The sequence below is a fragment of the Kineococcus haloalkalitolerans genome, assembly GCF_050871905.1.
GTDB lineage: Bacteria > Actinomycetota > Actinomycetes > Actinomycetales > Kineococcaceae > Kineococcus.
The window spans coordinates 1-52,139 of record NZ_JBJLSH010000034.1; the positions used below are offsets into that span (position 1 = coordinate 1).

Sequence of the window (52,139 nt, forward strand, 5' to 3'; positions counted from 1 at the left end):
GGGGCGCCGCCGCCCGCCGGCGCGGGCGGGGCCGCGCCCCCCCCCCGCCGGGGGCGGGGGCCCCCCCCCCCCTGCGCCCGGGCTCAGCCCAGCCGCGAGCGGCGCCGCTCCTGCTGCGCCGCCAGGGCCGTGCCCAGCAGGTCCGGCTCCCAGTCCTCCTGCAGCGCCTGGTGGACCAGCTCGGCCTGGCTCTGCGGCGCCAGCCCGCCGATCGGCTGGTCGGCGTCGAGGTTCGTGGGGAACGGGTACGCCTCGGCGGCGACCGCGACGACGTTGCGCAGCTCCCGCTCGCCGGCCCCCGCCGCGCGCCGCGCGCGCAGCACCGGGTACACGGCCGCCGACAGGGCCGTCGTGTCGACCGTCTCCATCGCCCGCCCGAACGCGGAGGAGACCTGCAGCAGGTTCGCCATCCGCCGCACGTCCGCCGACACGTTCGACCCGGCCCCGTGGAACAGGGCCGGGTTGAAGAACGCGGCGTCGCCCTTGCGCAGGGGCAGCTGCACGCGGTGCGCCTCGAAGTACTCGGTGAACGCGGGTTCGTGGAACGCGACGTACCCGGCGGGGTACTTGTGCGAGTGCGGCAGGTACAGCGTCGGCCCGGACTCCACCGGCATGTCCACGTGCGCGACCGCGCCCTGCAGCGTCAGGCCGGGGGACAGCGCGTGCACGTGCACCGGGTACCCCAGCGCCTGCTCGCGGTCCATGAACCCCAGGTGGTAGTCGCGGTGCGCGCGCTGCGCCCTGCCGCCCGGGTTGACGACGTTCACCTGGGAGGTGACCTGGTAGCCGCGGCCCAGCCACGCCTCGCTGACCAGCGCCAGGACGTCGTTGGCGTAGTAGTCCGCGAACACCTCCGGGTCGCGCACGCCCAGCTTGTCCAGCGCCCCCCACACGCGGTCGTTGGCGCCGGGCGTGGCGAAGTGGTCGCCGCCGCTCACGCCGGCCGCGCGCTGCTCCTCGATCATCGCGGTGAACCGCTGCGTGGCCCGGTCCACGACGGCGGGGTCGAACGCGCCGGGGAACACGACGACGCCCGGTCCGTCGGTCAGCGCGCGGGCCAGTTCGGCCTGCACCTCCCGGCGGCCCTCCGCGGTGCCCGCGAGCTCCCGGTACCGCTCGCCGTAGACGAGGACGCCCTGCTCCACGGCGTCGGCGTGCGGGAACTCCGCCAGGGGGGTCTCCACCTCCACGACGGCGCGGAAGTCCTCCAGCCGGCAGTCGTCCGGCGTGAACCAGCCGGTGCGGGAGCGCGGCGGGACGGGTGTGGCGGTCACGGTGTCCTCCAGGGGTGCTCGGCGTCGGTGCCCGACCCCGACGATAGGTCGCCGCGCGGGCGGCGTCAGCCGAGCGGCAGCGGGACCGGCGGGTTGTGGGGCGTGACGACCTGCACCGAGGAGGACCACGAGTGCGGTGCGCCCGGCAGTTCACCGCGCGCCTGCAGCAGGGCGTGGCAGGCGCGGCGCAGGTCCCCGGCCAGGTCGTGGTGCAGCACCACGTCCACCTCCCCGGTCCGCAGCAGCCGCTCGTGCTCGGGGTGCAGGTCGTGCACGAGGAAGAACCCGCACCGGCGGCCCTCGGCGGCGAACGCCCGCGGCACCTGCGCGGATCCGCCCGAGGCGTACGCGGAGTAGACGGCGTCCAGCTCCGGGTCCGCGCGCAGCGCGGCGCGCACCAGGTCGCCCAGCGCGGCCCCCGGGCGCTCGTCCTCGCGCACCTCGTGGACGCGGACGCCGGGGAACTCCTCGCGCAGCGTGCCGAGGAAACCCGTGCAGCGGGCGTCCTCGCCCTCGAACGTCGAGCGGCCGCGCGCCAGGAGCACGCTGCGCCGCCCGCCCCCGCCCCAGCGCCCGACGAGGTACGCGGCGGTCGCGCCCGCCGCCCGGTTGTCGATCCCCGCGTAGGCCACGCGCGCGCTGCCGGGCAGGTCGGTCACGAGGGTCACGACCGGCACGCCGCGCGCGCGCAGCCGGGCGACGGCGTCCACGACCTCCGGGCTGTCGGGGGCCTTGAGCACCACGCCGTGCGAGCCGCGCCGGGCGGCCTCCCGCAGCCGGCCGGCGACCTCGGCGGGGGAGGCGGCGTCGGAGAAGGCGAACCGGCAGCGCAGCACCGCCGGGCGCAGCACCGGCAAGGTCCGCTCCAGCGCCTCGCGCACGGCCGTCGTGAACCGCTCGGGCGCGTCGACGACGACGTCCACGACGAACGTGCGGCCCGTCAGCCGCAGCTGCGTGCGCTGGCGCTCCAGGTCGGCCACCGCGCGGTGCACCTCGTCCACCGTGGTCGCCCGCACACCCGGCCGGCCGTTGAGGACGCGGTCGACGGTGGTCTCGGACACCCCCGCCTGCAGGGCGATGTCGCGGACGCGGAACGTGCGGGGCACCGCCCGAGGATGGTGGGAAAATGACGGACCGGCAAGCTCCCCGGGCCCCCGCGGGCCCGTAGCGTCCTGCACGGCGGGTTCACCGGAGAACCCCCCGGCCGCACCGCGGCCGACGACGAGAGGACGTGACCGTGACCGCGACGACCACCCGCCGCCCCTCCTCCTGGCTGACCCGCGAGGACTGCGACCTGCAGGAGTTCCGCCGCCTCGTCGAGGTGGGCACCGACCCGGCCGACGTCCCGTCCGCCGACCGCGTCGAGCGCGGCGTGCCCGTCTACGGCGAGCGGCTGCGGGCCCACCTGGCCGCGGGCGGTGACCGCGCGCAGGTGCAGGACGAGATCGCGCACGTCCTGGCCGACGGCGCCGGCATCGCCGTCTTCGCCGGCGCCTTCGAGGCGGACGTCGTGGACCGCGCCAGCGCCGTCTACCAGGAGATGATCGACGAGCAGCGCGCGGCGGGTGTGGCCGGCGGCGACCACTTCGCGAAGCCCGGCGCGAACGACCGCGTGTGGGGGGCGCTGGAGAAGCTCGCGCTGCGCGACCCGCAGGTGTTCTTCGACTACTTCGCCACGGACGTCGTCGACCTCGTCTCCGTCGCCTGGCTCGGCCCGCAGTACCAGGTGATCTCCGACCTCAACGTGGTGAACCCCGGCGGCACCGCGCAGATCCCGCACCGCGACTACCACCTGGGGTTCATGCCCCTGGAGACCGCCGTGCGCTTCCCCGCGCACGTGCACCGGCTCTCGCCCGTGATGACCCTGCAGGGCGCCGTCGCCCACGTCGACATGCCCGTGGAGTCCGGGCCGACGATGTACCTGCCGCACTCGCAGAAGTACGGCCCCGGCTACCTGGCCGTCGGCCTGCCGGAGTTCCGCGCGTACTTCGACGAGCACCACGTGCAGCTGCCGCTGCGCAAGGGCGACGCGGTGTTCTTCAACCCGGCGCTGTTCCACTGCGCGGGCAGCAACGTGTCCGCGGACGTGCGGCGCATGGCGAACCTGCTGCAGGTCTCCTCCGCGTTCGGGCGCTCCCTGGAGGCCGTCGACCGCCTCGCCGTCTCCGAGGCCCTGTACCCGGTGCTGCGCGAGCGCCGGGCCGCCGGGGCCTCCGCGCAGCAGCTGGGCAACGTCGTCGCCGCCTCCGCCGAGGGGTACCCGTTCCCCACCGACCTCGACCTGGACCAGCCGATCGGGCGGATCAACCCCGAGTCGCAGGCCGAGCTGGTGCTGCGCTGCCTGGACGGGGACGTCGACGCGGACGGAGCGCGCGCGCAGCTGCGCGCGCAGGCGGCGCGCCGGCGCGAGGTGCGCGCGTGACGCACGACGTCCTGCGCGTGGGCGTGGTCGGCGCCGGGGTCATGGGCGCCGACCACGCCCGCACGCTGCACCGGTCCGTCAGCGGCGCCGTCGTCGTCGCGGTGGCCGACCCCGACGCCGCCCGCGCCGCCGCGGCGGCCGCCGGTGCGGGGGGAGCGCGCGTCAGCACCGACCCCGCCGAGGTCTGCGCGGCCGACGACGTGGACGCCGTCGTCATCGCCTCCCCGGACGCCACCCACCCCGCGCTGGCGACCGCGGCGCTGGCCGCGGGCAAGCCGGTGCTGTGCGAGAAACCCCTCGCGCCGACCCTGGAGGGCGCGCTGGAGGTCGCCGCGGCCGCGGCGGTGCCGGGTGCCCCGCTGTTCGCGGTGGGGTTCATGCGCCGCTTCGACCCCGGCTACGTCGTCCTGCGCGGGGCCGTGCGCGAGGGCCTGCTGGGCGAGCCGCGCCTGGTCCACCACGTCAGCCGCGGGGTGGCCCCCGGGCCGGGCGCCACCTCGGAGTCGTCGGTGACCGGCTCGGCGGTGCACGACCTCGACGTCGTGCCGTGGCTGCTGGGCAGCGAGGTCGTCGAGGTGTCCTGGCACGCGCCGGCCGCGGCGCTGGCCGGGGACCCGGTGCTGGTGGACCCGCAGCTGCTGCTGCTGCGCACGGCCGACGGAGCGCTCACCACCGTCGAGGTGTTCCTCGCCGCCCGCTACGGCTACGACGTGCGCTGCGAGGTCGTCGGGTCCGCGGGCGCGGCCGTGCTGCCCGTGCCGGCGCGCCTGCACGTGGACGCCGACCTGCGCCGCGCCCGGGCGCACGACGCGGACTGGCGGCCCCGGTTCGCCGACGCCTACCGCCTCCAGCTGCAGGCGTGGGTGGACGCGGCCCGCGGCGGCCCGGTCGACCCGGCGCTGGCCACGGCCGCCGACGGCGTCACCGCCCAGCGGGTCGCCGCCGCGGCCATCGCCTCGATGCGCGCCGGCGGCGCCTGGCGGGAGGTGAGCGCGTGACCGGCGTCCCCACCGCCCTGCCCGCCCCGCGTCCCCGCGACCCGGCGAGCGTCCCGGCCCTGCGCTGGGGCGTGCTCGGCACCGGCTGGATCGCGCAGCGGTTCACCGCCGCGCTGCAGCGCTCCACGCGCCAGGTCGTCCACGCCGTCGGTTCGCGCGGCGAGGCGTCCGCGCGCCGCTTCGCCGCCGCCGCCGGCGTCCCCGTCGCGCACGGCTCGTACGAGGCGCTCGTGGCCGACCCGGCCGTGGACGTCGTGTACGTCGCCACCCCCCACCACACCCACCGCGAGCACGCCCTGCTGGCGGTGGCGGCCGGCAAGCACGTCCTCGTCGAGAAGCCCCTCGGGCTGACCGCCGCCCAGGCGCGGGAGGTCTCCGACGCCGCCGCCGCGCGCGGGGTGTTCTGCGCGGAGGCGATGTGGACGCTGTTCCTGCCCCGCTTCGACGTCGTCCGGCAGGTCCTGGCCGACGGGCTGCTCGGCGACGTGCGCACCGTCCTCGCCGACCACGGCGAGCGGTTCGCGCCCGGCGGCGGGCACCGCATCCTCGACCCGGCGCTGGCCGGCGGCACGCTGCTGGACCTCGGCAGCTACCTGACGACCCTCGCCACCTGGGCGCTGGGCCCGGCCGAGGTCGTCCACGCCTCGGGCGAGGACGCGCCCAGCGGCGTGAACGGCCAGGCCTCGGCGCTGCTCGCGCACGCCGGCGGTCGCCAGTCGGTGCTGCACACGACCCTCTTCAGCACGACCCCGTGCACCGCCGTCCTCGCGGGGACGCGGGGTTCCCTGGTCCTGCCCACGCGCTGGTTCACCCCCGGCGACGTGGAGCTGCGCGGGAGCGACGGCGCGCTGCTGGACCGCTGGCGCGACCCGGAGCCGCACGACCACGGCGGGCTGCACCACCAGGCCACCGAGGTCGCCGCCCGCGTCGGCGAGGGCGCCACCACGACACCGCTGCGCCCGGCCGACGACGTCGTGGCGGGGCTCGCGGCGCTCGACGCCGTCGCCGACCGCGTCGGGGCGCGCTACCCGGAGCTCGCGGGCGGCTGAGCGCCCTCGTGCTGCACGCAGGCGGCCGCGGCCGCGGTGGCCGCCGCGAGCGCGGCCGCCCGGTCGGCGCCGGCGGCCAGGTGCGCGGCCAGCGCGCCGCAGAACGCGTCCCCGGCGCCGGTGGTGTCCACGACCCGCACGCGCTCGGCGGGGACCTCCAGGTCCCCCCAGCGCGCACCGCGCGCGCCGAGGGTGGTGAGCAGGGACGGCGGCGCGAGCCCCGCCCCGCGCAGCAGGGCGCCCTCGTGCTCGTTGACGACGACGGGGTCAGCGACGGCCAGCACGTCGTCCGGCAGCGGGGCGTACGGGGCGAGGTTCAGCACCACCCGGGCGCCGCGCCGCGCGGCGCGGCGCACGCCGTCGGCGACGACGTCCAGCGGCAGCTCCAGCTGCGCGAGCAGCACGTCGCCGGGCCCGAGCTCGTCCAGCGCGGCCAGGTCGCCCGGCCCGACGCGGTGGTTGGCGCCCGGCGCGACGACGATCGTGTTCTCGCCGCCCGCGTCGGTGCAGACGACGGCGGTGCCGGTCGGGACGCCGGCGAGGACGCGGACGGCGGAGGTGCCGACGCCGGACGCCCGCAGGTGCCGCAGGTGCGCGCGCCCCCGCTCGTCGTCGCCCACCGCGCCGAGGAGGGCCACCTCGGCCCCGGCCCGCGCCGCGGCGAGGGCCTGGTTGGCGCCCTTCCCGCCGGACCGGTGCGCCACGGTGCCCGCCAGCACGGTCTCCCCGGGCGCGGGGTGCCGCTCGACGCCCAGGTGCAGGTCGGCGTTGAGCGAGCCGAGGACGACGACGCGGCTCACGCGCGAGCGCCGGCGAGCCGCACCTCGGCCACCCGCACGGGCCGGTGCTCGCGCAGGGACAGGTCGCACGCCTCGGCGAGCCAGCCGGCCTCCAGGGCGTCGTCCACGGTGCAGGGGGAGGGGCGCGTGCCCGCGACGACCCCGGTGAACGCGGCCAGCTCGGCGCGGTAGGCGTCCCGGAACCGGTCCACGAAGAACCGGTGCGGCGGGCCGGCGGGGAACGTCGCACCGGGTTCGGCCGAGCGCAGCGGCAACCCGTCGTCCAGACCCGCGGCGACGGAGTCGGCGGTGCCGTGCACCTCCAGCCGCACGTCGTACCCGCGCGGGTTGCACCGGGTGTTCGAGACCAGGGCCAGCGCGCCGTCGTCCAGGGTCAGCACGGCCGCGGACGTGCTCACGTCGCCGTGCGCGGCGAACACCGGGTCGCCGCCGGCGTCGCCGGTGGCGTACACCTCGACGACCTCGCGGCCGGTGACGAAGCGGACGGCGTCGAGGTCGTGGACGGCGCAGTCGCGGAAGATGCCGCCCGAGGCCGCCAGGTACGCGGGCGGCGGCGGCGCCGGGTCCATCGTGGTGGAGCGCACCGTGTGCACCCGCCCCAGGGCCCCGGAGGCGACGGCGTCGCGCACGGCGGCCACGCCCGCGTCGAAGCGGCGGTTGTAGCCGACCTGCACGGGCACGCCGCTGGCGCGCACCCGCTCCGCGACGGCCACGGCGTCGCGCGGGTCGCGGGCCAGCGGCTTCTCGCAGAACACCGGCAGGCCCGCCGCCACGGCCGCCAGCGCCAGCTCCGGGTGCGCGTCGGTGGCCGCGGCGACCACGACGCCGTCCACCCCGGCGGCCAGCACCTGCGCGGCACCGTCCACGGCCCGCGCGCCGGCGCCCAGGCGGTCGGCCAGCGCCCGGGCGGCGCCGGGCGCCGCGTCGGCGACGACGAGCTCGTCGACGGCGTCGAGGGCGGTGAGCGTCTCGGCGTGGACGGCGCCGATGCGCCCCGCGCCGAGCAGTCCGAGTCGCACGGGTACCTCCGGGGGTGGTCGGGGAGGGTGGGAGGGACGGGTCAGCGGTCGACGAGGGTGACCTCGAACGCGTAGCGGCTGGCCCGGTACACGTGCCGGCCCCACTCGACGGCGTGGCCGGAGTCGTCGTAGACGGTGCGCTCCATCGTCAGCAGCGGGCTGCCGCGGCGCTCGTCGAGCAGCTGGCACTCCTCGGCGCTGCCGCGGCGGGCGCCGATGCGCTGGCGGGCGACCCGCATCCCCACCCCGCGCGAGCGCAGCAGCTGGTAGAGCCCGCGCTCGGCCAGGTTCTCGGCCGTGAGGTCGGTGAACGGATGGGGCAGCCAGTTCTCCAGCAGGGCCAGCGGTTCACCGCTGGAGCTGCGCAGCCGGCGCAGGTGCAGGACCGGCTGCCCGACGGGCACGGCCAAGCCCGCGGCCACCTCGTCGCCGGCCTCCACGACCTCGTGGACGAGCACCCGCGTGGTGGGGGCCTGCCCGTGCGCGGCCAGGTCGTCGTGCAGGCTCGTCAGCTCCACGGGCCGGGTGACCTGCCCGTGGACCACCTGGGTGCCCACCCCGCGCTTGCGCACCAGCAGGCCCTTGTCGACGAGCTGCTGGATGGCGCGGCGCATCGTGGGCCGGGACAGGCCCAGCCGGTCGGCCAGGGTGATCTCGTTGTCCAGCCGCGAGCCGGGGGGCAGCTCGCCGGCCTCGATGGCCCGCTCGATCTGCCGGGCGACCTGGAAGTACAGGGGGACGGGGCTGGACCGGTCGAGGTCCACGAAGAGGTCGCTCACCAGGGCTCCTGTGCTACGCGTCGTCGCGCGGGCCGGTCGCCGACCCGCGTCGCATCGTAGCGAGGACAGGTCAACACGTCAGCAGGTCTGTTTGTCCTGACATACTCTTGACACCAGGACAGTCGCGGGGGAGGCTCGTCCCGTACCGCACCGCCGCGGCCCCCGGGTCGCCCACCGGAGAGGGGTCGCCGGTGCGCTCGCGCACCACCCCGGCAGGACGCGCTGGAGCGTCCGGTGGCACCGGACCCGCTGACGACGCGACAGGAGGAGACGCGTGAGCACGACACCCGCGTACGACGTGGTGACCATGGGCAGGGTGGGTGTCGACATCTACCCCCTGCAGGACGGCGTGGGCCTGGAGGACGTCGAGACCTTCGGCAAGTACCTGGGCGGCAGCGCGACCAACGTCGCCGTCGCCGCCGCCCGGCACGGGCGGTCCTCGGCCGTCGTCACCCGCACCGGCAACGACGCCTTCGGCACCTTCGTGCACAAGGCGCTCGCCGGCTTCGGCGTGTCCGACGAGTTCGTCAGCGGCGTCGACGGCCTCAACACGCCGCTGGCCTTCTGCGAGATGTACCCGCCGGACCACTTCCCGCTGCTGTTCTACCGCCAGCCGACGGCGCCGGACCTGCAGATCCGCGCCGAGGAGCTGGACCTGGACGCCATCGCCCGCGCCGGCGTCTTCTGGGCGACGGTGACCGGCCTGTCCGAGGAGCCCAGCCGCGGCGCCCACCACGCCGCCTGGCAGGCCCGGGCCCGCCGCCCGCTGACGGTCCTGGACCTGGACTACCGGCCGATGTTCTGGCCGGACGCGGCCACGGCGAGCGAGCAGGTGCGCCGCGCCCTGCCGCACGTCACCGTCGCGGTCGGCAACAAGGAGGAGTGCGAGGTCGCCGTCGGCGAGACCGAGCCCCGCCGGGCCGCGCAGGCGCTGCTGGACGCCGGTGTCGAGGTCGCCATCGTCAAGCAGGGCCCGCGCGGCGTGCTCGGCATGACCCGCGACACCGTCGTGGAGGTCCCGCCCACCCCGGTCGAGGTGATCAACGGCCTGGGAGCGGGCGACGGCTTCGGCGGCGCCCTGTGCCACGGGCTGCTCGCCGGCTGGGACCTCGAGCGCGTCCTGCGCTTCGCCAACGCCGCCGGGGCGATCGTCGCCACCCGCCGGGAGTGCTCCACCGCCATGCCGACGACCGCCGAGGTCGAGGCCCTGCTCGAGGAGGTCGCGGCCCGTGCCTGAGAACACCCCCGCCGCCCGGGACTACGCCCAGGTCTCGCACCTGCGCGCGTTCGAGCCCGAGCGCATCGGGCAGGCCGCCCGCGCCCGGCGCCGGCGCGAGCGCCTGCTGCCCGACGACGGCCGACTCATGATCATCGCCGCGGACCACCCCGCGCGCGGCGCCAACGGCGTCGGCTCGCGGCCCATGGCGATGGCCAGCCGCACCGAGCTGCTGGACCGCCTGCAGGTGGCCCTGGCCGACCCGGGCGTGGACGGCCTGCTCGGCAGCGCCGACATCATCGAGGACCTCACGCTGCTCGGCGCGCTGGAGGGCAAGGTCGTCTTCGGGTCGATGAACCGCGGCGGCCTGCAGGGCGCCTCGTTCGAGCTCGACGACCGCTTCACCGGGTACGACGCGCGGGCCATCGCCGACGCCAACCTCGACGGCGGCAAGTTCCTCACCCGCATCGCCCTCGACGACCCCGGCACGCTGCCGACGCTGACGGCCTCGGCGGACGCGATCAGCGAGCTGGCCGAGCGCCGGCTGATCGCGATGATCGAGCCGTTCTGGTCGCGCTGGGAGGGCGGCAAGGTCCGGCACGACCTGTCCGCCGACGGCGTGGTCAAGTCGGTCAACGTCGCGCAGGCCCTGGGTCGCACGACCGCCTACACCTGGCTGAAGCTCCCCGTCGTGGACGACATGGAGCGCGTCATGGAGTCCACGACGCTGCCCACGGTGCTGCTGGGCGGGGACCCGATCACCTCCCCGGAGGAGACGTTCGCGACGTGGCAGAAGGCCCTGTCGCTGCCGTCGGTGCGCGGGCTGACCGTGGGCCGCACCCTGCTGTACCCGCCGGACGACGACGTGGCCGCGGCCGTGCGCACGGCCGTCTCGCTCGTCCACTGAACAGCCGTCCCGGGGAACCGGGAGGGCCAGCACCGCAGAGAGGAACGCGCACCGTGGCGCAGCAGCTGTACGTCCCCGCCGGGTCGGCGGCCCGGGACGGGTTCGACCTCGTCGTCACCCCCGAGTCCGCGGGCTGGGGGTTCTCCAGCCTGCGGACGCTGACGCTGCCGCCGGGCGGCGAGCGCACGTTCGCGACCGGCCAGGACGAGGTCCTCGTCCTGCCGCTCGCCGGCTCCGCGCGCGTCGAGGTCGACGGGGAGGTGCTGGAGCTGGCCGGGCGCGCCTCCGTCTTCGAGGGCGTCACGGACTTCGCCTACGTCGGCCGCGACAGCGAGCTGACCGTCGCCAGCGCCGCCGGCGCGGTCCTGTCGTTCCCGGGCGCGCGGGCGCGGCGCCGGCTGCCGTTCCGCTACGGCCCGGCCTCCGGCGTGCCGGTGGAGCTGCGCGGGGCCGGGCGGTGCAGCCGGCAGGTGAACAACTTCGCCACCCCGCAGGCGTTCGAGACCGACAAGCTCATCGCCTGCGAGGTGCTCACCCCCGCCGGCAACTGGTCCTCCTACCCGCCGCACCGCCACGACCGCACCAGCGACGTGGAGAGCGAGCTGGAGGAGGTGTACTACTTCGAGTTCCGCGGCCTCGGCCCGGAGGGCACGCCGCGCGTGGACGACGGGGTGGGGTACCAGCGCGTCTACGGCGAGGCCGACCGGCCGGTCGACGTGCTGGAGGAGGTCCGCTCCGGCGACGTCGTCCTCATCCCGCACGGCTGGCACGGGCCGTCGATGGCCTCGCCGGCGTACGACATGTACTACCTCAACGTCATGGCCGGGCCCGCGGACGAGCGCGCCTGGAAGATCTGCGACGACCCGGCCCACGGCTGGGTGCGCAGCACCTGGGAGGGCGTGCCGGTCGACCCGCGCCTGCCCCTCTACGGCGCGCCCGCCGCGGCGGACGCGCCCGCCTGAGAACACCGCCCGACCCCCGCCAGACCACCGCCAGACCCCGACCGGAGCAGATCGAGATGAGCGCTGTCCCCAACCCCTCGCAGCAGACCGTGCGGCTGACCGTGTCGCAGGCGGTCGTCCGCTTCCTGCAGGCGCAGTTCTCCGAGCGCGACGGCGTGCGCCAGCAGTTCTTCGGCGGCGTGTTCGGCATCTTCGGCCACGGCAACGTGGCCGGCGTCGGTCAGGCCCTGCTGGAGGCCGAGCTGGGCGCCGAGGTCGGCGACGGCTGGACGCCGCCCGCGCAGGTGCCCTACACGACGGGCCGCAACGAGCAGGCGATGGTCCACGCGGCCGTCGGGTACGCCCGGCAGAAGGACCGCCTGCAGACGCTGGCCGTGACCGCCTCCATCGGCCCCGGCTCCTCGAACATGCTCACCGGTGCGGCGCTGGCGACCATCAACCGCATCCCCGTCCTGCTGCTGCCCAGCGACGTCTTCGCGACCCGCGTGGCCTCGCCCGTGCTGCAGGAGCTCGAGCACGACTACGGCTACGACGTGTCGGTCAACGACGCCTTCCGGCCCCTGTCGAAGTTCTTCGACCGGGTCTGGCGGCCCGAGCAGCTGAGCGCCGCGCTGCTGGGCGCGATGCGCGTGCTGACCGACCCGGCGCAGACCGGCGCGGCCACGGTGTGCCTGCCGCAGGACGTGCAGGCCGAGGCCTTCGACTTCCCGGTCGAGCTGTTCCGCGAGCGCACCTGGCGGGTCGCCCGGCCGGTGCCGGAGAAGGAGCTCGTCGAGCGCGCCGCGGCGATGGTCCGCGCGGCGAAGGCCCCGATGATCGTCGCCGGCGGCGGCGTCACCTACTCCGGCGCCGACGACGCGCTGCGCGCCTTCGTGGAGGCCACCGGCATCCCCGTGGGCCAGTCGCAGGCCGGCAAGGGCACGCTGCCCTACGACCACCCGCTGTGCCTGGGCGCCATCGGCTCCACGGGGACGACGGCCGCCAACGAGATCGCCCGCGAGGCCGACCTCGTCATCGGCATCGGCACCCGGTACTCCGACTTCACCACCGCCTCGCGCACCGCGTTCCAGAACCCCGACGTGCGGTTCGTCAACGTCAACGTCGCGGGCCTGGACGGCGTCAAGCACGCGGGCCTGCCGCTGGTGGCGGACGCCCGGGAGGCGCTCGAGGCCCTCGGTGCCGCGCTGGAGGGCTTCTCCACGCCCGACGAGTACCGCGAGCGCGCCGCGCGGCTGAACCGCGAGTGGGACGCCGTCGTCGAGCGCTACTACCGCTCCGGGATCGGGGAGGAGACCGGCCTGCTGGCCCAGGCCGAGGTGCTCGGCGCGGTCGACGAGGTCGCCGACCCGCGCGACGTCGTCGTGTGCGCGGCCGGGTCGCTGCCCGGGGACCTGCACTGCATGTGGCGCACCCGCGACCGCAAGGGCTACCACGTCGAGTACGGGTACTCCTGCATGGGGTACGAGATCCCCGGCGGCATCGGCGTGAAGATGGCCGCCCCCGACCGGGACGTCTTCATCACCGTCGGGGACGGCTCCTACCTCATGATGCCGACCGAGCTGGTGACGGCCGTCCAGGAGGGCGTGAAGGTCGTCGTGGTCCTGCTGCAGAACCACGGGTTCGCCTCCATCGGCGCGCTGAGCGAGTCGCGCGGCTCGCAGCGGTACGGCACGAAGTACCGCTACCGCGACGGGGGCAGCGGCCGGCTGGAGGGCGAGCGGCTGCCCGTGGACCTGGCCGCCAACGCCGAGAGCCTCGGCGTGCGGGTGCTGCGCGCCGGCACGCGCAAGGAGCTCGTGGAGGCGCTGCAGGAGGCCAAGGCCGCCACCACGTCGACGCTCGTGCACGTGGAGACGGACCTGTACTCCGAGGCCCCCGACGGCGGCGGCTGGTGGGACGTGCCCGTCTCGGAGGTCTCGCACCTGGACTCCACGCGCACCGCGCGCGCCGAGTACGAGGCCCACAAGTCGCGCCAGCGCCCGCTCGTGTGAAGCTCTGGGGCGGGCCCCGTGGCGACCACCGCGCGGGCCCGCCGCCGGAGGTGGGCGGGAAAACGTCATCCTGCCCCTGGGCAGCTCGGCAAGTGCATATGTCCTGACAATTGCTTGACAGCGCGGGTCCTCCGCGCGATGGTTCACGTGTCCGCACGGCGGTGCGGGCGCACGACGACGTGGAGGGTCCAGACCGCATGAGCCGCGCCATCACCATCGGCACCGCCCCCGACTCCTGGGGCGTCTGGTTCGCCGACGACCCGCAGCAGACCCCGTGGACGCGGTTCCTCGACGAGGTCGTCGAGGCCGGCTACGAGTGGATCGAGCTCGGCCCCCACGGCTACCTGCCGACGGACCCGCAGCGCCTGGCCGACGAGATCGGCTCGCGCGGCCTGAAGGTCTCCGCCGGCACCATCTTCGCCGCCCTGCACCGCCCCGACCACTACGACGAGGCCTGGGCCCAGGTCGAGCAGGTCGCGGCCCTGACGAAGGCCGTCGGCGGCACCCACCTGGTCGTCATCCCCGGCCAGTGGCGCAGCGACACGACCGGCGAGGCGCTGGAGCCGCGGGAGCTGACCGAGGAGGGCTGGCAGCGCCTGGCCAGCGGGATGGACCGCCTCGGGCGCGACATCCGCGAGGGCTACGGCCTGCAGATGGCGTTCCACTCCCACGCCGACACCCACGTCGACACCCAGCCCCAGGTCGAGCGGTTCCTGGAGATGACCGACCCCGAGGTCGTCAAGCTCTGCCTGGACACCGGCCACGTCAGCTACTCCGGCGGCGACAACGTCGACCTCATCCGCCGCTACCCCGACCGCATCGGGTACGTCCACCTCAAGCAGGTGGACCCCGAGGTCGTGGCGAAGGTCAAGGCGCAGGACCTCGGCTTCGGCGAGGCCGTCAAGCTCGGCGCCATGGTCGAGCCGCCGCACGGCGTGCCGGACATGCCGTCCGTGCTCGAGGCCCTCGAGGGCCTGGGCCGGGACGTGTTCGCCATCGTCGAGCAGGACATGTACCCCGTCGCCTCGTTCGACCAGCCGCTGCCCATCGCGCGGCGGACCTGCAGCTACCTGCGCGGCTGCCGCTGACGCAGGCTCCGGCCCCGGGCGGGTGACGCCCGGGGAGTCCCACCCGGCACCACCGGTCGCACCGCAGCAGGCGGCGCCGGGCACCACCGCACCACCCCCACTGGATCGGGCAGCAGCCCGGGGACCGGGCCGCCGGCCCGACAGAGAGGACCGGATCGACGATGATTCGCACGCGCAAGCTCACGTTCGTCGCCCTCGCCGCCGCCACCGCGGTGACCCTCGCCAGCTGCAGCAGCAGCGGTGGCCGCCAGGACAGCGGGGACGACGGCGGTGCCGCCGCCGGCGTCGCCGACACCGAGCGCATGACCATCGCCATGGTCACGCACGCCGCGCCCGGTGACACCTTCTGGGACATCGTCCGCTCGGGCGCCGAGGACGCCGCCGCGAAGGACAACGTCGACCTGAACTACCAGGGCGCGCCGGAGGCCGCCGACCAGGTGAACCTCGTGCAGAGCGCCATCGACTCCGGCGTCGACGGGATCGCCGTGACCCTGGCCAAGGCCGACGCCCTCGCCCCGGCCGTGCAGGCCGCCACCGAGGCGGGCATCCCCGTCGTCGCCTTCAACGGCGGGTTCGGGGAGTGGCAGGAGACCGGCGCCCTCGGCTACTTCGGCCAGGACGAGGAGATCGCCGGCGAGGCCGCGGGGGAGCGGCTCAACGAGGAGGGCGCCCAGCACAGCCTGTGCGTCATCCAGGAGCAGGGCCACGTCGGCCTGGAGGCCCGCTGCCGCGGTCTGGACAACACGTTCGGCGGCACCAGCGAGATCCTCTACGTGACCGGCACCGACATGCCCTCGGTCCAGCAGTCGATCACCTCCAAGCTGCAGCAGGACCCGACGATCGACCGCGTCGTCACCCTCGGCGCCCCGTTCGCCCTCACCGCCGTGCAGTCGGTCGGCGAGGCCGGCAGCTCCGCGACCGTCGCCACCTTCGACACCAACCCCGAGCTCATCAGCGCCATCCAGAACGGCGACGTCGAGTGGGCCATCGACCAGCAGCCGTACCTGCAGGGCTACCTGGCCGTCGACTCGCTGTGGCTGTACAACACCAACGGCAACACCATCGGCGGTGGCCAGGCCACGCTGACCGGCCCGTCGTTCATCGACTCCACGAACGTCGACCGCGTCGCCGAGTTCGCCGCGGGCGGCACGCGGTGAGCACCGTCGTGGGCGCGGCGGCGCAGACCGCCGCCGCGCGCGACGACCGGGTCACGACCCGGCCGCTCGCCTCGCGGATCCTGTCCCGGCCGGAGATCGGCTCGCTCATCGGTCTCGTGGCGGTCTTCGTCCTCTTCGCGGCCGTGGCGCCCACCTTCCGGCAGGCCGCCTCGCTGGCCACCGTCGCCTACGCCGGCTCCACCATCGGCATCATGGCCGTGGCGGTCGCCCTGCTCATGATCGGCGGGGAGTTCGACCTGTCGGCCGGCGTCGCCGTCACCACCTCGGCGCTGGCCGCGTCGTCCTTCGCCTTCCAGTTCCGGCTGAACCTGTGGGTCGGCGTCCTGCTCGCGCTCGTGCTGTCGCTGGCCATCGGCGCCTTCAACGGCTGGCTGCTCATGCGGACCGGGTTGCCGAGCTTCCTCATCACCCTCGGCACGTTCTTCATGCTGCAGGGCATCAACCTGGGCGTGACCAAGCTGCTCACCGGCGGCGTCTCCTCCAGCAGCGTCTCGGACATGGACGGGTTCTCCTCCGCCCGCGCCGTGTTCGCCTCGACGATCACGGTGGGGGGCGTCGGCATCCGCATCACGGTCCTGTGGTGGCTCCTGTTCGTCGCCGTCGCCACCTGGGTCCTGCTGCGCACCCGGGTCGGCAACTGGATCTTCGCGGTCGGCGGTGACAAGGCCGCGGCCCGCGCGGTCGGCGTGCCCGTCAAGCGCGTGAAGATCGGCCTGTTCATGACGGTCGGGTTCTGCGCCTGGTTCGTCGGCATGCACCAGCTGTTCAGCTTCAACACCGTCCAGTCCGGCGGCGGCGTCGGTCAGGAGTTCATCTACATCATCGCCGCGGTCGTCGGCGGGTGCCTGCTCACCGGCGGGTACGGGTCGGCGGTCGGGTCCGCCATCGGCGCCCTCATCTTCGGCGCCACGAGCCTCGGCATCGTCTACGCCGGCTGGGACGCCAACTGGTTCCGGCTCTTCCTCGGCGTGATGCTGCTGCTGGCGACGATCGTCAACCTCGTGGTGAAGAACCACGCCGCGAAGAGGTGAGCACCGTGACCACGACCGAGACCCCCGGCTCGCGCAGCGGGCACGACCCCAACACCGAGATCCTGCGGCTCGACGACGTCGGCAAGAGCTACGGCAACGTCAACGCCCTGCGCGGGGTGACGCTGTCGGTGCGCCAGGGCGAGATCACCTGCGTGCTCGGCGACAACGGCGCCGGCAAGTCGACCCTCATCAAGATCGTCGCCGGCCTGCACACGCACACCGCCGGCCGGGTCGTCGTCAACGGCGAGGAGGTCCACTTCTCCTCCCCGCGCGAGTCCCTGGAGCGGGGGATCGCGACGGTCTACCAGGACCTGGCCCTGGTGCCGCTGATGTCCATCTGGCGCAACTTCTTCCTCGGCTCCGAGCTGCGCACCGGCGTCGGCCCGTTCAAGCGGCTCGACGTCAAGCGGATGATGGAGATCACCGCGGAGGAGCTGTCCAAGATGGGCATCGACGTGCCCGACCTTGAGCGTCCCGTCGGGGCGCTGTCCGGCGGGCAGCGCCAGTGCATCGCCATCGCCCGCGCCATCTACTTCGGCGCCAAGGTGCTCATCCTCGACGAGCCGACGGCCGCCCTCGGCGTCCGGCAGTCCGGTGTCGTCCTCAAGTACGTCGCCAAGGCGCGCGACGCCGGCCTCGGCGTCATCTTCATCACCCACAACCCGCACCACGCCTACCTCGTCGGCAACCACTTCGTCGTCCTCAAGCTGGGCCAGGTCTCCCTGGACATGTCCCGGCAGGAGATCACGCTGGACCGGCTGACGAACGAGATGGCCGGCGGCGCCGAGCTCGAGGCGCTCAGCCACGAGCTCAGCAAGCCCGGGGACACCCCGGAACCGGCCGCCACCCTGGCGCCCGCCCACGAGAAGACCAACTGAGGCAGGAGAACGACCCGCATGAGCACGGCGACGCAGGCCACCGAGCAGCACACCGCCCGGCAGGGCTACGACGGCGATCCCACCGCCGAGCTGCGCGTCGCCGTGCTCGGCGTCGGCATGATGGGCCAGGACCACGCCCGGCGCCTGGCCACCGTCACCAAGGGCGCGCGGCTCGTCGTCGTCAGCGACGTCGACCCCGCCCGCACCGACGCGGTCGCGGCCGAGTTCGGCGTCCGCGCCGTGCACGACCCGGCCGCGGCCATCGCCGACCCCGAGGTCGACGCGGTCGTCATCGCCACCCCCGGCTTCACCCACGAGGACCTCGTGCTGAAGGCCCTCGAGGCCGGCAAGCCGACGCTGTGCGAGAAGCCGCTGACCACCTCCCCGGAGACCTCCCGGCGCGTCGTGGAGGCCGAGCGCGCCCTGGGCCGGCAGCTCGTCCAGGTCGGCTTCATGCGCCGCTTCGACGCCGAGCACGAGCAGCTGCGCGCCCTCGTCGCCTCCGGCGAGCTGGGCACCCCGCTGTTCCTGCACTGCGCCCACCGCAACGCCAGCACCCCGCCGAACTTCTCCTCCGAGATGCTGATGCTCGACTCGGTGGTCCACGAGGTGGACTCCGCCCGCTACCTGCTCGGCGAGGAGATCACCGCGGTGACCGTCCTGCGCCCGCGGGTGACCGCGAACGCCCCCGAGGGCCTGCAGGACCCGCAGTTCGTCCTCATGGAGACCGAGAGCGGCGTCCTCGTCGACGTGGAGATCTTCGTCAACACCACCTTCGGCTACGAGGTGCGCGCCGAGCTCGTCGCCGAGCGCGGCAGCGCCTCCATCGGCCACGGGATCGGCCTGGTCAAGCACAGCCCCGCCGGCTACGGCGGCAGCATCACCAAGGACTTCAAGGAGCGCTTCGGCGCCGCCTACGACACCGAGTTCCAGCGCTGGGTCGACGCCGTGCGCTCCGGCGCCGGGGTCGACGGCCCGGGCGTGTGGGACGGCTACGCCGCCGCCGCCGTCTGCGCCGCCGGCGTGGAGAGCTTCCGCACCGGCCGGCGCGTCGAGGTCGACCTCGGCGACCGCGGCTGAGGGGGACGACCGTGCAGATCGCCCTGGACACCTACATGTTCCGCGACGTCCCCCTGCTCGAGCTGCCCGGTGTGGTGGCCGAGCTGGGGTACGAGTGGATCGAGCTGTCGCCGCGCGAGGACTTCATCCCGTTCTTCCGCCACCCGCGCGTCGACCTGGCCACCGTGCGGAAGTTCCGCGGGGCGCTGGACGCCGCGGGCGTCGGCGTCTGCTCCACCCAGTTCGTGCAGCGCTGGTCCGGCCCCGGCGAGGACGAGCGCGAGCAGGCCGTGCGCAACATCAAGCGCATCGTCGAGGTGACCACCGAGCTCGGGGTGCCCGTCGTGCAGTCGGAGTTCAACGGCCGCCCCGAGCTGCCCGAGGCCAGCGAGGCCCGCTTCTTCGACTCCTTCGAGGAGCTCGCGCCCGTCTTCGAGGCGAACGGGATCGAGCTGCGCCTGGAGCCGCACCCCGACGACTTCGTCGAGGACGGCTTCCGCGCCGTGGACCTCGTCCGCGGCCTGGACCGGCCCTGGGTGGGCTTCGTCTACTGCACCCCGCACACGTACCACCAGGGCGGCGACGGGCCGGGGATCGTCCGCTACGCCGGCGACCTCGTCCGGCACGTGCACGTCGCCGACAGCTTCGACTTCCGCGCCTCCTCGGGCCTGCGGTACATCATCAACCCGCCCGGCTCGACCGCCCGCGTCCACCAGCACCTGAACATCGGTGAGGGCGAGGTGGACTTCGACGGCATCTTCGCCGCCCTCGGCGAGGTCGGCTTCGACGGCGCCCTGTGCGCCAGCGTCTTCGCCTGGGAGGAGGAGCGCGAGGAGTCCAGCCGCCTCATGCGCCGGAAGATCCAGGAGCTCGTCGACCGCTGGTGAGCCTCCCGGCCGGGCCGGTCCCGGCGCGGGCGGGGGTGGGGTCAGCCCCACCCCCGCTCCGGGGGAGCGCACCCTCCCGCCCGCCCCGCCCCGAGCCCTAGCGTCGGGGTCGTGAACACGACCTCGCCGCTGCGGCGCTGGGCCGGCGGCTGGTGGGTGGCCGCCCACCTCGTCCTCGACCTCGTCGTCGGCCTCTGGCACTGGGTCCCGCTGCTCCTGCTCCTGCTCGGCGCCGCCCTCGTGCCGCTGGCCGGCGCGGGGATCCCGCTGCTGCTGCTGGCCCGCGTCCTCCTCGACGTCTCCGCCGCCCTGGAGCGGGCCCGGCTGCGCGCCCTCGGCGTCGCCGTCGAGGACCCGGGCCCGTGGGAGCGGCCCGGCCCCTGGTGGCGGCGCTGGCTCCTCGACCCGCGGCCCTGGCGCTCGGCCGGGCACCTCGCCGTCGTCGGCACCGCCGGCCTCGTCGGCGGCGCCGTCGTGCTCGTCCTGGCCGCCACCGGCCTGGCCGCCGTCGTCGCCCCCAGCCTGGCCCGCTGGACCTCCGCCGCCCCCGGCGGGCTCAGCTGGCCGTGGGGGAGCGGCGGGCCGATCGGCGTCCCGGACGCCGTCGTCGGCCTGACCGGCGTCGCGCTGCTGCTGCTCGTGCCGCTGCTGGCCCGCGTCCTGGCCGTCCCCGAGACCGCCACCGGCGCGGCGCTGCTCGGCCCCCCGCCGCAGCAGCGCGAGGCGACCCTGCGCGAGCGCGTCGACACCCTGACCTCCACCCGCGAGCGCGCCGTGGACTCCGTGGAGGAGGAGCGCCGGCGCATCGAGCGGGACCTGCACGACGGGCCCCAGCAGCGGCTGGTCTCGCTGTCCCTGCAGCTGGGCATGGCCCGCCGCGCCCTCGACCGCGAGGGCCCCCACGCCGCCCGCGCCCTGCTGGAGTCCGCCAGCTCCTCGGCCACCGCCGCCATCGCCGACATGCGCCGCGTCGCCCGCGGCGTCGCCCCGCCCGTGCTCACCGACCGCGGCCTCGACGCGGCCGTGTCGGCGCTGGCCGCGACCACCCCCGTGCCCGTCGACGTCGAGGTCTCCCCGGACGTGTCCGCCCACGGGCCCGCCGGCCGGCCGTCGGCGACCACCGAGGCCATCGCCTACTTCTGCGTCTCCGAGGCGCTGACCAACGTCGCCAAGCACTCCGGCGCCTCCCGCGCCCTCGTGCAGCTGTGGCAGGAGGCGGGAGCGTCCGGCCCGCGGCTGCGGGTGCGCGTGCAGGACGACGGCCGCGGCGGCGCGCGCCCCGGGGACGGGCCGGGCGACGGGCCGGGTGTCGAGGGCGGCAGCGGCCTGCGCGGCCTGCTCGACCGGGTCGCCGCCGTCGACGGCCGCCTCGCGGTCTCCTCCCCGGCGGGCGGCCCCACCGTCCTGGACGTCGACCTGCCCTGGCGCGGCGGGGGTGTCCGGTGAGCCCCGTGGACCCGGTGAGCCCGGTGGACCCGGCGAGCGCGCTGCGCGTCGTGCTCGCGGAGGACTCCGTCCTGCTGCGCGAGGGGCTCGTGCAGCTGCTGCGCGCCGAGGGCGTCGACGTCGTGGCCGCCGTCGGCGACGCCGAGGAGGCGCTGCGCGCCGTCGCCCGCCACGAGCCCGACCTGGCCCTGTTCGACGTGCGGATGCCGCCCACGTTCACCGACGAGGGCCTGCGCGCCGCGCTCGTCGTGCGCGAGCAGCACCCCGCCACCGCCGTCCTCGTGCTCTCGCAGTACGTCGAGGAGCGCTACGCCGCCGACCTGCTCGGCGGCCGCGCCCGCGGCGTCGGGTACCTGCTGAAGGACCGCGTCGGCGACGTGGAGGAGTTCCTCGACGCCCTGCACCGCGTCGCCGCCGGCGGCACGGCCGTCGACCCCGAGGTCGTCGCCCAGCTGCTCTCGCGCGCCCGGCGCGACGACCCCCTGGAGGGCCTGACCCCGCGCGAGCTGGAGGTCCTGGCGCTCATGGCCGAGGGGCGCTCCAACACCGCCGTCGCCGCCCGCCTCGTCGTCAGCGACAAGGCCGTGGAGAAGCACGTGTCCAGCATCTTCGCCAAGCTCGGCCTCGCCCCCGCCGGCGAGGACCACCGGCGCGTCCTCGCCGTCCTGCGCCACCTCGAGGCCGCCGCCCACCCCGCCCCGCCGTCCCGGAGGACCCCGTGAGCGCCCCCACGCAGCCCCTGACCCTCGACGTGCCGCCGCGACCGCCGTCGCCACCGGCCCGTGGCGGGGCCGTGCGCGCCGTCACCGCCGCCGTCGCGGTCGTCCTCGTCGCCGGCGGCGCCCTCAGCGTCCTGGGCTCGATGACGGCCGTGCGCGAGCAGCGCACCGACACCTTCCCCGGACCCGTCACCGCCGTCGTCGTCAGCACCGGCACGGGCGACGTGCAGGTGCGCGCCGGTGACGGCGACGGCGCGCGGGTGACGACGACCACCGTCAGCGGCTGGTCGCAGGCCGAAGCGCGCGCCGAGCTGGACGGCGGCGTGCTGGACCTGCGCGGCGCCTGCTCGCACGGCGGCTGGCCGGGCCGCTGCTCCACCGACTTCGACGTCGTCGTGCCCGCCGGCGTCGAGGTGCGCCTGGACACCGGCACGGGCGAGCAGCGGCTGACGGGGGCGTTCGGCGCCGTCGTCTCGGAGACCGGCACGGGGGACCTGCGCTGGCGCGGCGCCGCCGGCGGCAGCCTGAGCGCGGAGGCCGGCACCGGCGCCGTCACCGTCACCGGCGCCCTGGACGACGTGCGCGTGGACGCCGGCACGGGCGACGTGCGGGTCGAGCTGGACGTCGCGCCGCGCAGCGTCGACGTGCGCACCAGCACCGGCGACGCCGACGTGCTGGTCCCCGACGACGGCACCGCCTACGCGGCCGAGGTCAGCGCCGGCGTCGGCGGCGAGCGCGTCGACGTGCCCGTCGACCCCTCCGCCGAGCGCCGGGTCCTCGTGAGCACCGGCACCGGTGACGCCCGCCTCGGCCACCGCTGAGACCGCGCCGGCGGCCCACCCCCGCCGGCCCCGCCCCGCGCCTGTGGGACGGTGGCGCCCCGCACGGCCGACGAGGGGAGCCCGCCGTGAGCCGACGCTCACCGCTGCACGACGTCCACACCGAGCTCGGAGCGGCCTTCACCGACTTCGCCGGCTGGTCGATGCCCGTGCGCTACGCCTCCGACCTCGCCGAGCACCGCGCGGTGCGCGCCACCGCCGGCGTCTTCGACCTGTCCCACATGGGCGAGCTGCGCGTCAGCGGCCCGGGCGCCGGCGCCGCCCTCGACGGCGCCCTCGTCGGGCGCCCCTCCGGCATGGCCGTGGGCCGCGCCGCCTACGGGATGCTCACCGCCGAGGACGGCGGGGTCGTCGACGACCTGGTCACCTACCGCACCGGCGAGGAGGACTTCCTCGTCGTCGCCAACGCCGCCAACGTCGACGCCGTCGCCGCCGTGCTGCGCGAGCGGTCCGCCGGCCACGACGCCCGCGTCACCGACGAGACCGCCGCGACCGCGCTGGTGGCCGTGCAGGGCCCCACGTCGGCGCTCGCCGTCGGCGAGGTCGTCGAGCTGGCGGACGGGAGCGACCTGGCGGACCTGCGCTACTACCGCTGCGCGCCCGCCCGGCTGCGCACGGCGGAGGGCCCGCTGGACGTCCTGCTGGCGCGCACCGGCTACACCGGCGAGGACGGCTTCGAGGTCTTCGTGCCCGCCGAGCGCGCCGTCGAGGCCTGGTCGGCGCTGCTGGCCGCCGGCCGCGCCCACGACGCCGTCCCGTGCGGGCTGGCGTGCCGGGACACGCTGCGCCTGGAGGCCGGCATGCCCCTGTACGGGCACGAGCTGACCCGCGGGGTCGACCCCTACGCGGCGCGCCTGGGGCGCGTGGTGAAGCTCGACAAGCCGGACGGCTTCCCCGGCCGCGAGGCGCTGGAGCGCCTGGCGGGCGCCCCGCCGCAGCGGCTGCTGGTCGGGCTGCGCGGCGAGGGGCGGCGCGCGCCGCGCCAGGGCTACGACGTCCTGGCCGGCGACGAGGTCGTCGGCGTCGTCACCAGCGGTGCGCTGTCCCCGACACTGGGGCACCCCGTCGCCATGGCCTACGTCGACGCCGCCCGCAGCGGGGTCGGGACGGCGCTCGCCGTGGACGTGCGCGGGCGCGCCGAGCCCGTCGAGGTCGTCGAGCTGCCCTTCTACCGCCGTCCCTGAGCCGCGCCGGGCGGGCTCAGGCGGAGCGGCGCAGGGCCTCGACGACGGCGGCGCGGGCGCTCTCGGCGTCCAGGTGCACGCCCGTGGCCGCCAGGGCGTCCCGGGCGCGGCCGCCCGGCGCGCGCAGCAGGCCGAGCAGCAGGTGCTCCGTGCCGATGTGGTCGTGGCGCAGGTCCAGCGCGGCCCGCAGGGACTCCTCCAGGGCCTTCCTCGCGGGCCGGGTGAAGGGGACGTGCCCGGTCAGCCGGCCGAGCAGACCGCGGCGGCGGCCCGCGGGCCGCTCGAGCGCGCCGGGGCCGAACACCTCCTCCGCCCGCCGGCGGACGGCGTCGAGGTCGACGCCCAGGGCGCGCAGCGCCTCGGCGTCCTCCTCCGGGCCCTCGCGGTGGGCGACCCGCTCGCGCAGGCGGTCGGGGTCGGCGCCGGCGGCGCGCAGGACGTCGGCGCCGACGCCGTCGACGTGCAGCAGGGCCAGCAGCAGGTGGTCGTCGCCGATCTCCCGGTGGCCGAGCTCGCGGGCGACCTCCTGGGCGTCGACGACGGCGGCGCGGGCCCGTCGGGTGAAGCGCTCGAACACGGTGTCCTCCTCGTGGGTCGGGTGGTGAGCGGGTGGTCCTCCGGTGGTCCTCCGGTCGTCAGTCGTCGCCGGAGTGCTTGCGGTGCACGGCCTGCTTGGACACCCCCAGGCCCGCGGCGATGTCGGCCCAGGACCAGCCGAGGTCGCGGGCGCGGCGGACCTGCAGGCGCTCGAGCTGCTCGGTCAGGCGCCGCAGCGCGGCGACGGCGCGCAGGCCCACGGCGGGGTCCGGGTCGGTGCTGGCGGTGACGAGGGGGTCCGGGTCGGTCATGCGTCATCATGTGTTGACGATGCCCGGATCGTCAATACCTGTTGACGACTCGGTCGGTGGGAGGAGCGGCGGTCCCGGCCGGGTGCGAGCATCGGGCGCGTGCCACCCCGCCGCCGCACCGACCCCGCCGCCGGCCGCGAGGCCCTGGACGCGGCGCTCGCCGCGCTCGACGACGGCGCCGTGCCGCCCCGGCCCGTCCTCGCCACGGCCGTGCGCTGGTCGCTGGAGGAGCTGGCCGAGCGCCACCCCGGCCGCAGCGTCGAGGTGCGCGTGCCCCCCTTCGCCGCCGTCCAGGTCCTGGAGGGTCCCCGGCACACCCGCGGCACCCCGCCGGCCGTCGTGGAGGTCGACCCCGCCACGTGGCTGCGCCTGGCCACCGGCCGCGAGGCGTTCGAGACGGCCCGCACCGCCGGCCGCGTGCGGGCCAGCGGCGTCCGCGCCGACCTGAGCGGCCTGCTGCCGCTGCTACCCGGCCCCGCGGCGGCCACCGGCGACGACGTACCGTCGTCGCCGTGAGCGAGTCCCAGCGCGAGCCCCGCGACCCGGCCACCGGCGGCACGGCCACCGGGGACGACGCCGTCGAGGTCGTCCCCGCCGGCAAGCCCACCGCCGGCGAGCCCACCGCCGGTGCGACCGCCGGCGAGCCCGCCGGCGAGCCCGCCGCGGAGGAGGTCCCGGACGCGACCCCCGACGACCCCGAGACCACCCGGTTCGTCGAGGTCACGCGCCGCCGCGCGCCGCGCTACCGCTCGTTCGTCCTGACGGGCGTGGTCCTCGCGTTCCTCGTCGCGGCCGTCGTCGCCGTCGTCACACCCGCGCAGGCCGGGTACTCCCAGCAGTCCCTGTTCGGGTACCTGTTCGTCTCCCTGGGCATCCTGCTGGCGCTGCTCGGCGGCCTGGCGGCGGTGCTGCTCGAGCGCCGCCGCACCCCGCGCGGGGCGTCCCGCCGCTCGCGCCGGGGCTGAGCCCCCGGGGGCCGCCGGGAGGGCCGCCGGGGGCCCGCGCGACCGGCCGGCCCGGGCGCGTGTGCCACACTCGAGAGGTGGCCCGCGGTGACGGACGTCTGAACCACGACCTGCTCCCCGGCGAGAAGGGGCCCCAGGACGCCTGCGGCGTCTTCGGCGTGTGGGCACCCGGCGAGGACGTGTCCAAGCTCGCCTTCTACGGGCTGTACGCCCTGCAGCACCGCGGCCAGGAGGCCGCCGGCATCGCCGTGAGCAACGGCGAGCAGATCCTCGTCTTCAAGGACGTCGGCCTGGTCTCCCAGGTGTTCGACGAGGCGGCGCTGGAGTCGCTGCAGGGCCACATCGCCGTCGGCCACGCGCGCTACTCCACCACCGGCGGCAGCACGTGGGAGAACGCCCAGCCGACGCTCGGCGACACCGCCGGCGGCACCGTGGCCCTCGCCCACAACGGCAACCTCACCAACTCCTTCGAGCTGCGCGAGCTGCTGGCCGAGCGCCAGGCCGGCCGCCCGCGCGCCTCGACGTGGCGGGCCTCGCGCACCGAGCTGGCGCGCGGCAACACCACCGACACCGCGATCCTCACCGCGCTGTTCGCGGGCGACCCCGACCACACCCTCGAGGCGACCGCGCTGGAGGTCCTGCCGCACGCCGAGGGCGCCTTCAGCCTCGTGTTCATGGACGAGGACACCCTCTACGCCGCCCGCGACCCGCACGGCATCCGCCCGCTGGTCCTGGGCCGCCTCGAGCGCGGCTGGGTGGTGGCGTCGGAGACGGCCGCCCTGGACATCGTCGGCGCCAGCTTCGTGCGCGAGGTCGAGCCCGGTGAGCTCATCGCGGTCGACGCCGACGGCCTGCGCTCCAGCCGCTTCGCGCCGGCGCAGCCGAAGGGCTGCGTCTTCGAGTACGTCTACCTGGCCCGCCCCGACACCAGCATCAACGGCAAGGTGGTGCAGGAGGCGCGCGTGGAGATGGGCCGCACGCTGGCCCGCGAGCACCCCGTCGAGGCCGACCTGGTCATCCCGACGCCGGAGTCCGGCACCCCGGCCGCGATCGGCTACGCGGAGGAGTCCGGCATCCCCTACGGGCAGGGCCTGGTCAAGAACTCCTACGTGGGCCGCACGTTCATCCAGCCCAGCCAGACCATCCGCCAGCTCGGCATCCGGCTCAAGCTGAACCCGCTCAAGCACGTCGTGCAGGGCAAGCGGCTCGTCGTCGTCGACGACTCCATCGTGCGCGGCAACACCCAGCGGGCCCTCATCCGGATGCTGCGCGAGGCCGGTGCCGCCGAGGTGCACGTGCGGATCAGCTCCCCGCCGGTGACGTGGCCGTGCTTCTACGGCATCGACTTCGCCACCCGGGCCGAGCTCATCGCCACGGGCCTGGGCGTGGACGACGTGCGCCAGAGCATCGGCGCCGACTCCCTGGGCTACATCTCCACCGACGGCATGATCGCCGCGACCGACCAGCCCGCCTCGGCGCTGTGCACGGCGTGCTTCAGCGGCAGCTACCCGGTGCCGCTGCCCGACGTGGACCGCCTGGGCAAGCACGCGCTGGAGGCCCCGCGCATCCCGATCACGCCCGTGGTCTCCTCGCGCGCCACCCGCGGGGCGCAGCAGTGAGCGCCCCCGGCACCACCTACGCCGCCGCCGGTGTCGACGTCGTCGCGGGCGACCGCGCCGTGGAGCTCATGAAGGCCTCCGTGGCCCGCACCCACGGCCCCGGCGTCGTCGGCGGGTTCGGCGGGTTCGCCGGCCTGTACGACGTCAGCGCCCTCAAGGGCTACCGGCGCCCGCTGCTGGCCACCAGCACCGACGGCGTGGGCACCAAGGTCGCCGTCGCGCAGGCCGTCGACAAGCACGACACCGTCGGGCAGGACCTCGTCGGCATGGTCGTCGACGACATCGTCGTGTGCGGCGCGACGCCGCTGTTCATGACCGACTACATCGCCTGCGGCAAGGTCGTGCCCGAGCGCACGGCGGCGCTGGTGGCGGGCATCGCCCGCGCCTGCGAGGAGGCCGGCGTGGCCCTCGTGGGCGGGGAGACCGCCGAGCACCCCGGCCTGCTGGGCGCCGACGAGTACGACCTGGCCGGCGCGGTGACCGGTGCGGTCGAGGCCGACGAGCTGCTGGGCGCCGAGCGGGTCCGCGCCGGCGACGTCCTCGTGGCGATGGCCTCCTCGGGCCTGCACTCCAACGGCTACTCGCTCGTGCGGCGGGTCTTCGCCGACGCCGGCTGGTCCTACGACCGGCACGTGGACGACTTCGGCCGCACGCTGGGCGAGGAGCTGCTGGAGCCGACGCGCCTGTACGCGCGGCCGGCGCTGGCGGCGGTGGCCGGCGGCGGGGTGCGCGCGATGAGCCACGTCACGGGCGGCGGGCTGGCCGCGAACCTGGCCCGGTGCCTGCCGGAGGGCGTGACCGCCGAGGTGGACCGCGCGACGTGGACGCCGGGCGCGGTCTTCGCCACCGTGCGCGACCTGGGCCGGGTCCCCGCCGACGACCTGGAGCGCACCCTCAACCTGGGGGTGGGCATGGTCGCCGTCGTGGCGCCGGACGCGGTGGACCGCGTGGTCGCCACGCTGGAGGGGGCCGGGATCCCGTCGTGGGTGTGCGGTGAGGTCCGCGAGCGCCGCCCCGAGGACGGGGACAGCAACGGCAAGGGAGTCGCCGGGGGCGTGACCCTGCTGCGGGGTTCCCACCAGGGGTGGTGACACCTCAGCGAGAGGCAGCGCGCCCGACGACTCCCGAGCGGTGGATCGTCCTGCCGGAGACCGGAGGGGTCAGGCGCGACGCTTGGTCGCCCAGTCCTCGTAGTCGTCCTCGGCGGAGTACTGCGACCAGTCCTCATCGGACTGCTCGTCGTCCGTCTCCGGCACCGCGGGAGCCGGGGGCCCCTGGCGGTACGGGTCAGGCCCGTGCAGCTCGCGTTGCAGCGCGTTGTAGTCGGTCTGCGGGCTGAAGTACTTCAGCTGCCGAGCGACCTTCGTCTGCTTGGCCTTCTGACGGCCGCGCCCCATGGCGTCGACCCCCTCGCGCGTCGGCCGGGGCAGGCTGAGCGCGCCCCGGAGTCACTGTCATCTCTCCGTGCCCTCAACGGTACATGCCCGCGAGAGCTTCCGGCATCCCGGTCGCGGTGCACCGGCCCGGACGGAGCACCGCCCCCGTGTGGCGTGCGTCACTCCCGCGGCCGTGGTCGGTGCGCCCGCCGCCGTCTGGTTGGCTGTGCGCCATGCCGACGGTGGCCGGGATCGACTCCTCGACGCAGTCCTGCAAGGTCGTCGTGCGCGACGCGACGAGCGGTGCGCTGCTGCGCAGCGGGACCGCCAAGCACCCCGCGGGGACGGAGGTGGACCCCGCCGCGTGGGAGAGCGCTCTCGAGCGCGCCGTCGCCGACGCCGGCGGCCTGGGGGACGTGGACGCCCTCGCGGTCGGCGCCCAGCAGCACGGCTCGGTGCTGCTGGACGAGGCCGGTGAGGTGGTCCGCCCGGCCCTGCTGTGGAACGACGGGCGCTCCGCCGGCGCCGCCGAGGACCTGACCTCCGAGCTCGGCGGGCCCGGGGCGTGGGCCGAGCAGGTCGGCAGCGTCCTCGTGGCCTCGTTCACGATCACCAAGCTGCGCTGGGTCGCCGAGCACGAGCCGGACGCCGCGCGCCGCACGGCCGCCGTGTGCCTGCCGCACGACTGGCTGACCCACCGCCTCGCCGGCGGCGGGGACCGGCTGGTCACCGACCGCGGCGACGCCAGCGGCACCGGCTACTGGGACCCGGCCGCGGGCACCTACCGGCACGACCTGCTGGAGCGGGCGTTCGGCTCGCGCCCCCGGCTGCCCGACGTCCTCGGCCCGGCCGAGCGGGCCGGTGAGACGTCCTCGCCGCTGACCCGTGGTGCCGTCCTGGGGCCGGGCACGGGCGACAACATGGCCGCCGCCCTCGGGGTGGGGGCCCGCACCGGCGACGTCGTCGTGTCCATCGGGACCTCGGGGGTCGTCAGCGCCGTCAGCGACACCCCCACCCACGACGCCAGCGGCCTGGTCGCCGGCTTCGCCGACGCGACGGGCCGGTACCTGCCGCTGGTGTGCACGCTCAACGCGGCGCGCGTGCTGGACGCCGCCGCCGCGCTGCTCGGCGTCGACCACGCCGAGCTGTCCCGGCTGGCGCTGTCCGCGCCCGCTGGCTCCGGCGGGCTGGTCCTCGTGCCCTACCTGGAGGGCGAGCGCACCCCCGTGCGGCCGGACAGCACCGGCGCCCTGCACGGGCTGACCCTGGCCACCAGCACGCCCGCGCACCTGGCCCGCGCCACCGTGGAGGGCCTGCTGTGCGGGCTGGCGGACGGCCTGGACGCGCTCGTCGCGCAGGGCGTGGCCGTCGAGCGCGTCGTCCTGGTGGGCGGCGGCGCACGCTCGGAGGCCGTGCGCTGCCTGGCCCCGGCCGTCCTGGGCCGGCCCGTCGTGGTGCCCGAGCCCGGCGAGTACGTCGCCGACGGCGCCGCCCGGCAGGCCGCGTGGGTCCTGGCCGGCGGGGACGCTCCGCCGGCGTGGGAGCTGACCGCGTCCACGACCTACGAGGCGGACCCGCTGCCCGCGGTGCGCGAGCGCTACGCGCAGGTGCGCGACCTCACCGCGGTGCGCGCCTGAACCGGCCTAGGCGCTGAGCCGGTCGCCGACCGCGGCCAGCCCCGCGGCGGCCGCGGTCGTCGTCAGGACCGCCGGCCAGGGCCCGGTGCGCCGGGCCAGCGGGTGGGAGGCGCCCACGAGGGCCACCGTGCCCAGCGCGAGAGCGGCCGCGAGGACGGGGGAGTGCCGCGACCAGCGCGGCACGGCCTGCACCAGGCCGGCGGCCAGCGCCACCCCCGCCAGCGGGCGGGCGCCGGTGCGGCGGCCGACGACGTAGCCGGTGAGGACGGCCGCGGGCACGACGGCGGCGGTGGGCAGGTCGGCGGGGGAGGCGGGCACGCGGCGACGCTACCCGCGCCGGTCCCGGGGACGACGAAGGCCCCTCCTGCGGAGGGGCCTCGGGGTGGTGCCACGGTGGCCAGGAGCGGGGTCGAACCGCTGACCTTCCGATTTTCAGTCGGACGCTCTACCAACTGAGCTACCTGGCCGTGCCGGGCCGGTGGAACCGGCACGACGAGCGACCCCGACGGGACTCGAACCCGCGACCTCCGCCGTGACAGGGCGGCGCGCTAACCAACTGCGCTACGGGGCCTCAGAGAGACCGGACTTGCTGGTCTTGCTGGCTTGCGGGGACAACCTTACCCGGTCGCGGGGAGTGCTCGTGACACCCCTCGCCCGTCCGGGCTCAGGACGATCCGCTCGCGTACCCCCAACGGGATTCGAACCCGTGCTACCGCCTTGAAAGGGCGGCGTCCTAGGCCGCTAGACGATGAGGGCGGGACGCGCACCTGCCCCGCGGCGAGCCGCAGGGAAGGCCCGCCCAGCATAGGGGCTGGCAGCCGACGCCGCTCAGGCGGCGGTCGTCCCCGGCCCGCCCGTCGCCGCGGCCGCGGCCTCCTCGGCGCTCGCAGCGCTCAGCAGGGGCGTGCCGCTGACGGGCTCCTCGCGCAGCAGCGCCTGCACGGCCCGCTCGACACCGCCGTGGGTGGCGGGGTGGCCGAAGGAGGCGTCCTCGCCGAGCAGCCGCAGCGCCGGCTCGATCGTCACGCCGTCGTCGAACAGGTCGATCACCCGGGGGTCGATGTAGCTGCTGCGGGCCACCGACGGCGTGTTGCCCAGGTACTCCGAGACCTCCGTGCAGGCGCGCGTGACCGCCCGCTTCTTCGCCGTCGCGCTGGTCGCCGCGGGCACCGACACCGCCAGGGCGACGGCCGCGAGCACCGTCGCGTGCCAGGTGCGGAAGTCCTTGGCGGACACGTCCGGCCCGACGACCTCGTGCAGGTAGGCGTTGACGTCGGCGCTGGTGACGTCGTGCCAGCGGCCGCCCTCCTTCCACGCCAGCAGGTCGTCCCCGCCGCCGCGGCGGCGCTTGAGGGAGCGCACCACCTCGCGCACCGCCGGGTCGGAGACCACGAGGTGGCGGTCCTTGCCGGACTTGGCGACGTAGGAGAAGACCAGGTCGTCGCCGCGCTGGTGGACGTGCTCCTTGCGCAGGGTCGCCAGCCCGTAGGAGCCGTTCTCGTCCGCGTAGCTCTCCCCGCCCACGCGGAAGAACCCGAGGTCCAGCAGCCGGAACGCCGCGGCCAGCACCCGCTCGCGCGGCATCCCCGGCAGGGCGAGGTGCTGCTCGACCACCTCGCGGGCGGCGGGCAGGTGGTCGGCGACCTCGAGCACGCGCTCGTGCTTGGCGCGGTCCTGCCGGCGGCGCCACTCCTCGTGGTAGCGGTACTGGCGCCGGCCGCGGTCGTCGGTGCCGACGGCCTGCAGGTGGCCGTTGGGGAACGGGCAGATCCACACGTCCCGGTAGGCCGGCGGGATGGCGATGGCGTCGATGCGGGCGATGACGTCCGGGTCGGCGATGAGCTCGCCGCGGGTGTCGAGGTAGGACCAGCCGCGCCCGCGCCGCCGGCGCGTGAAGCCGGGCGACGAGCTGGACACGCGGCGCAGGCGGGGCACCCTGCGATGGTGCAGAGTCGGCCCGTCCGGCGCACCTCGGGACCGGGGGGGGAGGGGGCGGGTGGTGGACCCCGTGCTCGGCCCCGTGCCGGACGCCGTGCGGGCGCTGCAGCGCACCGCGTTCCTGCTGGAGCGCTCGCGCGCCGACACCCACCGGGTGCGCGCGTTCCGCCGCGCCGCGGACGCCCTGGCCGCGCTGGGGCCGGGGGAGCTGGAGCGCCTGCTGGCCGACGGCACCCTCACCGGGGTGCGCGGTGTGGGCCCCGCCTCGGCGGCCGTGGCCGCCGAGGCGGCCGCGGACCGGGTGCCGGAGCGGCTGCGGCGGCTGGAGGAGGGGGCGGGGCCGCTGGCGAGCGGCGGGGAGGAGCTGCGCGCCGCGCTGCGCGGTGACCTGCACGCCCACACCGACGCCAGCGACGGTGGCAGCCCGCTGGCCGAGACGGCGGCGACCGCCCGGGAGCTGGGGCACGAGTACCTGGCCGTCACCGACCACTCCGCGCGGCTGCGCGTGGCGCGCGGGCTGTCCCGCGAGCGCCGCGAGCGCCAGCTGGAGGAGGTCGCCGCCCTGGCCGCGCCGCTGGCGCCGTTCCGGCTCCTGGCGGGCATCGAGGTCGACGTGCTGGCGGACGGTTCGCTGGACTGCGAGGACGACGTGCTGGCGCGCCTGGACGTCGTGGTCGCCTCCGTGCACTCGGGGCTGCGCTCGCCGGCGGACGTGATGACCCGACGGCTGCTGGCGGCCGTGCGCGGCGGCGGGGTGGACGTCCTGGGGCACTGCACCGGCCGGCTGCTGACCGGCGGGCACGGCAGCGCCGGGTCGGGCGCTCGCCCGCCCAGCGCCTTCGACGCCGGCGCCGTCTTCGCCGCCTGCGCCGAGCGGGGGGTGGCGGTGGAGGTGAACTGCCGGCCGGAGCGGCTGGACCCGCCGCGGGCGCTGCTGCGGCGGGCGGTCGAGGAGGGGTGCCTGTTCGCGGTGAGCACGGACGCGCACGCCCCCGGGCAGCTGGACTGGCAGGCGTACGGCTGCGCGCGGGCGCAGGAGTGCGGGGTGCCGGCCGAGCGGGTCGTCAACACCTGGCCGGTCGAGCGGCTCCTGGCCTGGACGAGGAGCCACCGCTGAGAAGCGTTCGCAGCTAGGCTCGGACGGTGGACGCCGGAGCAGCGCGCTGGTTCCAGGACGCCGCGGCCTTCGACCGCCTGTCGGCCCAGCTGTGGGACCCGGTGTCGTCGGCGGCCGTGGCCGACGCGGCACCCCGCGCGGGGGAGTTCGTCCTCGACGCCTGCGCCGGCGCCGGGGCGGCCTCCGTCCTCCTGGCCCGGGCCGTCGGTCCCGGCGGCCGCGTCGACGCCGTCGACCTGGCCGCACCGCTCGTCGCGCTGACCGCCGAGCGGGCGCGCGACCTGCCCGCCCTGCGCGCCCACCACGCGGACGTCCTCGCCTTCGGCGACGAGGGCGCCTACGACCTCGTCGTCTGCGTCCTCGGGGTCTTCTTCCTGCCCGACCTCCACGCCGCGGGCCGGCACCTGCTCACCCGGGCCCGCCCCGGCGGGCGCCTGTGCGTGGGCGTGTGGGCCGAGGGCGCGCTCACGGAGCTCGTGCAGCCGCTGGCCGCCGCGGCGGCGCGTGCCCGGGGCGAGGGACCGCCGGAGCCGCGGTCCCTGCCGCACGCGCTGGGCACCGAGGAGGGGCTGACCGCGTGGGCGGCCGCGGTGGGCGTCCGGGACCCGGTCGTGCACCGGCACCCCGCCCGCCTGCGGGTCACGCCGGAAGCCGTGCGCGACGCCGCCGCCGGCACGGCCGCCGGCGCGCTGCTGGACGGCCTGCCCGCCGCCACCGCGCGGGCGGTCGTGGACGAGGCCGCCGCCGCGGCGCTGGAGCCGCGCGAGGCCGACGCCACGACCCTCGTCGTCGTCGGGACGCGCGACGGCTGACCGGCGCGCCTCAGCCGGTCGGCTCCCCGCGGTCGCCGCCCTCCTCGGGCCGGGGCAGCAGGGCGATCCCCAGGGCCGCGAGCAGCTGGACGACGTCGGTGCGGTCCAGCCGCACGGTGGTCACGCACCGCTCGTCCTGCCAGGTGGACAGCACGACCCGGTCGTCGTCGGGGTGGGCGGTCACCCGCAGGGCGCGGCCGGGACGGTCGCGGTCGACGACCACGCCGGCGCGCACGGGCAGGCGCGCGGGCGGGCGCGGCTCGTCCTCGACGCCGGCGGGTTCCACACCTCGAGGATGCCCCCGCGCGGGCGCGGCGTCGAGCGCCCGGACGGGGCAGCCGGGACCGGCTCCGGCGAGCCGGACCGCGCCGGCCCCGTGCTCGCCGGGAGCCGCGTCCGGCGCGCTACGCCGGGACGTCCGCGTCCTGTCCGGCGGGCACCAGCGAGGACGCCAGCCACGCGTCGGGGATCCCGAAACCCGCCAGCAGGGTGCCCACGTGCGGGCGCAGGCCGCGGCAGGCGGCGTTCACGGTGTGGGTGAGGGCCTTGGCGTGCGCGGGCGTCATCCGCCGGTGCTGCAGGTACCAGCCCTTCTCCTGCTCCAGCAGCGCCAGGACGTGCAGGTCCAGGACCTGCCCCAGCAGCGAGGCCACCGCGGGGTCCTCCGCGCGCACGACGGCCGCGGCGAACGCGTCGGCGACCACGCGGTCGGTGTGCGCGCGGGCCGCCAGCAGCAGGTGGTCGTTGAGGTCGTCCAGCGCCGTGAACGCCTCCTCGGCCGGGCGCTGGCGCGCGCGGCGCACCCGCTTGGCCAGCGACTCCACGACGTGCTCCTCGCGCTCGGCGAGCATCCGCAGCTGCCACTCGCGGTCGTGCAGCTCGTCCCCGGCGCGGCCGCTGGAGACGATGTCGGCCACCAGCGAGCGCGCGGGGCTGCGCCCGGCGATCGTGGTGACGAGGTCGCGGGTCGCGAAGCGCGCCATCCCCAGGGTGTCCAGGTCGTTGAACTGCTGCGCGTAGGAGGTCAGCAGGCCCTTGGCGACCAGCTGCGACAGGACGGTGTTGTCGCCCTCGAACGTGGTGAACACGTCGGTGTCGGCCTTCAGCTGCGGCAGGCGGCTGCTGGAGAGGTACCCGTGGCCGCCGCACGCCTCCCGGCACGTCTGGATGGTGCGGGTCGCGTGCCAGGTGGAGGCCACCTTCATCGCCGCGGCCAGGCCCTCGAACGCCCGCTGGCGGGTGGGTTCGGCCTCCTCGCCGGCCAGCTGCACGCGCAGCAGCTCGTCCATCTCGCCCAGCAGCTCGTCCTGGGCGAAGCTCAGCGCGTACGTGGCGGCCAGCGGCACGAGCAGGCGGCGCTGGTGGGCCAGGTAGTCCAGCAGCACGACCTCCTCGCCGCTGCCGCCGTCGGCGGCGCTGGGGCGGGCGAACTGCCGGCGGTGCTCGGCGTAGCGCAGCGCGATGGTCAGCGCGACCTTCGTCTGGCTGATCGCGCCGCCGGAGACGCTGACGCGGCCCTTCACGAGCGCGCCGAGCATGGTGAAGAACCGGGAGGCCGCGCTGGCGATCGGGCTGGAGTACGTGCCGTCGGGGGCGACCTGCGCGTAGCGGTCCAGGAGGTTCTCGCGCGGCACGCGCACGGCGTCGAAGGACAGCCGGCCGTTGTCGACGCCGTTCAGGCCCATCTTGCGGCCGTCGTCCTCGCGGTGGACGCCGGGCGCGGGGGCGCCGTCGACGACCAGGGGCACGAGGAACGCGTGCACGCCGCGGCGCTCGCCGCCGGTGACGAGCTGGGCGAACACGACGGCGACCTCGGCGTCCTCGGCGGCGCCGCCGATGTAGTCCTTGCGCGCCGAGGGGTCCGGGGTGTGGACGACGAACTCCTGCGTCGCCGGGTCGTAGGTGGCGGTGGTGCGCAGGGAGGCCACGTCGGACCCGTGCCCGGTCTCCGTCATCGCGAAGCAGCCGCGCAGGTCCAGGCGCAGCAGCCTCGGCAGCAGCTCGGCGTGGTGGCGCTCGGTGCCCAGGGCCTGCACGGCGCCGCCGAACAGGCCCCACTGCACCCCGGACTTGATCATCAGGGAGGCGTCGGCGAACCCGAGCATCTCGAACTGCGCCACCTGGGCGCCGGGCGCGTCGGCGCCGCCGTGGCGGGAGGAGAAACCCTGCTCGTGCCCGCCGATCTCGGCGATGCGGCGCAGGCGCTCGCGGGTGAGGTCGCGCACCTGCGCGGTGCTCAGGTGGTCGACGGGGGCGAAGAAGTCCAGCGGGACCGTGCGGCGGAACTCCTCGCGGGCGTCGGCGAACCGGCCGTCGAGGAACCGGCGCAGCTCCTCGGGGTCCACGGGCAGCGGCGGGGCGGGTTCCGGCGCCGGGACCGCCGGGGCCGCCGGGACCGCCGCGGCGGGCGCGGCGGGGGTGGTCACGGGCACGTCGGTGGTCGTCATCGGTCCTCCTGCGGTGCGGCGCGGGTGCTGTCCAGGAACGTCGCCAGGCCGCCCCAGGCGAGGTCGGTGAGGTCGCGGGCGACGGCGTCGGCGTCGGGGCGGTCGGGGGTGGAGATCCAGCGGTCGGCGGCGGCGCGGATCATCGCGACGACGCCGTGGGCGAGGACGTCGGTGGCCGCCGAGGTGGAGCCGGCGGCGCGCAGGTGCGCGGTGATCGCGGTGGCGGTCTCGTCGGCGACCACCCCCGTCAGGTGCTGGACGGGGTCGCGCTGCGCCGGGCGGTCCAGGAACGGGTGCGAGACGACGAACCGGTAGACCTCCGGGTCCTTCTCCACCAGCCGCAGGTACGTGGTGACGATGGCCGCGAGCCCCTCGCGGGGGGACCCGGCCGCCTCCACGGCGCTGCGCAGCTCGCGCACGATGCGCCGGTTCACCCGGCTGGCCACCGCCAGGTACAGGTCCTCCTTGTCGGAGAAGTGCCGGTACAGCACCGTCTTGCTGGTGCCGGCCTCGGCGGCCAGGTCGTCCATGCCGATGCCCGCGCCGCGGCGGGTGATGGCGCGCAGGGCCGCGGTGACCAGCTCCTCGCGGCGGGCGCGGCGGTGCTCGGCCCAGCGGGTGCGGCGCCCGTCGGCGCGGGCGGGCGCGCCGGGCGGCGGGGCGACGGCGGTGTCGGGAGCGGCGTCCACGTCTCGACGGTACCCGTTCCACCGGGTATCCGGTACCCGAAGTACCTGTTAGCTTGGTCGTGTTCACGCCGCGCTCGACGAGGAGGCCCCGTGCCCGACCGCCCCGCCCCCCGACCGGTGCGCCGCGCCGCGATCGTCGGGGGCAACCGCACGCCCTTCGTCCGCGCCGGCCGCGCCTACGCGCGGGCCTCCGCGCAGGACCTCATGACCGCCGCCCTCGACGGCCTCGTCGCCCGGTACGGGCTGGCCGGCGAGCGCCTCGGCGAGGTCGTCGGCGGCGCGGTCCTGCGCCACAGCCGCGACCTGAACATCACCCGCGAGGCGCTGCTGTCCACCGCGCTGGACCCGGCCACCCCCGCCCACGACGTCTCCCAGGCGTGCGCGACGAGCCTGCAGGCGGCCGTGACGGTCGCGGACAAGATCGCCCTCGGGCAGGTCGAGGCGGGGATCGCGGCCGGCGCCGACAGCGCCAGCGACGCCCCGATCGCCGTCGACGAGGGGCTGCGGCGCGTCCTGCTGGAGCTGTCGCGCGCCCGCACGCCCGCCGCGAAGCTCAAGGCGCTGGCGGGCCTGCGCCCCGGGCAGCTGCGTCCCGCGCCGCCGCGCAACGCCGAACCGCGCACCGGCCTGTCGATGGGCGAGCACGCCGCGCGCACCGCGCTGGAGCACCGCGTCGGGCGCGAGGAGCAGGACGCCCTGGCCCTGGCCAGCCACCGCAACCTCGCCGCGGCCTACGAGCGCGGGTTCTTCGACGACCTGCTCACCCCCTACCTCGGGGTGCGCCGCGACGACGTCCTGCGCCCGGACACCACCGCCGAGAAGCTGGCCGGCCTGCGCCCCGTCTTCGGCCGGCGCCTGGAGGAGGCGGGCCAGGGCGCGGCCACCATGACGGCCGGGAACTCCACCCCGCTCTCGGACGGCGCGGCCGCCGTCCTGCTCGCCTCCGACGAGTGGGCCGCCGAGCGCCGCCTGGACGTCCTGGCGCACCTGGTGGACGCGGAGACCGCCGCCGTCGACCACGCGCGCGCCGGCGAGGGACTGCTCACCGCGCCCGTGCACGCCGTCCCGCGCTTGCTGCGGCGCAACGGGTTGCGCTTGGAGGACTTCGACGTCGTGGAGGTCCACGAGGCGTTCGCCTCCACCGTGCTGGCGACCCTGGCCGCCTGGGAGGACGCGGAGTTCTGCCGCGAGCGCCTGGGCCTTGACGGCCCGCTGGGCACCGTCGACCGCTCGCGGCTGAACGTCACCGGGTCCTCGCTGGCGACGGGGCACCCGTTCGCGGCGACCGGTGCGCGGATCCTCGCCACGACGGCCAAGCTGCTCGCCGAGCGCGGCGGCGGCCTGGCGCTGATCTCGGTCTGCGCGGCCGGCGGGCAGGGCGTGGCCGCGGTCGTGGAGCGGTGAGGGGGGACCCCGTGGGGACGACGAGGACGAGGAGGAGCGCGGTGGACGCCTCGGTGCTGCTGCAGAACCCGCTGGCGGCGCGCGCCGGCGTGCCGCAGCCACCCGCGCTGCGGCGCTGGGAACCCGGGCAGGAACTGCTCACCGGGCCCGCGCTGCTGCTCGGGACGGGTGCCGCCCCGCTGCTGCCGGCGGTGCGCGGCTGGCTGCGCGCGGCCGGCGCCGCCGCGCTCGAGGAGCTGCCCGAGGAGGAGGAACGGCTCGGTGCCGTCGTCGTCGACGCCAGCGCCGCGCGCACGGTCGACGACCTGGCGGCGCTGCGAGCCCCGCTGGCCCCGGCGTTCCGGCGCCTGGCCCGCGGCGGGCGCGTGCTGCTGCTGGGGACCCCGCCGGCGCAGGCGCCCGGCGTGGAGGCCGCCGCCGTGCAGCAGGGCCTGGAGGGGTTCTCCCGCTCGCTGGGCAAGGAGACCCGCGGCGGGGCCACCGTGAACCTGCTGCGGGTGGCCGAGGGCGCCGGTGACGCGCTGCGCGCCCCGCTGCTGTTCCTGGCCTCCGCGCGCGCCGCGTACGTGTCCGGGCAGGTCCTCGACGTCGCGCCCGCTCCCGGCCCGGTGCCCGACCGGGCCGTCCGCACCGCGGTCGTCACCGGTGCGGCGCAGGGCATCGGGGCCGCCACCGCCGAGGTGCTGGCCCGCGGCGGCGCGCACGTCGTGTGCGCCGACCTGGCCGCCTCGGGCGAGGCCCTGGCCGCCGTCGCCAACCGCGTCGGCGGGTCCACCCTGCACCTGGACGTCACCGCCGACGACGCCCCGCGCGTGCTGGCCGAGCACCTGGCCCGCCGCTTCGGCGGCGCCGACGTCGTCGTCCACAACGCCGGCGTCACCCGCGACCGCTCGTTCGTGAACCTCGACGACCGCGCCTGGCGGCAGGTCCTCGACGTGAACCTGCGCGCGCCGCTGCGCCTGACCGACGGGTTGCTCGCCGCCGACGGCGCGCTCGCGCCCGGCGCCCGGTTCGTGTGCCTGTCCTCGGTCAACGGGCTGGCGGGCGCGCGGGGGCAGACGAACTACGCGGCCAGCAAGGCCGGGCTCGTGGGGTTCGTGCGCGCGCAGGCCGGGCCGCTGGCCGCCCGGGGGTTCGCCGTCAACGCCGTCGCGCCGGGTTTCGTGGAGACCGCGATGACGGCGGCCATGCCGTTCGTGGCGCGCGAGGTCGCCCGGCGCGCCAGCAGCCTGCAGCAGGGCGGGCTCCCCGTCGACGTCGCCGAGGCCGTGGCCTTCCTGGCCCAGCCCGACGCCGGCGGCGTCAACGGCCAGGTCCTGCGGGTGTGCGGGCAGAACCTCGTGGGGGCCTGACGTGAGCCTCGCCTCCCGCGCCACCACTGCCTCCCGCACCACCGTCGCCCCCGCCCTGGCGCGCAGCTACGCGCGCTCCCTGCTGCGCCGCAGCGCCGAGCGCGCGGTGGACCTGCCGCGCACCCGGTACGTGCAGCACGGCGTGCGCGCCGACGTCGACCGCCTCGCGGCGTTCTGCCGCGAGACGGGCACCCCGCTGCGCGACCGGCTGCCGCTGCCGTTCGGCCACCTGCTGGGGTTCGGCCTGCAGGTGGACCTGCTGGTCTCCGAGCCGTTCCCGTTCCGCCTGCTCGGCCTGGTGCACGTGCACCAGCGGTTCGCGCAGCGCCGCGCGCTGCTCCTGGAGGACGGCCTGGCGGGCGCGGCGGGGTTCGACGTCGCCGTGCGCGCCACGGGGATGCGCCCGCACCGGCGCGGCGCCCTCGTGGACGTCGTCACCGAGGTCCGCGGGCCCGGCGACGACCCGCTCGGCCCGGCCTCGTGGGAGGGGCGCAGCCGCTACCTGGCGCGGGGCGTGCGGGTGCCCGGCGCGCCCGCGCGCGAGGACGACCCGCTGCCGCGGCCCGAGCGCGGCGCCGTCGCGCAGTGGCGCGTGGACGCCGGCACGGGTCGGCGCTGGGCGGCGCTGAGCGGGGACGTGAACCCCATCCACCTCGCCGCTCCCGCCGCGCGGCTGTTCGGGTTCCGCCGGGCGATCGCGCACGGGCTGTGGACGGCCTCGCGCAGCCTGGCCGCGCTGGACCCGCTGCCGGAGCGGGTGCGCGCCGACGTGGAGTTCGCCGCGCCGCTGCTGCTGCCGGCCACGGTCGAGCACGTCGTCGCCCGCGACGGCGGCGGCTGGAGCACCGTGGTGCGCGGGCGCCCGCGCGAGGACCGCCCGGCGCGCGTCCACCTCGTCGCGCGGGTCGAGGAGCTGCCCGTGCCCTGACGCGCCCCGCAGACGTTCCCAGGTCTCCGTGCATGGTTGGGTGGGCCGCGTGAGCGCGACGAGCGGGACGGTGCTGCTGCTGGGCGGGCGCAGCGAGATCGGGCTGGAGGTCGCCGAGCGGCTGGTCCGCGACGGCGCGGCGACGGTGGTGCTCGCCGCCCGGCGCAGCCACGACCTCGACGCCGAGCGCCGCCGCCTGCTCGACGCCGGCGCCCGCGAGGTCGAGACGCTGGAGTTCGACGCCGACGACGTCACCGCGCACGGGCCGCTGCTGGCCGACGTCGTCGCCCGGCACGGCGCCGTGGACGCCGTCGTCGCCTTCGGCGTCCTGGGCGACCAGGCGCGCGCCGAGCGCGACCCCGCGCACGCGCTGGCCGTCGTGCACACCGACTACGTCGCGCAGGTCAGCGTCCTGTCCCACCTGGCGAACCTCCTGCGCCCGCTGCGCGCCGGGCGGCTCGTCGTGTTCTCCTCGATCGCCGGGTGGCGGGTGCGCCGCGCGAACTACGTCTACGGCTCGGCCAAGGCCGGCCTCGACGGCTTCGCCAGCGGCCTGGCCGACGCCCTGGCCGGCAGCGGCGTGCACCTGCTGCTGGTGCGTCCCGGGTTCGTCGTGGGCCGCATGACCACCGGCATGGACCCCGCGCCGCTGTCCAGCACTCCCGGACAGGTCGCCGACGCCGTCGTCGCCGCCCTGCGCGCCGGCCGGGGGAGCGTGTGGGTCCCGCCGGCCCTGCAGGCGCTGGCGACGGCCATGCGCGCCACGCCCCGGCCGCTGTGGCGGCGCGCGCCGCGCTGACGCCGCGGGTCAGCCGGCCGCGGACGGCGGGGCGAACTCGTTGAACGCCTCGTGCCCCGGCCGCACGCTGCCGTCGGCCTCGAGGAAGTGCAGGTGCTCCGGGTGCCCGACGGGGCCGTGCTCGTCGCGGTGCAGGTCGGCGACCCGGCTGTGGTGCAGGGCGTGCACGGTGTACCCGATGCCGCGGGCGCGCAGCTGGCCGAGGGTGTACCGCATCACCTCCACGTGCCGGGCGTCGTCGCGCGCGCCCCACACGGTCTCGCTGGCGTACAGGGGCTTTCCGACCGAGTCCGCGAACGCGACGCACTCGTCGAGGTAGGCCGCGAAACCCTCCCGCGTGTGCACGTGCTCCTCCGGCCCGATGCCCTGCCACATCCAGTACGGGTGGAACCCGAGGACGTCGCTGAGCGGTTCGGTGGCCCGCAGCGGCGCGAGGTCGGCCCAGTTGCCGATCGTCAGCGGCTGGCGCGCCCCGGCCTCCAGCACGACCCCGCGGCACCAGGCCAGCCAGCGCAGCTCGGCGGCGCGCAGCGGGCTGTCCTCGTCGTGGACGTAGGCGCCCATCAGCGGCTCGTTGCACAGGTCCCAGGCCCAGATCCGCTCGTCGCCGGCGTGGGCGCCGACCACCTCGGCCAGGTACCGGCGGAAGATCCGCTGCACGGGCGCGACCGCGTCGTCGTCGGCGAGCGGGTCGGCGAACAGGTCGTCGGCCCGGGTCCAGGCGCTGGCGTGCGGCAGCAGGTGGTCCAGCGGCACACCCCCGAAGTCGCAGACCGGGTCGCGCCAGCGGTTGAACAGCACCGGGACCACGGCGATCCCGTGCGCGGCGAACAGGCCCAGCCCGGCGTCGAGGTTCGCCAGGAAGCGGACCGGGTCGCGCTGGAACGCCTCGTGCGAGAGCCACCAGCGGGCGGTGTTCCAGCCGGGGAAGGCGGCCTTGCCGCGGGCCACCTCCACGGCCATCCGGCCGTGGTCGTGGTGCTCCCACAGGTCCAGGCCGGAGGATCCCCAGGACCCGGCGTAGTTGAACCCGTGGACCTCGCTCGGCTCCACCGCGCGCCCCCTCCCGCCGCCGGTCCGGGCGTCACCACCGCGCGCGCCCGGGGCCGTCGCACCGGCCGCACCGGAGGCTAGCCCGGCCGCCACCCGCCCGCGGCTCGGCGCGCGCGGGTCGCCGCGGCTGCCTAGCGTGCCGCTCATGGACCTGGGGATCGCAGGACGCACCGCGCTCGTCACCGGCGCCGACTCCGGCATCGGCTGGTGCACGGCCAAGCTGCTGCTCGAGGAGGGCGTGCGCGTCGCCGTCACCGACGTCGACGCCGACCGGCTGCGCGCCGCGGCCGCCGACCTGCCCGGCGAGGTGGTCGCCGTGGCCGCCGACCTCACCGTCGCCGAGGACGTGCAGCGCCTGCACCGCGAGGTGACCGCCGCTGCCGGCGATCCCGACGTCCTCGTGCACGCCGCGGGGATCACCGGCGCGCAGGGACTGTTCCACGAGGTCGACGAGGAGGGCTGGCGCAGCACCTTCGAGACGGACTTCTTCGCCGCCGTGCGCGTCGTGCGGGCCTTCCTGCCCGCGATGCGCTCGCGCGGGTGGGGCCGCGTCGTCCTGCTGGCCTCCGAGGACGCCGTGCAGCCCTACCCCGACGAGCTGCCCTACTGCGCCGCGAAGGCCGCCGTGCGCACGTTCGCCAAGGGGCTGTCCAAGACGTACGGCAGCGAGGGCGTGCTGGTGAACACCGTCTCGCCGGCGTTCATCGAGACGCCGATGACCGACGCGATGATGACGAAGCGCGCCGACGAGGAGGGGACGAGCTTCGACGAGGCCGTCGCCGGGTTCCTGCGCGAGGAGCGGCCGTCCATCACCGCCGGCCGGCGCGGGCGCGCCGACGAGGTCGCCGCCGTCGTCGCGTTCCTCGTCTCCGAGCGGGCCAGCTTCGTCAACGGCAGCGACTACCGCGTCGACTCCGGCTCCGTCGCGACGGTGTAGCGCGACGGTGCGGCGCGGGGTGGGTACCGTGCTGCGGTGCCGACCAGCCCGGGCCTGACGGCCTCGCAGCGCCTCGACGACCTGCCGTTCACCGGCAAGCACCGCAAGCTCCTCGTCGGCTCCGGGGTGGGCTGGGCGCTGGACGCCATGGACGTCGGCCTCGTCGCCTACATCATGGTCGCCCTCACCGTGCAGTGGGGGCTGACGCCCGGGCAGCTGTCGCTGATCCCCGCGGTCGGGTTCGCGGGCATGGCGATCGGCGCCAGCCTGGGCGGACTGCTCGCCGACCGCATCGGCCGCCGCCAGGTGTTCGCCCTCACCCTCCTGGTGTACGGGCTGGCGACGGGGGCGGCGGCGCTGTCGTGGTCGGTCGCGGCGCTGCTGGTGTTCCGGTTCGTCATCGGCCTGGGCCTGGGCGCGGAACTGCCCGTGGCCTCCACCCTCGTCAGCGAGTTCGCCCCGAAGCGGATCCGCGGCCGCGTCGTCGTGGTCCTGGAGGCGTTCTGGGCCGTGGGGTGGACGCTGGCCGCGCTCATCGGGTACCTGCTGGTGCCCGCCTCCGACGACGGCTGGCGCTGGGCGCTGGCCGTCGGCGCCGCCCCCGCCGTGTACGCGGTGGTGGTGCGACGCGGGCTGCCGGAGTCGGTGCGGTTCCTGCTGTCCAAGGGCCGCACCGAGGAGGCCGAGCGCGTCGTCCGGGAGTTCGAGGCGTCGGCCGGGAGGAAGCACACGGGCGAGGTGCTCGTCGAGGAGGCGCCGCCCGCCGGGCGCGCGCGGATCTGGGCGCCCGGCCTGCGCCGGCGCACGGCGGCGCTGTGGGCGGTCTGGTTCTTCGTGAACTTCAGCTACTACGGCGCGTTCACGTGGATCCCCAGCCTGCTGGTGGCCGACGGGTTCTCCGTCATCAGGTCCCTGGAGTTCACGCTGATCATCACGCTGGCCCAGCTGCCCGGGTACGCGCTGGCCGCCTGGCTCATCGAGGCGTGGGGCCGGCGCAGCACCCTGGCGACGTTCCTCGTCGGGTCGGCGGTGGCCGCGCTGGCCTACGCCAACGCCGGCACGGGCGGGCAGATCCTCGCCGCCGGCATGCTGCTGTCGTTCTTCAACCTCGGGGCGTGGGGCGCGCTGTACGCGGTGACGCCCGAGGTGTACCCGACGGCCGTGCGCGGGCGCGGCGCCGGCTCGGCCGCCGGGTTCGGGCGGATCGCGTCCATCCTCGCGCCGCTGAGCGTGCCGCTCCTGCTGGGCACCGGCGGCAGCGGCCTGGTGTTCGTCGTCTTCGGCGTCGCGTTCGTGCTCGCGGCCGTCGCGGCGCTGACGCTGCCGGAGATGCGCGGGGCCGCCCTCGACGAGCCGGTCGCCGCCCGCTGAGGGGGCTCCCGCCCCGCGGCGGGCGGGACCTCACCAGCCGCGCTCGCGCCAGGCCGCCAGCTGCGGCCGCTGCTCGCCCAGCGTCGTCGGCGCCCCGTGGCCCGGGTGCACGACCGTCTCGTCGGGCAGCTGCCCGAACAGCCGGTCCTCCACGTCGTCCAGCAGCGACGTGAACCGGGCCGCGTCCCCGCCGGTGTTCCCGACCCCGCCGGGGAACAGCGAGTCGCCCGTCCACACGTGCGGCGCGTCGCCGGCCGTGCGCAGCACCAGCGCCACCGAGCCGGGGGTGTGCCCGCGCAGGTGCACCACGTGCAGGCGCAGGGCGCCGACCGCGACGACGTCGCCGTGGGCCAGGCGCCGGTCCACCCGCGCCGGCAGGTGACCGGCGTCGGCGGCCCCGGCCAGGGACCGCGCGCCGCTCGCGCGCAGGACGTCGGCCAGCGCGCCGACGTGGTCGTGGTGCCGGTGGGTGGTGACGACCGCGTCCAGGCGCCCGGAGGGGTTCCCCGCGCGCACGAGGTCCAGCAGGGCGGGGGTGTCGGCCGCGGCGTCCACGAGCAGCTGCGCACCCGTGGCGCGGCACGTCAGCAGGTAGCTGACGTTGTCCATCGGCCCGACGTGCCGCTCGCGCAGCTCGGCGGTCGTCGTGCGGGTCGTCGTGCGGGTCGGGGCGCCGGTGGTCGTCACGCGGCCATCATCGACGCGCCGGTGCGGGTGCGCCGCCCGGGACGGGCGGGCGGCGGGGGCGTCAGGCGGCCTCGCGGCCGCGGGCCGCGCCCTCCTGCGGCGCGCGGACGCCGTCGCGCAGGTCGACGACGGCCGGGACGGGACGCACGGTGCGGCGGGCGGCGCGGCGGCGCACGAACGCGGCCGCGAAGGCGAGGGCCACCACCGCGTAGAAGGCGGCGCGGGCGGTCTCGGCGTCGAGGGCGAAACCCACCGTCAGCAGCGCGCACCCGGTGGCGCCGATGACGTGGACGAGGTCCATGAAGGACGTCCACACGTTCACCGAGCCATGGTGGCTCCGCGTGACGGCTTCCGCACGACGGAGGGCGTCCGGTCACCGGGGAGGCCCCCTCGTCGTCACCGTGCGTATGCGCGCGTGGCTCGCCGTCGCCGCGCGCCGCTTGTGGCGCGACCGCCGGAGGCGCACCATCGAGGTCGGGGCGGGGCGACCCGCCGGACCGCGAGGAGGCGGTGGCCGTGGACGGACGGGTGGACGCTCAGCGGGACGCGCGCGGCGCGCGCGGGGACCACGAGGACGACGAGCACCTGCGGGGACCCTCCCGCACGGTCGTCGGCTTCTCCGGGTCCGGTGCCTCCCGGCGGGCCCTGCGCTGGGCCCTGCTGGACGCCGCGGCGACCGGCGCCCTCGTGCACGTCGTCGCCGTCGACCCCCCGCACGGACCGCCCCCCGTCTCCGGCCCGGCCCGCCCGCCGCTGCCGTCGCAGCAGCTGGCCGAGTGCCTGGCCGACGAGCGCGAGCACCTGCCCGGCCGGGCCCCCGAGGTGACCACGGCCGTCGTCACCGGCACCGCGGCCACCAACCTCCTCGTCGCCGCCGCCTGCGCCGACCTGCTGGTGCTCGGGTGCGGGCGCCGCGTCGGCCCGCACGGGCCCGGGGACGGGCACGTGCTGCGCGAGGTCCTGCCGCACGCGCCCGTCCCGCTGGTGCTCGTGGGGCCCGGCGCCGTGCTCGCGCCGGCGCGCCGGCTCGTCGTCGTGCCCGCCGCGGACGCGGCCGGCGAGGACGTCGCCGCAGGCTGGGCCGCCCGGCGCGCGGTCACCGGCGGGGTGCGCTCGCGGACGGTGCTGCGCGGGCCCGCGCGCGAGGAGCTGCCGGCGGCCACGGGTGTCGGCGACCTCGTCGTGTGCGGCGCCGGCGGGCTGGCCGGGGTGCCGCTGCGCACCCTGCGCGCGCCCGTGGTGGTCGTCCCGCCCGCCGCCCGCCGGGTCGTCCTACCCGACGCCGGCGCCGTCGCCGGGGACCGCCGCCGGGTGCCCGTCGGCCGGCGCTGAGCGTCAGCGGCGCGGCCCGCCGGTGGGGCGCAGGTGCTCCGCGGCCACCCACGTGTCCACGAGCACGGGCCGCTGCTCCTCGTCGAGCAGCACGTAGGCGACGCGGCCCAGCCAGCCCGTCCCGTCGCGCCGCCAGGCCAGCAGGAGCCCGGGGAAGGGGCCGGGGTCCTCCGGCGGGCCCTGCACCCAGCAGTGCCGGCCCCCGGGACGCTCGAGGACCGGCGCGGCCGCCGGGGGAGCTGCCGCTGGGGCCGGCGGGTCGGCGAACGGCGAGGGCTCCCCGCGCCGGCGGGCCTCCTCGTAGCGGCGCTGGTACGCCGCGCTCCACCCCCCGCCCGCCACCCGCTCAGGATGGCACGGCGTCGAACGCGTGTTCGAGCCGGTGGGTGATCGCCCGGAGCGGGCGGCGTCACGGGCCGTCTAGTAGGTTCACGGTCTGCCACGGTTCAAGCTCGAGCCCCGGCGTCCGTGCAGGAGGCACCGGCCGTGGACCCGCTCCCCACCCCGTTCGACCGGCTGGCCGCGGCCGTCCGGCGGTTGCGCGAGGAGACCGGTGCCGTCGACGACCAGCGGCGGCTGCTCGAGGCCGTCGCCCGCGAGGCGGTGGCGGGCCTGGACGGCGTGGAGCGGGCCAGCGTGTCCCTGCGCCAGGGGCAGCGCACCTGGACCGCCGCGGCCACCGACGAGCGCGCCTGCGACGTCGACGAGGCCCAGTACGCGGCGGGGCAGGGTCCCTGCGTGGACGTGCTGCGGGGGGCCGGCCCCGTCGTCGTGCCCGACCTGCGCGTCGACCCCCGCTGGCCCGCGCTCACCGCGCACCCCCTGCCCGCCACCGGCGTCCTCGCCGTCCCGCTCGCCGTGGAGGCCGAGCACGTGCCCGCGACCGGCTCGCTCAACCTCTACTGCGTCCCCTCGGCGGCCCGCGCGCTCGACGCAGCCGCCGTCGCCCGCGCCGCACTGCTCGCCGACCAGGCCGCCCTGGCCACCGCCGTCGTCGTGCACCGGGTGCGTGCGCGCAACCTGGAGGAGGCGCTGGTCTCCAACCGGGACATCGGGGCCGCCGTCGGGGTGCTCATGGCGATGGAGCGCACCACCCGCGACGAGGCCCTGGCCCGCCTGCGCCGGGCGAGCCAGGACGGCAACCGCAAGCTGCGCGACGTGGCCGCGCAGGTGCTGGACACCGGCGTCCTGGAGGAGCGGCACCCGCCGGAGGGGCGGTCGACGGGTGGACCGCGGCGGGCGCGGGGGGCAGCATCGCGGGATGGAGACCACGGAGGCCGGTGACAGCACGGGCATCGGGACGGTCGCCCACCGCCTCGCCGAGCTCGCGCGCGAGCTGCAGCGCGAGGAGGGCCCGCAGGAGGTCATGCAGCGCATCGTCGAGCAGGCCGTGCGGACGGTACCGGGCGCCGAGCACGGCTCGATCAGCCTCGTCCACGACCGGCGCGACGTGCGGTCCGCGGCCGCCACGTCCGACGTCGCCCGCGGCTTCGACCGCTCGCAGCAGGAGCTGGGGCAGGGCCCGTGCCTGGACGCCATGTACGTGGAGGAGACCGTCCTCGTCGACGACCTGCGCGCCGAGGACCGCTGGCCGGCCCTGGCCCGGCGCGCCGACGACCTGGGCGTGCGCAGCCTGCTGTGCTTCCAGCTGTTCGTGGACCGCGGGACGCTCGGCGGGCTCAACCTCATGGCGGCGCAGCCGTCGGCGCTGAGCGCGGACGTCCGCGAGGTCGGCGGCCTGTTCGCCGCCCACGCGGCCATCGCCCTGGCGGACGCGCAGAAGCTGGAGCACCTGCACCGCGCCCTGACGCACCGCGACGTCATCGGCCAGGCCAAGGGCATCCTCATGGAGCGGTTCAAGGTGTCCGCGGACCAGGCGTTCGCGCTGCTCGCGCGGGTCAGCCAGGACCGCAACCAGAAGCTGCACACCGTCGCCGAGGAGCTCGTGGCCACGGGCCACCTGCGCCGCTGACGTTGCTCGCTGGTCAGGGCGCGCCGCGTCGCGCTACCGTGGCGCGCAGGTTGTGCACCCAGCCTACCCAAGGGCGGTGCACCGCGCGGCCGCCCACCCGACGGAGGGCGAGAGCCCGTGACGACGCACCCCGCCACCTGCACCCCCGCCACCTGCCACCTGGCGCTGGACGTCCGCGCCGACGGCGCGGCGACGACCGTCCGGCTCGACGGCGAGCTGGAGCTGACGACCGCGGAGCTGCTGCTCGACGTCGTCGACGGCGTCCTGCGGCAGGCCACCGCGACCCCGGCCGCCCCGGCCCGCGTGGTCCTCGACGCCCGCGACCTGTCGTTCTGCGACGTGACGGGCCTCAACGCGCTGCTGGAGGTCCAGCGGCGCGCCGACCGCTGCGGCGGGCACCTGCACCTGCGCACGGTCCGCCCGTTCCTGCGGCACGTCATCGCGGCGGCCGGGGCCGACTGCCTGCTCGACGGCGCTCGCCGCACCCCGCGCGGCACCGCCGACGGCACCGGCTGACCCGGCTGCGACGATCGGCCGGTGGCCCGTGACCACCGGCCGCCGTGGCGGGCGCTCGCGGCGGTGTACGCCCCCGCCGGCCTGTACAGCGTCAGCCAGGGCGCCCTGCTGCCCGTCCTGCCGTTCACCGCGCGCGGGCTGGGCGCCTCGGTGGCCGTGGCCGCCGTCGTCGTGGCCCTGCTGGGCGTCGGCCAGGTCGCCGGGGCGCTGCCCGCCGGGGCGCTCGTCGCCCGGGTGGGCGAGCGCCGGGCCATGCTCACCGCGGGGGCGGCCACCGCCGCCGCGCTGGCCGGCACGGCGCTCGCCCCGACCGTGCCCGCGCTCGTGGTCGCCGTCCTGCTGCTGGGCGCGGCCGGCGCGGTGTGGGGGCTGGCGCGCCAGTCGTACCTGACGGCCGCGGCGCCGCCGCGGCTGCGGGCGCGGGCGCTGTCCACGCTCGGCGGGGTGGGCCGCGCCGGGCTGTTCGCCGGCCCGTTCGCGGGCGCGGGCGGGACGGCGGTCGCCGGGCCCGCGGGCGCGTACGCGGTGGGCGCGCTGGCCGTGGTGGCGGCCTGCGCGGTGCTGCTGGCCCTGCCCGAGCCGCCGCTGCCGCCCCTGCCGCCCGGCGCCGCGGGGGCCCCCGACGCCCGGCCGGCGACGCTGCGCGCGGTCGTGCGCGACCACGCCCGCGTGCTCGCGACCCTCGGCGTGGCGGCGCTGTGCGTGCAGGCGGCCCGGCAGTCGCGGCAGACGGTCCTGCCGCTGTGGTGCGAGCACATCGGCCTGGACGCGACCGCCACGAGCCTCGTCGTGGGCGTCTCCGGCGGCGTGGACCTGCTGCTGTTCTACCCGGCCGGCTCGGTGATGGACCGCTTCGGCCGGGTCGCCGTCGCGGTGCCGTCGATGACGGTGCTGGGGGCCGCGCACGCGGTCCTGCCGCTGGCCGGCAGCACGTGGTCGGTGGTCCTCGCGGGCGTCGTCATGGGGCTGGGCAACGGGATGAGCGCGGGCCTGGTGATGACGCTGGGGGCGGACGCCGCCCCGCCGGGGGCGCGGGCGCAGTTCCTCGGCGCGTGGCGGCTGGTCACCGACGCCGGGGTGGCGGCGGGCCCGCTGCTCGTGGGGGCGCTGGCGGGGGCGGCGGGGCTGGCGCTGGCCTCCGGCGGGGTGGCCGCGCTGGCGTGGGCCGCGGCGGCGGGGCTGGGGGTGTTCACGCCCCGCCGCCGGTGAGGCTCAGCGGTCCAGGGCGGGCCGCTTGGGGTCGAACGCCCACCCCGGCAGCAGGTGCTGCATGGCGGCCGCGTCGTCGCGGGCGCCCAGGCCCTCGCGCAGGTACAGCTCGTGCGCGGCGGCCAGGCGGTCCTCGTCCAGCTCGACGCCCAGGCCGGGCGCGGTGGGCACGTCCAGGAACCCGTCGCGGATCCGCAGCGGCTCGCGGGTCAGGCGCTGCCCGTCCTGCCAGATCCAGTGCGTGTCGATGGCCGTCACGTCGCCGGGGGCGGCGGCCGCGACGTGGGTGAACATCGCTAGCGACACGTCGAAGTGGTTGTTGGAGTGCGAGCCCCACGTCAGGCCCCACGCCTGGCACAACTGCGCCACGCGCACCGAACCGGCCATCGTCCAGAAGTGCGGGTCGGCCAGCGGGATGTCCACGGCGCTGCCGCGCACGGCGTGCCCGAGCTGGCGCCAGTCGGTGGCGATCATGTTGGTGGCCGTGGTCATCCCGGTGGCGCGCTTGAACTCGGCCATCACCTCGCGCCCGGAGTACCCGCCCTCGGCGCCGCACGGGTCCTCGGCGTAGGCCAGGACGTCGCGCAGGCGCCGGCCGTACCTGACGGCGTCGGCCAGCAGCCAGCCGCCGTTGGGGTCCAGGGTGACCCGCGCGCCGGGGAACCGCCGCGCGAGCGCGGTGACGACCTCGACCTCCTCCTCGCCGGGCAGCACGCCGCCCTTGAGCTTGAAGTCGGCGAACCCGTAGCGGGCGTGCGCGGCCTCGGCCAGGCGCACCACGGCGTCGGCGTCCAGCGCCGGTTCGTGGCGCAACCGCTGCCAGTCGTCGGCGCCGTCGCCCTCGTCGGCGGGCGATCGGTAGGGCAGGGGTGTGCGGGTGCGGTCGCCGACGAAGAACAGGTACCCCAGCGCCTGCACGCGCTCGCGCTGCTGGCCCTCCCCGAGCAGTTCGGCCACGGGCACGCCGAGGAACTGCCCGGTCAGGTCGAGCAGCGCGGACTCCAGCGCCGTCACGACGTGCACGGTGGTGCGCAGGTCGAACGTCTGCAGCCCGCGCCCGGCGGCGTCGCGGCCTGCGAACTCCGCCGTGACGGCCCGCAGCAGGCTGCGCGAGCGGGAGACCGGCTGCCCGACGACGAGCCGCGCGGACTCCTCCAGGGTGGCGCGGATCGCCTCCCCGCCCGGCACCTCGCCCACGCCCGCGCGCCCGTCGGAGTCGGTGAGGACGACGACGTTGCGGGTGAAGAACGGGGCGTGCGCGCCGGAGAGGTTCAGCAGCATCCCGTCGTGACCGGCCACGGGCACACCGGGCCGCCGAGCTCGGGCTCCCCGGCGCCGCGCTGTTCGTCGCGTGCGTCCTCCTCGGCCCGTGGCGCGCCGCGGTGCAGCGGCGCTTCGACGACCC

Annotated in this window: 53 protein-coding genes and 3 tRNA genes; 35 read left to right on the forward strand and 21 right to left on the reverse strand. The window is 76.6% G+C overall.

Annotated elements, in window-relative coordinates; genetic code table 11:
- Positions 1-83 precede the first annotated feature (83 nt).
- Both ACRYMY_RS13635 and ACRYMY_RS13640 read right to left on the reverse strand, forming a co-directional pair.
- Positions 84-1,274: a phytanoyl-CoA dioxygenase family protein gene (locus tag ACRYMY_RS13635; RefSeq protein ID WP_432547804.1), complete on the reverse strand. Its 1,191-nt coding sequence runs from the start codon at positions 1,272-1,274 to the stop codon at positions 84-86.
- A 65-nt stretch (positions 1,275-1,339) separates the two neighbouring features.
- Complete coding sequence (locus ACRYMY_RS13640) at positions 1,340-2,380, reverse strand: LacI family DNA-binding transcriptional regulator (RefSeq protein WP_432547805.1); 1,041 nt, start codon at positions 2,378-2,380, stop codon at positions 1,340-1,342.
- Between the two features lie 131 nt (positions 2,381-2,511).
- Between ACRYMY_RS13640 and ACRYMY_RS13645 the strand changes: the two genes are divergently transcribed.
- From ACRYMY_RS13645 to ACRYMY_RS13655, 3 genes are read left to right on the forward strand one after another with little or no spacing between them, the layout of a single operon-like run.
- Entirely contained in the window at positions 2,512-3,696 is a 1,185-nt protein-coding gene (locus ACRYMY_RS13645) for a phytanoyl-CoA dioxygenase family protein (RefSeq protein WP_432547806.1), read from the forward strand.
- Positions 3,693-4,694, forward strand: coding sequence for a Gfo/Idh/MocA family protein (locus ACRYMY_RS13650; RefSeq protein WP_432547807.1), 1,002 nt, complete (start codon positions 3,693-3,695; stop codon positions 4,692-4,694). Before ACRYMY_RS13645 ends, ACRYMY_RS13650 begins: the two co-directional genes overlap by 4 nt.
- Positions 4,691-5,743 carry a Gfo/Idh/MocA family protein gene (locus ACRYMY_RS13655; RefSeq protein ID WP_432547808.1) on the forward strand — a complete coding sequence of 351 codons (1,053 nt, stop codon included), beginning with the start codon at positions 4,691-4,693 and terminating at the stop codon, positions 5,741-5,743. Before ACRYMY_RS13650 ends, ACRYMY_RS13655 begins: the two co-directional genes overlap by 4 nt.
- Here ACRYMY_RS13655 and ACRYMY_RS13660 read toward each other — a convergent pair.
- Genes ACRYMY_RS13660 through ACRYMY_RS13670 form a run of 3 tightly spaced genes read right to left on the reverse strand, consistent with a single transcriptional unit; the run spans position 5,719 to position 8,341 of the window.
- Positions 5,719-6,543 (reverse strand): PfkB family carbohydrate kinase, encoded by an 825-nt coding sequence (locus tag ACRYMY_RS13660; protein WP_432547809.1) that lies wholly within the window; start codon positions 6,541-6,543, stop codon positions 5,719-5,721. The two genes, ACRYMY_RS13655 and ACRYMY_RS13660, sit on opposite strands and share 25 nt — an antisense overlap.
- A complete protein-coding gene (locus tag ACRYMY_RS13665; protein ID WP_432547810.1) occupies positions 6,540-7,562 on the reverse strand; it encodes a Gfo/Idh/MocA family protein in 1,023 nt (340 codons plus the stop codon). Before ACRYMY_RS13665 ends, ACRYMY_RS13660 begins: the two co-directional genes overlap by 4 nt.
- A gap of 41 nt (positions 7,563-7,603) precedes the next feature.
- The gene (locus tag ACRYMY_RS13670; RefSeq protein WP_432547811.1) at positions 7,604-8,341 is read right to left on the reverse strand and encodes a GntR family transcriptional regulator; all 738 of its coding nucleotides are present in this window, start codon (positions 8,339-8,341) and stop codon (positions 7,604-7,606) included.
- Between the two features lie 274 nt (positions 8,342-8,615).
- On the opposite strand from ACRYMY_RS13670, the gene iolC reads away from it, so the two are divergent.
- The 14 genes from iolC (at position 8,616) to gcvT (ending at position 23,726) form a co-directional block, all read left to right on the forward strand.
- Entirely contained in the window at positions 8,616-9,578 is a 963-nt protein-coding gene (gene iolC / locus ACRYMY_RS13675) for a 5-dehydro-2-deoxygluconokinase (RefSeq protein WP_432547812.1), read from the forward strand.
- Positions 9,571-10,464 carry a Cgl0159 family (beta/alpha)8-fold protein gene (locus tag ACRYMY_RS13680; protein WP_432547813.1) on the forward strand — a complete coding sequence of 298 codons (894 nt, stop codon included), beginning with the start codon at positions 9,571-9,573 and terminating at the stop codon, positions 10,462-10,464. Before iolC ends, ACRYMY_RS13680 begins: the two co-directional genes overlap by 8 nt.
- Before the next feature lie 53 nt (positions 10,465-10,517).
- Positions 10,518-11,426 (forward strand): 5-deoxy-glucuronate isomerase, encoded by a 909-nt coding sequence (gene iolB / locus ACRYMY_RS13685; protein WP_432547814.1) that lies wholly within the window; start codon positions 10,518-10,520, stop codon positions 11,424-11,426.
- 56 nt (positions 11,427-11,482) lie between these two features.
- Positions 11,483-13,417, forward strand: a complete 1,935-nt coding sequence (gene iolD, locus ACRYMY_RS13690) for a 3D-(3,5/4)-trihydroxycyclohexane-1,2-dione acylhydrolase (decyclizing) (RefSeq protein WP_432547815.1) — start codon at positions 11,483-11,485, stop codon at positions 13,415-13,417.
- Between the two features lie 197 nt (positions 13,418-13,614).
- Entirely contained in the window at positions 13,615-14,505 is an 891-nt protein-coding gene (locus ACRYMY_RS13695; protein WP_432547816.1) for a TIM barrel protein, read from the forward strand.
- Between the two features lie 161 nt (positions 14,506-14,666).
- Positions 14,667-15,662: a sugar ABC transporter substrate-binding protein gene (locus ACRYMY_RS13700; RefSeq protein ID WP_432547817.1), complete on the forward strand. Its 996-nt coding sequence runs from the start codon at positions 14,667-14,669 to the stop codon at positions 15,660-15,662.
- Positions 15,659-16,714 carry an ABC transporter permease gene (locus tag ACRYMY_RS13705; RefSeq protein ID WP_432547818.1) on the forward strand — a complete coding sequence of 352 codons (1,056 nt, stop codon included), beginning with the start codon at positions 15,659-15,661 and terminating at the stop codon, positions 16,712-16,714. The genes ACRYMY_RS13700 and ACRYMY_RS13705 overlap by 4 nt, the downstream gene beginning before the upstream one ends.
- Positions 16,715-16,719: 5 nt before the next feature.
- Entirely contained in the window at positions 16,720-17,592 is an 873-nt protein-coding gene (locus ACRYMY_RS13710) for an ATP-binding cassette domain-containing protein (protein WP_432547819.1), read from the forward strand.
- Positions 17,593-17,610: 18 nt separating this feature from the next.
- A complete protein-coding gene (locus ACRYMY_RS13715; protein ID WP_432547820.1) occupies positions 17,611-18,672 on the forward strand; it encodes a Gfo/Idh/MocA family protein in 1,062 nt (353 codons plus the stop codon).
- An 11-nt stretch (positions 18,673-18,683) separates the two neighbouring features.
- Positions 18,684-19,538, forward strand: coding sequence for a sugar phosphate isomerase/epimerase family protein (locus ACRYMY_RS13720; protein ID WP_432547821.1), 855 nt, complete (start codon positions 18,684-18,686; stop codon positions 19,536-19,538).
- Positions 19,539-19,649: 111 nt separating this feature from the next.
- Positions 19,650-20,984: a sensor histidine kinase gene (locus ACRYMY_RS13725; protein ID WP_432547822.1), complete on the forward strand. Its 1,335-nt coding sequence runs from the start codon at positions 19,650-19,652 to the stop codon at positions 20,982-20,984.
- 41 nt (positions 20,985-21,025) lie between these two features.
- Positions 21,026-21,706: a response regulator gene (locus ACRYMY_RS13730; protein ID WP_432547855.1), complete on the forward strand. Its 681-nt coding sequence runs from the start codon at positions 21,026-21,028 to the stop codon at positions 21,704-21,706.
- Positions 21,703-22,524, forward strand: a complete 822-nt coding sequence (locus ACRYMY_RS13735) for a DUF4097 family beta strand repeat-containing protein (RefSeq protein ID WP_432547823.1) — start codon at positions 21,703-21,705, stop codon at positions 22,522-22,524. Before ACRYMY_RS13730 ends, ACRYMY_RS13735 begins: the two co-directional genes overlap by 4 nt.
- A gap of 86 nt (positions 22,525-22,610) precedes the next feature.
- Positions 22,611-23,726 carry a glycine cleavage system aminomethyltransferase GcvT gene (gene gcvT / locus ACRYMY_RS13740; RefSeq protein ID WP_432547824.1) on the forward strand — a complete coding sequence of 372 codons (1,116 nt, stop codon included), beginning with the start codon at positions 22,611-22,613 and terminating at the stop codon, positions 23,724-23,726.
- Positions 23,727-23,742: 16 nt separating this feature from the next.
- Here the strand turns inward: gcvT and ACRYMY_RS13745 are convergent, their stop codons facing one another.
- Together ACRYMY_RS13745 and ACRYMY_RS13750 are read right to left on the reverse strand one after the other, a co-directional pair.
- Complete coding sequence (locus ACRYMY_RS13745) at positions 23,743-24,303, reverse strand: Clp protease N-terminal domain-containing protein (RefSeq protein ID WP_432547825.1); 561 nt, start codon at positions 24,301-24,303, stop codon at positions 23,743-23,745.
- Between the two features lie 58 nt (positions 24,304-24,361).
- Entirely contained in the window at positions 24,362-24,574 is a 213-nt protein-coding gene (locus ACRYMY_RS13750; protein WP_432547826.1) for a helix-turn-helix domain-containing protein, read from the reverse strand.
- Between the two features lie 99 nt (positions 24,575-24,673).
- On the opposite strand from ACRYMY_RS13750, the gene ACRYMY_RS13755 reads away from it, so the two are divergent.
- The 4 genes from ACRYMY_RS13755 to purM all read left to right on the forward strand — a co-directional run bounded on the left by ACRYMY_RS13755 (position 24,674) and on the right by purM (position 28,249).
- Positions 24,674-25,090 carry a sterol carrier family protein gene (locus ACRYMY_RS13755; protein ID WP_432547827.1) on the forward strand — a complete coding sequence of 139 codons (417 nt, stop codon included), beginning with the start codon at positions 24,674-24,676 and terminating at the stop codon, positions 25,088-25,090.
- Complete coding sequence (locus ACRYMY_RS13760) at positions 25,087-25,539, forward strand: hypothetical protein (protein WP_432547828.1); 453 nt, start codon at positions 25,087-25,089, stop codon at positions 25,537-25,539. The genes ACRYMY_RS13755 and ACRYMY_RS13760 overlap by 4 nt, the downstream gene beginning before the upstream one ends.
- Positions 25,540-25,616: 77 nt before the next feature.
- Complete coding sequence (gene purF / locus ACRYMY_RS13765) at positions 25,617-27,158, forward strand: amidophosphoribosyltransferase (protein WP_432547829.1); 1,542 nt, start codon at positions 25,617-25,619, stop codon at positions 27,156-27,158.
- Complete coding sequence (gene purM, locus ACRYMY_RS13770) at positions 27,155-28,249, forward strand: phosphoribosylformylglycinamidine cyclo-ligase (RefSeq protein ID WP_432547830.1); 1,095 nt, start codon at positions 27,155-27,157, stop codon at positions 28,247-28,249. The genes purF and purM overlap by 4 nt, the downstream gene beginning before the upstream one ends.
- Before the next feature lie 69 nt (positions 28,250-28,318).
- On the opposite strand, the gene ACRYMY_RS13775 is transcribed toward purM, so the two are convergent.
- The gene (locus ACRYMY_RS13775) at positions 28,319-28,555 is read right to left on the reverse strand and encodes a DUF3073 domain-containing protein (RefSeq protein ID WP_432547831.1); all 237 of its coding nucleotides are present in this window, start codon (positions 28,553-28,555) and stop codon (positions 28,319-28,321) included.
- 212 nt (positions 28,556-28,767) lie between these two features.
- On the opposite strand from ACRYMY_RS13775, the gene xylB reads away from it, so the two are divergent.
- Positions 28,768-30,171: a xylulokinase gene (gene xylB / locus ACRYMY_RS13780; RefSeq protein ID WP_432547832.1), complete on the forward strand. Its 1,404-nt coding sequence runs from the start codon at positions 28,768-28,770 to the stop codon at positions 30,169-30,171.
- 6 nt (positions 30,172-30,177) lie between these two features.
- On the opposite strand, the gene ACRYMY_RS13785 is transcribed toward xylB, so the two are convergent.
- From ACRYMY_RS13785 to ACRYMY_RS13805, 5 genes are all read right to left on the reverse strand, one after another.
- Positions 30,178-30,489, reverse strand: a complete 312-nt coding sequence (locus ACRYMY_RS13785; RefSeq protein ID WP_432547833.1) for a hypothetical protein — start codon at positions 30,487-30,489, stop codon at positions 30,178-30,180.
- 76 nt (positions 30,490-30,565) lie between these two features.
- A tRNA-Phe gene (locus ACRYMY_RS13790) sits at positions 30,566-30,638 on the reverse strand.
- 30 nt (positions 30,639-30,668) lie between these two features.
- A tRNA-Asp gene (locus ACRYMY_RS13795) sits at positions 30,669-30,742 on the reverse strand.
- A gap of 112 nt (positions 30,743-30,854) precedes the next feature.
- Positions 30,855-30,927: transfer RNA gene (locus ACRYMY_RS13800), tRNA-Glu, on the reverse strand.
- Between the two features lie 72 nt (positions 30,928-30,999).
- Complete coding sequence (locus ACRYMY_RS13805) at positions 31,000-32,106, reverse strand: DNA topoisomerase IB (RefSeq protein ID WP_432547834.1); 1,107 nt, start codon at positions 32,104-32,106, stop codon at positions 31,000-31,002.
- 64 nt (positions 32,107-32,170) lie between these two features.
- Between ACRYMY_RS13805 and ACRYMY_RS13810 the strand changes: the two genes are divergently transcribed.
- Both ACRYMY_RS13810 and ACRYMY_RS13815 read left to right on the forward strand, forming a co-directional pair.
- The gene (locus tag ACRYMY_RS13810) at positions 32,171-33,226 is read left to right on the forward strand and encodes a PHP domain-containing protein (RefSeq protein WP_432547835.1); all 1,056 of its coding nucleotides are present in this window, start codon (positions 32,171-32,173) and stop codon (positions 33,224-33,226) included.
- Between the two features lie 26 nt (positions 33,227-33,252).
- Positions 33,253-34,038: a class I SAM-dependent methyltransferase gene (locus ACRYMY_RS13815; protein WP_432547836.1), complete on the forward strand. Its 786-nt coding sequence runs from the start codon at positions 33,253-33,255 to the stop codon at positions 34,036-34,038.
- Between the two features lie 10 nt (positions 34,039-34,048).
- Here the strand turns inward: ACRYMY_RS13815 and ACRYMY_RS13820 are convergent, their stop codons facing one another.
- From ACRYMY_RS13820 to ACRYMY_RS13830, 3 genes are all read right to left on the reverse strand, one after another.
- The gene (locus tag ACRYMY_RS13820; protein ID WP_432547837.1) at positions 34,049-34,324 is read right to left on the reverse strand and encodes a hypothetical protein; all 276 of its coding nucleotides are present in this window, start codon (positions 34,322-34,324) and stop codon (positions 34,049-34,051) included.
- A 118-nt stretch (positions 34,325-34,442) separates the two neighbouring features.
- Complete coding sequence (locus ACRYMY_RS13825) at positions 34,443-36,485, reverse strand: acyl-CoA dehydrogenase family protein (protein ID WP_432547838.1); 2,043 nt, start codon at positions 36,483-36,485, stop codon at positions 34,443-34,445.
- The gene (locus tag ACRYMY_RS13830; protein ID WP_432547839.1) at positions 36,482-37,174 is read right to left on the reverse strand and encodes a TetR/AcrR family transcriptional regulator; all 693 of its coding nucleotides are present in this window, start codon (positions 37,172-37,174) and stop codon (positions 36,482-36,484) included. Before ACRYMY_RS13830 ends, ACRYMY_RS13825 begins: the two co-directional genes overlap by 4 nt.
- A 90-nt stretch (positions 37,175-37,264) precedes the next feature.
- Between ACRYMY_RS13830 and ACRYMY_RS13835 the strand changes: the two genes are divergently transcribed.
- Genes ACRYMY_RS13835 through ACRYMY_RS13850 form a run of 4 tightly spaced genes read left to right on the forward strand, consistent with a single transcriptional unit; the run spans position 37,265 to position 41,657 of the window.
- Positions 37,265-38,578 carry an acetyl-CoA C-acetyltransferase gene (locus ACRYMY_RS13835; RefSeq protein WP_432547840.1) on the forward strand — a complete coding sequence of 438 codons (1,314 nt, stop codon included), beginning with the start codon at positions 37,265-37,267 and terminating at the stop codon, positions 38,576-38,578.
- Positions 38,579-38,619: 41 nt separating this feature from the next.
- Positions 38,620-39,930 carry a 3-oxoacyl-ACP reductase gene (locus ACRYMY_RS13840; protein WP_432547841.1) on the forward strand — a complete coding sequence of 437 codons (1,311 nt, stop codon included), beginning with the start codon at positions 38,620-38,622 and terminating at the stop codon, positions 39,928-39,930.
- 1 nt (position 39,931) lies between these two features.
- Positions 39,932-40,858, forward strand: a complete 927-nt coding sequence (locus ACRYMY_RS13845; RefSeq protein ID WP_432547842.1) for a MaoC family dehydratase — start codon at positions 39,932-39,934, stop codon at positions 40,856-40,858.
- A 49-nt stretch (positions 40,859-40,907) separates the two neighbouring features.
- Positions 40,908-41,657, forward strand: coding sequence for an SDR family NAD(P)-dependent oxidoreductase (locus ACRYMY_RS13850; RefSeq protein ID WP_432547843.1), 750 nt, complete (start codon positions 40,908-40,910; stop codon positions 41,655-41,657).
- A gap of 9 nt (positions 41,658-41,666) precedes the next feature.
- On the opposite strand, the gene ACRYMY_RS13855 is transcribed toward ACRYMY_RS13850, so the two are convergent.
- Positions 41,667-42,710, reverse strand: a complete 1,044-nt coding sequence (locus ACRYMY_RS13855) for a glycoside hydrolase 5 family protein (protein ID WP_432547844.1) — start codon at positions 42,708-42,710, stop codon at positions 41,667-41,669.
- A 145-nt stretch (positions 42,711-42,855) separates the two neighbouring features.
- Here ACRYMY_RS13855 and ACRYMY_RS13860 point away from each other — a divergent pair, with 145 nt between their 5' ends.
- Positions 42,856-43,647, forward strand: a complete 792-nt coding sequence (locus ACRYMY_RS13860) for an SDR family NAD(P)-dependent oxidoreductase (protein WP_432547845.1) — start codon at positions 42,856-42,858, stop codon at positions 43,645-43,647.
- Positions 43,648-43,683: 36 nt separating this feature from the next.
- Positions 43,684-45,018, forward strand: coding sequence for an MFS transporter (locus ACRYMY_RS13865; protein WP_432547846.1), 1,335 nt, complete (start codon positions 43,684-43,686; stop codon positions 45,016-45,018).
- A 30-nt stretch (positions 45,019-45,048) separates the two neighbouring features.
- On the opposite strand, the gene ACRYMY_RS13870 is transcribed toward ACRYMY_RS13865, so the two are convergent.
- Positions 45,049-45,705 (reverse strand): MBL fold metallo-hydrolase, encoded by a 657-nt coding sequence (locus tag ACRYMY_RS13870; protein ID WP_432547847.1) that lies wholly within the window; start codon positions 45,703-45,705, stop codon positions 45,049-45,051.
- 61 nt (positions 45,706-45,766) lie between these two features.
- The gene (locus ACRYMY_RS13875) at positions 45,767-46,027 is read right to left on the reverse strand and encodes a hypothetical protein (RefSeq protein ID WP_432547848.1); all 261 of its coding nucleotides are present in this window, start codon (positions 46,025-46,027) and stop codon (positions 45,767-45,769) included.
- A gap of 206 nt (positions 46,028-46,233) precedes the next feature.
- Here ACRYMY_RS13875 and ACRYMY_RS13880 point away from each other — a divergent pair, with 206 nt between their 5' ends.
- Positions 46,234-47,037, forward strand: a complete 804-nt coding sequence (locus ACRYMY_RS13880; RefSeq protein WP_432547849.1) for a universal stress protein — start codon at positions 46,234-46,236, stop codon at positions 47,035-47,037.
- A gap of 3 nt (positions 47,038-47,040) precedes the next feature.
- Here ACRYMY_RS13880 and ACRYMY_RS13885 read toward each other — a convergent pair whose 3' ends face one another.
- Entirely contained in the window at positions 47,041-47,379 is a 339-nt protein-coding gene (locus tag ACRYMY_RS13885) for a hypothetical protein (protein ID WP_432547850.1), read from the reverse strand.
- Between the two features lie 144 nt (positions 47,380-47,523).
- Here ACRYMY_RS13885 and ACRYMY_RS13890 point away from each other — a divergent pair, with 144 nt between their 5' ends.
- The 4 genes from ACRYMY_RS13890 to ACRYMY_RS13905 all read left to right on the forward strand — a co-directional run bounded on the left by ACRYMY_RS13890 (position 47,524) and on the right by ACRYMY_RS13905 (position 50,734).
- Positions 47,524-48,321, forward strand: coding sequence for a GAF and ANTAR domain-containing protein (locus tag ACRYMY_RS13890; protein WP_432547851.1), 798 nt, complete (start codon positions 47,524-47,526; stop codon positions 48,319-48,321).
- A complete protein-coding gene (locus tag ACRYMY_RS13895) occupies positions 48,299-49,009 on the forward strand; it encodes a GAF and ANTAR domain-containing protein (protein ID WP_432547852.1) in 711 nt (236 codons plus the stop codon). The genes ACRYMY_RS13890 and ACRYMY_RS13895 overlap by 23 nt, the downstream gene beginning before the upstream one ends.
- Before the next feature lie 117 nt (positions 49,010-49,126).
- The gene (locus ACRYMY_RS13900; protein WP_432547853.1) at positions 49,127-49,525 is read left to right on the forward strand and encodes an STAS domain-containing protein; all 399 of its coding nucleotides are present in this window, start codon (positions 49,127-49,129) and stop codon (positions 49,523-49,525) included.
- A gap of 21 nt (positions 49,526-49,546) precedes the next feature.
- Positions 49,547-50,734: an MFS transporter gene (locus tag ACRYMY_RS13905; protein ID WP_432547854.1), complete on the forward strand. Its 1,188-nt coding sequence runs from the start codon at positions 49,547-49,549 to the stop codon at positions 50,732-50,734.
- A gap of 3 nt (positions 50,735-50,737) precedes the next feature.
- Here the strand turns inward: ACRYMY_RS13905 and ACRYMY_RS13910 are convergent, their stop codons facing one another.
- A complete protein-coding gene (locus ACRYMY_RS13910) occupies positions 50,738-52,015 on the reverse strand; it encodes an enolase C-terminal domain-like protein (RefSeq protein WP_432547856.1) in 1,278 nt (425 codons plus the stop codon).
- Positions 52,016-52,139 lie beyond the last annotated feature (124 nt).

Bases quoted from the DNA above. Each gene is read 5' to 3' on its own strand.
- ACRYMY_RS13715 (WP_432547820.1), top strand. From the start codon at position 17,611: ATGAGCACGGCGACGCAGGCCACCGAGCAGCACACCGCCCGGCAGGGC.
- ACRYMY_RS13775 (WP_432547831.1), bottom strand. From the start codon at position 28,555: ATGGGGCGCGGCCGTCAGAAGGCCAAGCAGACGAAGGTCGCTCGGCAG.
- ACRYMY_RS13895 (WP_432547852.1), top strand. From the start codon at position 48,299: ATGGAGACCACGGAGGCCGGTGACAGCACGGGCATCGGGACGGTCGCC.
- ACRYMY_RS13700 (WP_432547817.1), top strand. From the start codon at position 14,667: ATGATTCGCACGCGCAAGCTCACGTTCGTCGCCCTCGCCGCCGCCACC.
- ACRYMY_RS13910 (WP_432547856.1), bottom strand. From the start codon at position 52,015: ATGCTGCTGAACCTCTCCGGCGCGCACGCCCCGTTCTTCACCCGCAAC.
- iolD (WP_432547815.1), top strand. From the start codon at position 11,483: ATGAGCGCTGTCCCCAACCCCTCGCAGCAGACCGTGCGGCTGACCGTG.
- ACRYMY_RS13860 (WP_432547845.1), top strand. From the start codon at position 42,856: ATGGACCTGGGGATCGCAGGACGCACCGCGCTCGTCACCGGCGCCGAC.
- ACRYMY_RS13750 (WP_432547826.1), bottom strand. From the start codon at position 24,574: ATGACCGACCCGGACCCCCTCGTCACCGCCAGCACCGACCCGGACCCC.
- ACRYMY_RS13825 (WP_432547838.1), bottom strand. From the start codon at position 36,485: ATGACGACCACCGACGTGCCCGTGACCACCCCCGCCGCGCCCGCCGCG.
- ACRYMY_RS13695 (WP_432547816.1), top strand. From the start codon at position 13,615: ATGAGCCGCGCCATCACCATCGGCACCGCCCCCGACTCCTGGGGCGTC.
- xylB (WP_432547832.1), top strand. From the start codon at position 28,768: ATGCCGACGGTGGCCGGGATCGACTCCTCGACGCAGTCCTGCAAGGTC.